We start from the raw sequence: 55,836 nt of genomic DNA on the forward strand, positions 1-55,836 counted from the left end.
CGGGTGGTGCCGTCGCCGGAGTTCCAGCGCCCCATCCTCGCGGTCGCCTCCTACCTGCAGCCGCCGCCCCTGTCGACCTCCCGGATCGGGCACTTCTTCGTGCCCTTCACCCCTGACTCCTTCACCGAGGAGCAGGTGCGCCAGCGGCTGCGCACCAACGCCAGGGCCCAGATGCCCTCCATCGCCGTCCACGAGGCCTACCCCGGCCACCACTGGCACCTGTCCTGGATGGCGGGCAGCCCGCGCCGGGCCCGCAAGCTGTTCCGCACGCCCTACTTCACCGAGGGCTGGGCCCTCTACGTCGAGAAGGTCATGCAGGAGCACGGCTACTTCACCACCCCCGCCCAGGAGCTCGCCCACCTCGACTTCCGTCTCTTCCGGGCGGCCCGCATCATCGTGGACACCTCGCTGCACTGTGGCGACATGACCGTGGAGGAGGCCGAGGAGTTCATGACCACCAGGTCGTCGCTCACCCCCGGCACGGCCAAGGGCGAGGTCGACCGCTACTGCGCCTGGCCCACCCAGGCGCCCTCCTACCTGACCGGCGCCCTGGAGATCGACCGCATCCGCGACGACTATCTGGCCGCGGGCCGCGGCGACCTGCGCACCTTCCACGACGCCCTCGCCGGCTCCGGCGGTCTCCCCCTGGGGCTGGCCCGCCGGGTGGCTCTGGAAGGCTAGCGGCATGCTCGACAACGAGGCGAGGGTGCTGGAGGCGCTGGACGAGGCGGAGACGGTCCGGCTCCTGGCCGATCTCGTGCGGGTGCCGAGCGTCACCGGCACCGACGCCGAGTCGGACCTGCAGCACCGCTGCGGGCGGCTGCTCACCGAGGCAGGGCTCGACGTCGACGTCTGGAAGCTCGACCTCGAAGCGCTCCGGGCGGCACCCGGGTTCCCCGGCACGGAGGCGCCGCGCATCGAGGGCTACGGTGTGGCCGGCGTCACCGAGGGCGAGGGCGACCCCGCGCTCATCCTGCAGGGGCACGTGGACGTGGTGCCGACCGGCGACCTGGCCAAGTGGCAGGGGGGCGACCCGTTCGGCGCCCGGATCAGCGGGGACGTCCTGCACGGCAGGGGCGCCTGCGACATGAAGGCGGGGCTGGCGGCGAACCTCGCCGTCGTCGCCGCCCTCCGCCGCTCGGGCATACGGCTGGCCCGGCCGCTGGCCGTGCACTGCGTGGTGGGGGAGGAGGACGGCGGTCTGGGCGCGTTCGCCACCCTGGCCCGCGGGCACCGGGGCGAGGCCGCGGTGATCGCCGAGCCGACCGGCGGGGCGATCATCGCCGCGGCGGCGGGCGCGCTGACGTTCCGGATCGAGGTCGCCGGGCGGGCGGCCCACGGCGCCACCCGCTACGAGGGCGTCAACGCCCTGGAGGTCTTCTGGCCGGTCTTCGAGGCGGTCAGGCGGCTGGAGGCCGACCGCAACCGCGATCCGGACCCGGTCTTCGACGGCAACCCGCTGCCCTATCCGATCGAGATCGGGACGGTCCGCGCGGGCGACTGGGCCAGCAGCGTGCCGGACCTGCTCGTCGCCGAGGGCCGGCTCGGTGTCCGCCTGGACGAGGACCCCGCCGAGGCCCGCCTCGCCCTGGAGACCGCGCTCGCCGGGATCGGCCACCCGTGGCTGCGTGAGCACCCCCCGGTGATCACCTGGCCCGGCGGCCAGTTCGCCAGCGGCCGGCTGCCCGCCGGGCACGAGCTGCTGGAGCAGGTCGCCGGCGCGGTGGCCGACGTGACCGGGACCCGCCCCGCCGAGACGGCCGCGCCGTACGGGAGCGACCTGCGCCTGTACGCCGCGGGCGGCATCCCGACCCTGCACTACGGGCCGGGTGACGTGCGCCTGGCCCACGCCCCGCGCGAGCAGGTCGACCTGCGCGAGCTCCGCGACGTCACCCGGGCGCTCGCCCTGCTGGTCCTGCGCCGCTGCGGGGTCAGGGGCTGAGCGCCCGCCGCGGGCGGGGAACAGGCGCTCATCGACGGCACGGCCGACCTGGTGGTCGCCGGTCACTCCATGACCGCCGGCTCCGGGCCTGGCGGAATGCGTCTCGGCCCCGTCGGGCCCACTCCGCCGGCGCCGGAGCCCCGCGCGTGAGGCGGCCGTCAGCGCGCGGCGGCGCCGGACTCGACGGGCAGCCCCGCCTCGGCCCAGTCCTGGATGCCCTCGCGATACTTGCGGACGCCGGTGTAGCCCAGGGAGGTCAGCCGCCGGGCCACCGCCTCGCTGTTGCCGCAGGAGATGTTGGAGCAGTAGGTGACGATCGCGGCGTCCTTGTCGGGAAGCAGCTCGGCGGCCCGGGTGGCGACCTCGCTCTCGACCAGGGCGATGGCGCCGGGCAGGTGCTGCTGGGCGTAGTAGTCGCCGCCGAGGGTGTCCACGACGACGACGGTGCCCGCCTCGATCGCGGTCTTCAGCTCGTCACGGGTGATCAGTGCGGTCATCTTCGGCCTCCATGGCTTAAATGGACTATAGTCCGCTTGTGTGAGTGATCTGGAATTTAACGGACCACGGTCCGGTTCGTCAAGCGAGCCGCTGCGGACGCTCCTGGGCGAGCAGCCCAGGGAGCGGGCCGACGCCGCGCGCAACCGGCTGAAGGTGCTGGCCGCGGCGGCGAGGCTGTTCCGGGACAAGGGAGTGGACGGCGTCTCGATGGACGCGGTCGCGGCCGAGGCGGGTGTGGGCAAGGGCACGCTGTTCCGGAGGTTCGGCGACAAGTCGGGGCTGGCCGCCGCGCTCCTGGACGATCGGGAGCGCGAGCTCCAGGAGGCGATCCTGACCGGCCCGGCGCCCCTCGGCCCCGGCGCTCCCGCGGCCGACCGGCTGACCGCCTTCGTGGACGCCTACCTCGACTACCTGCTCGGCCACCTCGACCTGGTCCGGATGTCCGAGACCGCCAGCCCCGGCGCCCGCTACCGGATCGGCGCCTACCGGTTCTGGCACCGCCACACGGAGATCCTGCTCGCCGAGGCCCGGCCGGGCTGCGACGCCGGCCCGCTGGCCCACGCCCTGCTCGCCCCGCTGGCCGCCGAGCACATGACGGCCCTGGCCGGCGAGTACGGCCAGGCGCGGGCCAGGGAGGCGATCCGGGCGCTCCTGCGCCCCTGAGCCGGCCCCGCGGGCCGCCGGGGTCGGGGCCGGGCGGGACCGGCGCGACACCCACCGGCCGGCTTGCGCCGTTCCCGGCGGGTGAAGGGTCAGGCGTAGGTGCCGCGGACCTCCACGATGTCGGCCAGCGGGAACTCCAGGTAGTCGCCGGCCTCCTCGCACCACGCGTCGAGGACGCCGCTGCGCAGCTCGCCGTGGCTGATGGTGGCGGTCAGGCCGTCGGCCAGCGTGATCGCCGCCCGCACGCCGCGGTCCACCACGAAGCCGAGCAGCGACTGCTGGGCGGTCGGCAGCCGGGAGGCCACGCGGCCGATGACCGCCCAGGTCCTGCCCTGCTGCTGGGCGGCGCCGCTTTCGGCCGACAGCAGCCGCCGGGCGTGCTCGTGCGGGTCCGGAGCCGGCTCGACCAGCGGGTGCGGCGGCTGCTCCAGCTCGGCCACCTGGCCGCCCGGCAGCAGGATCAGCCGTCCGTTCCGCGGCTCCTCGATACGGGCGCGGCGGACGGTGATCTCCCCGGTGTCCTCGATCGGCACCGGGGCGTAGCCGTTCTCCCGGAGCGCGGCGAGGGTCTTGCCGGCGGGCACCGCGCTGGCCAGCACGGTCGGCGCGAGCAGCCGCAGGCCCAGCCTGCCCAGCCGCCGGTGCCCGGCGATCTCGGCCAGCAGCGCCGGGTCGGAGGCCTGCACGATGCAGGCGACCGTGGTCACGGTGACCTCGCCGTGCCGCCTGGCCACATCGCGCACCAGGTAGTCGAGGGGCTGCGGCACCGCGCCCACCTCGGCGAGGTCGGCCAGGAGGGCGTCGGCGCCGTAGCCGGAGTCCATCGCCCGGCGCACGCTGGCCGGGGTGAACCGCCAGACCGAGGCCGCGCCGCGCGACTCGCGCTCGGCGGTCCGGTCCAGCAGTTCGGCGAGCTCGGTGGAGGGCGGTCCGGTCACCACGGCGGTGAGGTCGGCGCCGAACAGCGCGCTCCGCCGTACACTGGCCAGTGCCCGGGTCGAGCACTCCACCAACACCGGGTCGTGCTCCACGAGCGGGGTGGAGTCGTCGTTCTCGTCCCCGGCGCAGGCGTCCAGGGCGGCCAGCGCGCGGCCCAGGTCGGTGATCGTGTCGTAGGCGATCAGCCCGAGCATCCGGGCCTCCTCCAGCACCGCGGGGGCGCACTCGGCCAGGAGCGACCGGTCGAGCAGCGGGGCGTGCCAGTGCGCCGACCCGACCAGCCCGGCCCGGTCGGCGCACGCCGTACTGGCGGGCAGCCGGGCCAGCACGCCGAGCACCGCCCGCCGGGCCCGGCCGACCGCGGCTCCGGCGGGGTCGTCGCCGAGCACCGTGCCGTATTTGCCGTCGGTCCGGCGCAGCGACGAGCGCTCCATCCGCCACCACGCCGCCAGCAGCACCCGCAGCCGGGCCGCCGCGTCGTCCAGCCGCCAGCGGTCGAACTTCTCGGTGGGCACCAGCCCGCCGGCCGGCTCGTCCCAGGCCAGCAGCCGGGCCACCGCGCAGATCTCCAGCAGGAGCCGGGTCTCGTCCTCGTCGCAGCCGGTGTCCTTGGCCAGCCGCCGCACCTCGCGCACGCCGACCCCGCCCGCCTTCAGCAGCGGCAGCGGGAGCTTGGCGGTGTTCTCCAGCATCGCGGCGCAGCGCTCGACCACGTGCGGGGCGGCCAGCGTCATCAGGTGGTCGACGGCCTCGGGGTCCACCGGGAGGGTCGCGAGGTCGGGCGGGCAGGGGGTGAAGGACGGGCGGTAGTCGGGGCCGCGCAGCGCGAGCGCCACCTCCCGGGGCATCTCGGCCACGTTCCAGCTCGGCCGGAAGAGCAGCCCGTGGTCGGCGGCCCACTTCTCCGGGGCGCCCGGCGCGACGAACCGGCCGCCCTCCACGTCGCGGATCGGGCCGTCCCAGGCGAACTCCTCCAGCAGCCGCTCGGTGCCCGCCGGCGCCCGCGCGACCATGGCCGCCACCCGCGCGGGGTCGGAGAGCACCTCGGTGATCCTGGTGACCGTGCGGCGCTTGGGGCCGTGGGGCAGGCCGAGCGCCCTGGCCAGCGCGCGGAGGGCGTCGGCGCTGACCGTCCAGGAGTTGAGGTAGTGGGAGAGCGGCTCGCCGAGCCCGCACGGGGCCGTCCACCACCGGGCGAGCCCGCCGGAGATCCGGATCCGCCCCTCGCTGTCCGGCCAGGCCAGGGCGTGGTCGAACAGCCGGTCGACCCAGGGTGCCACCTCGGCCTCCGGCACGCCCATGAACCGGGACAGCCGTTCCAGGTCGACGTGGTCGCCGAGGGCCAGGGACGCCTGCGCGACCTCCAGGCACGGCAGCGGAAGCCCCCGGACGACGGCCATCACCGCGAAGCCGTTGCCCAGCCGCTGCGCCAGGGTGTCCAGGCGGCGCGGCCACGGCGGGGCGATGGCGTCCGGCCGGTTGGCCAGCACCCGGGTGAGCCGTTCTTCGTCGAGGGTTTTCAACCAGCCGAGCAGGTGATCGTCCATCTCGGAGCTCTCTCAGGAATCTCGCGCGGGGACTCTCCGTGAGCCATAGGAATCCACGGTAATGCAGAGGGCATCCCCGGTGGCATGCACCGCGCAGAATCCAACGCGTTCCAGAGGTGTCCGCCCGCATTCTTGACCGATCCCGGGGCCGCCGGCGGGGAGGCGTGGCGGTCCCGGGATCGGTCGGCGCCTGATGAGGGGAAGAGGCGGCGCCTTTCCGAGATGGTCTGCTGAGGGCGCCCCGGGCGCTACCGGAGGACGGCCCAGACGATCTTGCCGTAGGGGGCCAGCGGAGCCCAGCCCCAGCGGAGGCTGAGCGACTCGACGATGTGCAGGCCGAGGCCGCCGATGTCCAGCGGTGAGGGGTCGCGGAGCGCGGGGAAGCCCGATCCCGGGTCGTTGAGCGCGCAGGCGACGAGGCCGTCCCGGCGTAGCAGGGAGAGCCTGATCGGCTCCTTGGCGCGGGATTCGGCCAGCCGCAGGCCGTGTCTGAACGCGTTGGTGGCCAGCTCCGAGACGACCAGCTCCATGTTCTCGCTCAGCTCGGCGAGCTTCCAGCCGGTGAGGGTGCCCGTGGTGAAGCTGCGGGCGGAGTGGACCGCCTCGGCCTGCGGCGGGAGCACGAAAGTGGCGCTGGCCATGGCCGGCGTCCCGGACAGGAGATCACGCGCCGCGTCGGGCCACCAGCCGACTGGGGGCCACCAGTCGAGCGCTGTCCATGACGTTCGGGGGGGCGCGGTTTGAGCGGACTGCACAGCGATCATCATGGTGCAAACTCATGTGCAGGTGCAAGAGCGAATGCACGTGCATAAGGGGTGTGCAACCGCTACGGTTACCCATGATTCGGCAATCCGGATGGAAAGGGGATCTTGTCCGCGGCTTGGGAATCCCATGCCGCAAAGTGACAGACTGTCGATCAGGAAAGCGAGCGAGGAGCGCACACGTGTCCATGGACCCGCCCGGTACCGGTTCCACTGTTCGGCGCATCATGCTCGGCGCAAGCCTGCGCCGCCTGCGTGAGGAGAAGGGGCTCGCCCGTGAGGTGGCCGGATTCCACATCCGGGCCTCCGAGTCCAAGATCAGCCGGATGGAGCTCGGCCGCGTCGGTTTCAAGACACGGGACGTGGAAGACCTGCTCACCCTGTACGGCGTGCTCGACGACGCAGAACGGCGCGGCCTGCTGGAGATGGTCCGCGAGGCGAACACCCCCGGCTGGTGGCACAAGTTCGGCGACCTGCTGCCGAACTGGTTCACCACCTACGTGGGGCTGGAGGAGGCGGCGAACGTGATCCGCACCTATGAGGTGCAGTTCGTTCCCGGCCTGCTGCAGACGTCCGCCTACGCGCGCACGGTGATCCGGTTGGGCTACCCGGACGTGCCGGAGGCGGAGATCGAGCGTCGTGTGCACATGCGCATGCAGCGGCAGGAACGCTTCACGAAGAAGAACGGCCCGCGCCTGTGGGCGGTCATCGACGAGGCGGCCCTGAAGCGGCCCATCGGAGGCAAGGAGATCATGCGTGAGCAGATCCAGCACCTGCTGGAGGTGGCCACGCTGCCCAACATCACCATCCAGGTGATGCCCTTCCGGTTCGGCATGCACGCGGCCGAGGGTGGTGCGTTCAGCATCTTGCGGTTTCCCGAGTCCGACCTGTCGGACGTCGTTTATGTCGAGCAGCTCTGGGGTGCCCTCTACCTGGACAAGCGTGAGGACATAGATCCGTACCTCACGGCCATGGAGCAGCTGTGCGTGGAAAGCACCACGCCCGGGGGCACCGCCGAGATCCTCGGCGACCTTCTCAGAGAGATCTAAATGGAGCAGACCTACAACGGCATGCCCGCCACGGAACTGGCCGGGGCCAGCTGGCGCAAGAGCCGTCACAGCAATTCACAGGGTAATTGCGTGGAGCTCGCTGAGCTGTCGGATGGCAGCATCGCGGTTCGGAACTCCCGTTTTCCCGACGGTCCAGCCCTGATCTACACCCGCGACGAGATCCGCGCGCTGGTGCTCGGGGTGAAGGATGGGGAGTTTGACAGCCTGATGGTGTAACACTGTTTTTACATCCGGCTCACCTCTTAACGCCGGTGCGCCGATGATGTAACGCAAGGAGCGTACGGATCGGGCAGATTCTGAGTCCCCGGAGTGACAGCGGGGCAGAGGAATTGGGGGCTCAGACCATGCTTGACCAGATGACCTTGTATCCCGTGGCCGATGATGTGCTGTTCGCGCCCGGGGGGCGTGTCGTGATCCGCACCTACGGTGTCGCCTCCGCGGCCGTGGGTGAGGGGGAGGTCGCCGCGGTTTCCTACCGGACATGGGTCACGGGGGTCCGTGACCAGCCTCGTTACTGGCGTTGGGGGCATTTCGAAGACGCCTGTCACGGCCATCGCAAGGTTCTGGAATGGCTCACCGGGCGGGGGCCGCAGCCGTGCGCCGCGGCCGCCTGACGGTATGGAGGGACGTGGTAGCCGTCGGCCTGGGGACCGACTGTCATGGTGACGGCGACGGCTGAGGCCGCGTGGCCGGCACCGGTGCCGGGTACGGTCGGTGACCGTACCCGGCCTTCCGTGTGGTGACGGCGCCGGTGGCCGCGGTGCCGCGTGCGCCTTCCCGTGCCGGTGCGCCACGCGCCTTCCCGTGCGTGGCGCCGCCCGCGGCATGCGCCTTCCGGCCTGTACGGCGTGCGGCTCCTCGGCTAGATTGCCAACCAAGCATCCGCTTGGGTCGAGGAGGCGCTTTCCGTGCGGCGAGGCATCTACCTGATCGAAGAGGTCGACTTCCGGCCGATGAACTCCCGTAAGCCGCTGGAGTACCTGACCTGGCTCACGCGCTACAAGAAAGAGGACGAGGCCCTCGGCGCCCCCGAGCTGACCAGGGGACTGTCGATCAGGTCGCGTGAGATCGACCTGGTGGGCGCCTTCTACGCCGTCGGCATCACCGGCCATCCGCAGTTCAGGGCCGTCACCCTCTGGGACTGCCACGGCGGCTGGGACGGCGGCTGGCGGCAGATGATGAACATCTACGACGGCGTGGACGACAGGCTCTTCCTGTCCGACATCGACGACCTGCGTTTCTCCGCCTTCTCCCGGCCGCTCGGCGCGGTGGCCGGCAGTCCGGCGCTGGCCGACATCACCGCCGAGGGGTACGCGGCGCCGTTCTACCTGTTCGAGAGCGCCCAGGTGCGGCCCGGCGCGGCGCTGGACTACCTGGACGCGGTCCGGCGCGAGCGCGCGCCCGTCCTGGCCGACCACGGCCACCGGCCGATCGGCCTGTACGAGGTGCTGTTCTGCGACAGCGAGGTCGTCACCGTCTGGGGCACGTCGCTGGAGGGCCATCTGGCGTTGCAGCGGGCCAGGGACGCCGCGCTCGGTCTGGACGACGAGGCGGAGCCGGACCCGCGGCTGCTCGACTGGCGCAGACGCTCCCGCGACTTCCTGGCCGGTCCGTGGCGGGAGACCCTGCTCGCGCCGTTCCCCGGCTCGCGGCTCTCACCGGTCTAGGTTCACCCGCCGTCTCCGGACCCGCGCGGCCCGGGCCCCGCCGCCTCGGGGCGGTGAGGGGGCCGGGCCGCGCGACCGGGTCAGGCGGGAGCGTTCCAGGTGAGGATGACCGGCTCCTCGCGTTCGTGGCCGAGCCGGGAGTAGGTGCCGGTGTCCAGGCGGAAGAGACGGCCGTCCTCGGGCGGCAGGCCGAGCCAGCGGGCGCACAGCACCCGCAGGAAGTGCCCGTGGGCGACCAGCACCACGTCGCCGTCGGCCGCGCGGGCCCGGGCGATCACCCGGTCGGCGCGGGCGCCGACCTCCTGCGCGCTCTCGCCGGGGTGCTCGGCGTCGCCGGGGACGATCCCGTCGCGCCACAGGAACCAGCCGGGGCGGGTCTTGCGGATGTCGGGGGTGGTGATGCCCTCGTAGCCGCCGTAGTCCCACTCCCACAGGTCGGGGTCGGTGTCGTATGCCGTCAGGCCGGCCAGCTCGGCCGTCCGGCGGGCCCGCAGGGCGGGGCTGACCAGGGCGAGGTCGAACGTCCGGCCCTTGACCAGCGGGGCGAGTGCCCGCGCCTGGCTGTCGCCCTTGTCGGTCAGTGGCAGGTCGGTGCGTCCGGTGTGGCGCCCGTCCCGGCTCCACTCGGTCTCGCCGTGCCGCAGCAGAAGCATCTCGTTCATGATGACCCCATCATGCCGGTACGGCATGCGGTGACCGGTCAGCGCCCCGCGAGCTCCTCGGCGACCGGGGTGAAGGCGTCCAGATCGCGTTCGTGGTGGAGCACGAAGTAGGAGAGGTCATGGGTGTCGCGCCAGTAGCGGAGCTTGTCCACGATGTCCTGGTGGGTGCCGAGCAGCACCTGGGGGGTCTCGTCCTGCCGGGAGGAGTCGGCGGCGCTCCACGGCTCGTCCGGCCGGCGGACGCCGAGCTGCTGGATGCTCGTGCCGAGCTCGATCCGGTCGTAGCGGCCGGCGGCGGCCCGCCGTACCACGTCGACCTTGGCGAGGAACGCCTCCAGGCCGCCGTCCATGCTGTCGGGGCCGGTGCCGTCGGGCCGCACCCGCATGCCGAGGTTGATCACGTCGGCCTCGCGGGCGGCCAGCCCGAGCATGCGGGGGCCGCCGCCGCCGAGCAGCAGCCGGGGGTGGGGCCGGCGGACGGGCTTGGGGTACTGGTCCAGATCGGTGATCCGGTAGTGCTCGCCGTGGAAGGTGAACGGGCCGTCGGCCCAGAGCCCCTTGAGCACGGCGACCGCCTCGGCCAGCCGGTCCACCCGGACCCCGGGCGGCTCCAGCGGCAGTCCGGCGCAGGCGTAGTCGGCGGCCAGCCAGCCGGTGCCCAGCCCCAGCTCCAGGCGGCCCTCCGACAGCAGGTCGACGGTCGCCGCCTCCTTGGCGAGCACGGCCGGATGCCGGAAGTCGTTGGCGAAGACCAGGGTGCCGACCCGCAGGCGGCTGGTCGCGCACGCGGCCGCGGTCATCGCCGCGACCGGCGCGAAACGGGGGCCGACCAGGTGGTCGGGGACGAGCAGCACGTCGAAGCCCGAGCCTTCCAGGCGGCGTGCCTTGTCGGCCCAGGCCCTGGCCGACCCGGCCTCCCGGACCACGGCGGCGAACCGGAACGGGCGGTCCATCGGAACCCCCTCTGCCTAAGCTCAACAAGCGCTTGCTAAGTTTAGGCGTGCCGGGCGGTCGGGGGAACCCGGGAGCGGGGGCCGGCCTCGCCGGGTGGGCGCGACCGCCCGGCGGGGCGGCGCCCCACGGGCGGGACGCTACGGACGGAGCGCCGGGCGCGCCGCCGGCATCCCGGCCGTCGCCCGCCGGGGAAGGCCCACCTCTGGAAGTCGTCGTCGGGGTCGGCCGCGGCCTGTCCCGGCGTGGCGCGCACGACGCCGGGCGGGAGGGCGGCCGGGCCGGTCTGTGTATACCAAGCGCTTGCTTTATGGCGGTGCGAGGTCCGACACTGAGCCCATGGCTGACGACACCCCGGTCCGTGACGTGACCGACGACGAGGCCGCCTTCTTCAGGGACAACGGCTGGGTACGGCTGCCGCGCCTGGTCGACCCCGGTCACGTGGCCCTCCTCCGCGACCGGGCGCTGGGCCGCCTGCGGGGGCGCTCACGGGCCGTCACCTCCAAGGTGGACCGGGCGTTCGGCCAGTCCAGGGACATCGCCGAGACCGACCGGCACTTCAGGGAGGTGGCCCTCGCCCCCGCCCTCGGCCGCGGCGCCACCCGGCTGCTCCATGGGGTCGCCGGGGTCCGGGTCCAGGTGACGAACCTGCTGGTCAAGGAGCCGGAGCGGGGTGGCCCCGGCGAGCACGGCCGCGGGCACCGGGGCGGGCACGGGGCCACCGAGTTCCACCAGGACTTCCCCTGGATGCCGATGGACCGCTCGGCCATGCTCACCGTCTGGCTGGCACTGGTGGACGTCCCCGCCGACATGGGCTCGCTGCGGTTCTACGGCGGTTCCCACCGCCACGGCCTCCTCGGCAGGTCCTTCACCCGCGACGGCGACGACCAGCTCAGCCAGCACTCCTGGCTGCGGGGGCTCGAACTGTCGCCCCCGCTGGACCTGGCCGCGGGGGACGCCACCGCGCACCACGCGCTGACCGTCCACGGCGCCGCCGCCAACCGCCGCGACACCGCCCGGCTGTCGTTCACCGTCACCTACTTCGACGCCGACGCCCTCTACACCGGCATGCCGTACCAGCAGACGGACGGTCTGGGCCTGACCGTCAACCGGCCCTTCGAGCACCCGAAGTTCCCGGTCGTCCCCCATGGGCGCTGAGCCGGTGGCGGGCACCGAGACGGTCAACGGCCCGGTCGCGGACCTCGGGGCGACGCTCATGCACGAGCACGTCTTCGGGCTCAGCCCGGAGATCCTGTGGAACTGGCCCGACATCCCCGAGGGCTGGGACCTCGAACGGCGCGCCCGCGAGGCGGCCGGGAAACTGAACGAGCTCAAGCGCCACGGCATCGACTCGATCGTGGACCTCACGGTGATCGGGCTCGGCCGCTACGTGCCCGCCGTGCGGAGGGTGGCGGAGCTGACCGAGGTCAACATCGTGGTCGCCACGGGCCTGTACACCTACGACGCGCTCCCGCCCTACTTCGGCAACCGGGGGCCGGGCTCGCTGTTCGGCGGGCCCGACCGGCTGGCCGAGTTCTTCGTCAGGGACATCACCGAGGGCATCGGCCGCACCGGCGTGAAGGCGGGCATCCTCAAGTGCGCCTCCGACCACCAGGGCATGACGGAAGGCTGCGCGCGGGTCTTCCGCGCGGTCGCCGCGGCCCACCGGGCGACCGGGGTGCCGATCTCCACCCACTCCCACAGCGCCTCCGGCGGCGGCCTGCGGCAGCAGCGGCTGCTGGCGGAGGAGGGCGTGGACCTGACCCGGGTGATCATCGGGCACGCCGGCGACTCCACCGACCTCGCCTACCTGGAGGAGCTCATCGCGGGCGGCTCCTACCTGGGCATGGACCGCTTCGGCATCGAGACGATCAGCTCGTTCGAGGACCGGGTGGCCGTCGTCGCCGAGCTCGCCGCGCGCGGTCACGCCGGCCGCATGGTCCTGTCGCACGACTCCTACTGCTTCAACGACCGCTTCGACCACGACGTGGTACGGCGGCGCCACCCCAACTACCACCTGCTCCACATCTCCCGGGACGTGCTGCCCGAGCTCCGCAGGCGGGGCGTCACCGAGGAGCAGATCCGCCAGATGCTCGTCGGCAACCCCCGCGACATCTTCGCCCGGCGCGAGCCGTACTGACCGTGCCGGCAGCGCCGCGCCGGCCGCACCGAGAGGCATGTGAGGCATGTCATGATCACCGCTAACGACTTCGACGTCAGCGCGGCCTGGCACGTCGCCGCGCCGTACGACTTCCTGCGCGTGCTCCGCCGGGAGCGGCCGGTCTTCCGCAGCGAGCATCTGGGCGCCTACGTCATCACCCGGTACGAGGACGTGCGCGCCGCCTACGGCGATCCGCGGCGCTTCTCCTCCGAGGGATCGCTGACGATCTCCCGCAGCCTCTCCGAGGAGACCAGGCGGACGCTGGGCGAGCACGGATCGTTCCTGTCCAGTTTCGTCGCCAACATCGACCCTCCCGCGCACACCCGGCTGCGCCGGTCGGTGTCGCGGGCCTTCACCCCCCGCGCGGTCGCCGCGATGCGCCGGCGCTTCGGCGACCTGAACGAGGAGCTGCTGGAGCGGGCCGTCCCCCGGGGCGGGGGCGACTTCGTCGCCGAGCTCGCCCACCCGCCGTCGGTCAAGCTCACCGCCCGCTTCATCGGCGTCCCCGAGGCGGACGAGGCGTTCGTCCAGGAGCGGGTGAAGGACTGGTTCCAGCTCTTCCTGTCGCCGCAGCCGGCCGAGCGCCAGCCCGTGCTGGCGGAGGGCTTCCTGACCTACCTGGACTACGTCGACAAGCTGGTCGCCGCCCGCGCCGCCGAGCCGCGGGACGACTTCGTGTCGCTGATGGCCTCGCTGATCGGCACCGAGCTGTCGCACCGCGAGGTCGTCGAGCTGATCTCCACGATCCTGCTCGGCGGCAACGACACCGTGCCCAACCAGCTCGGCAACAGCGTGCTGCGGTTGCTGCGCGAGGGGGCCTGGCCCGTCCCGCCCGCCATGGTCCAGAGCGCGGTCGAGGAGTGCATGCGCATCGACGGGGCCAGCCTCGGCTCCTTCCGCCACACCACGACGGACGTCGAGATGCACGGCGTCACCATCCCCGCCGGCTCGCTCTGCCTGCTGTCCACCGACTCCGCGGCGCACGACGAGACCGTCTTCGCCGAGCCCGAGCGGTTCCGGATCGACCGTCGCAACGCCGACGCGCACATGACGCTGGGATACGGCATCCACTTCTGCGTCGGCGCCGCGCTCGCCCGCCTCCAGCTCCGCACGGCCCTGGAGGTGCTCGGCCGCCGCCTGCCGGGGCTGCGCCTGGCGCCGGGCGGGGCGATCGCCTACCGCACCTCGATCGTCGGCCGGGGCCTGAGCGCGCTGCACGTGGAGTGGTGACGCGCTCCGGCGGCAGGGCCCCGCCGGTCACCAGGGGCGTTCCGCCGCCGGGGGCGGCATGGCGCGCCCGGGAGCGGCCCGCCGGGCACGCGATCGGGGAACGAGAGCGTGAGAAGCTGGGCCTGTGACGATATCTGTGGGGTTGGTGGGCGCGGGGCCCTGGGCGGAGATGGTGCACGCGCCGATGCTGGCGGCCGGACCGGACACGCGCCTGGCGGGCGTGTGGGCGCGGCGTCCCCAGGCGGCCGCGAGGTTCGGCGTCCCGGTCTTCGAACGCATCGAGGAGCTGTTCGACAACTGCGAGGCGGTCGCCTTCTCGGTGCCGCCCGCCGTACAGGCCGAGCTGGGCGTGCTCGCCGCCAAGGCGGGCAAGGCGCTGCTGCTGGAGAAGCCGCTCGCGGCCGACCTCGACGGGGCACGGCGGCTGGCCGAGGCGGTCGGTGAGGCCGGCGTGGCCTCGCAGATGGTCCTCACCTGGCGCTACTCCGCCGCCACCCGGTCCTTCCTGGCGCGGGTCTCGGCCATCGAGCCGTTCGGCGGGCACGCCGCCAACATCTCCGGGGCGCTGCTCGGCGGCGACTTCGCCACCCCGTGGCGTCTGGAGCGCGGTGCGATCCTCGACGTCGGCCCGCACATGATCGACATGCTGGACGCCGCGCTGGGCCGTGTCACCGGGGTGCGCGCCCACGGCAACCCGCTGGGCTGGGTCGGCCTGCTGCTGGAGCACGAGACGGGCGCGGTGAGCGAGGCCTCGCTGTGCATGAGCGTGCCGGGCCAGACGCCGCCCTCCACCGTGGACGTCTACGGCCGGCTGGGCCGGGAGTCCATCACCGGCGACCAGCTCGGCCCGGACGTCTTCGCCGTCATGCTCGCGGAGTTCGCCGAGACCGTGCGCGGGGGTGGGGGCCACCCCCTCGACGCCGCGCACGGCCTGCGCCTCCAGGAGATCATCGCCGCCGCGGAGAAGCAGCTCGGCTAGCTCGGCCGGCCGCACCGGCCGTACCGGCCACATCGGTCACAGCGGTCGAGCACAGCCGGGCGCGAACCCTTGACGCCGGAGTGTTCAGGAGGATTGATAACGTTTGTCCGACGCGCAGCGCGTAGCGAAGTCCGGTGTGAGTCCGGCGCTGTCCCGCAACTGTCATGGTCCCCACGGACCGAGCCAGGTCGCCTTCCGCTGCGCCGACGCCGTCAACCCTCGTGGAAAAGGGTGATCCGTCCTTGTCTCGGGTCTCTCGGTTCCGGTAACTGAAAGGACCTCGCTTTGAGGCCCGTACGTACCGCCTTCGCCGGCGCGCTGCTCGGTGTGCTGGCCCTGGCCGGATGCGGTCAGAGCCCCGCCCCCGCCCCCTCGGACGCGTCCGCCCCCGGCGCGGCCACCGCGTCCCCGGCGTCCTCGGGCGCCGCTGACTTCCCCGTCACGGTGGAGGCGGGCAACGGTCCGGTCGCCATCGCCAAGCGGCCCGAGCGGATCGTCTCGCTGTCGCCCACCGCCACCGAGACCCTGTTCGCCGTCGGGGCCGGAGCCCAGGTCGTCGCGGTCGACGACCAGTCGAACCACCCCGCCGAGGCGCCGAAGACCGACCTGTCGGGCTTCAAGCCGAACGCGGAGGCGATCATCGCCAAGAAGCCCGACCTGGTGGTGCTCGCCAACGACAGCGACGGCATCGTGGCCAAGCTGACCAAGGTCAACGTCCCGGTGCTGCTGGAGCCCTCGGCCGCCAAGCTCGACGAGACCTACGACCAGATCGCCGACCTCGGCGCGGCCACCGGCAACAAGGCCAAGGCAGAGGAGGTCGTGGCCGGGATGAAGCAGGAGATGGGCCGGCTGGTGGCGAGCGTGCCCACGGGCAAGAAGCTCACCTTCTACCACGAGCTGGACTCCACGCCCTACTCGGTCACCTCCACCACCTTCATCGGCCAGATCTACGGCATGTTCGGCCTGACCAACGTCGCCGACAAGGCCCCCGACCCGGCCGGCGGCTATCCCAAGCTCTCCGCCGAGTTCGTCGCCCAGGCCGACCCGGACCTCATCTTCCTGGCCGACACCAAGTGCTGCGCCCAGTCCAAGGACACCCTCGCCAAGCGTCCCGGCTGGTCCAAGCTGTCGGCCCTCAAGAACGACCAGGTCGTCGCCCTCGACGACGACATTGCCTCCCGTTGGGGCCCGCGTGTGGTGGACCTGGCCAAGCAGGTCGGCGAGGCCGTGCAGAAGGCCGCGACCGAATAAGTGACCGGTCTCTCTCGCTCCGGCGGCCCCGGCCGGGCGGACGGCCCCCCGGTCGGGGCCTCGGCCTCCGGCGGCCCTGGCGGCCCTGGCGGCTCCGGCGGTTCCGGCCGGGCGGACGGCCCCCCGGCGGGGACGGACGCCGCGCCGGTGGGGACCCCCCTCCCGGACGCCGGTGCGGCGGGGCGCGGCGCGCGGGCCGGCCGCCCGGTACGGCGGGCCGCCGGGGCCCGCCCGGCGGCGGCGCTGGCGGCCTCGGCCGTCCTGCTGGCGAGCATGCTCGCCGCCCTGCTGATCGGCGCGGCGGACATCGCGCCGGAGAGGGTGGCGCTGCAGCTGCTCGACTGGCTGCCGATCGTCTCGGCCGACTCGGGGCTGGCGCCGGTCGAGCAGGGCCTGCTGTGGGAGCTCCGGCTGCCCAGGGTCCTGCTGGCCGCGGTCGTCGGCGGGCTGCTGGCCGTCGCGGGCGCCGCCTACCAGGGCGTCTTCCGCAATCCACTGGCCGACCCCTACCTGCTGGGGGCCGCCGCGGGAGCCGGCCTCACCACCACGGCGGCGATCGTGTTCATGAAGGGTGACGACCAGGCCCTCGTCATCCCGGTCGCCGCGTTCGCGGGGGCCATCGGCGGCGTCCTGCTCGCCTACGCGCTGGGCAACGTCGCGGGCCGGGGCGGAGGCACCGCCACGCTGGTCCTGGCCGGCGTGGCCGTCACCTCCTTCCTCACCGCCGTCCAGACCTTCCTGCAGCAGCTCAGGGTGGAGGAGCTCCAGCGCATCTACGGCTGGATCCTCGGCGACGTCGGCGGCGGCTGGAGCCAGATCAGGCTGGCCGCCCCGTACGCCGCCGCCTCGGTGGTGGTCATGTTGCTGCACGGCAGGCTGCTCGACGTGCTCTCGGTCGGCGACGACGAGGCCGGCAGCCTCGGCCTCAACGTCGCCCGCGTCCGGCTCGTCGTGCTGCTGGCCGCCTCCCTGGCCACCGCCTCGGCCGTCGCGGTCAGCGGGCTGATCGGTTTCGTCGGCATCGTGGTCCCGCACGTGGTCCGGCGGCTGGCCGGAGGCTCCTACCGGAGCGTGCTCCCGCTCTCGCTGATCGGCGGCGCCGCCTTCCTCGTCCTCGCCGACCTGATCGCCCGGACCGTGCTGGCCCCGGCCGAGCTGCCCATCGGCGTGGTCACCGCCTTCGTCGGCGCGCCGTTCTTCGTCGCCGTGCTGCGCGTGACCAGGCGGGTGGAGACGTGAGCCACGTCAGGGTGAGGGACCTCACCGTCGTCCTGGAGCGGCGCAGCGTGCTGTCCGGCGTCGACTTCGAGGTGCGCGGCGGCGACTGGCTGGCCGTCATCGGGGCCAACGGCGCCGGCAAGTCCACGCTGCTCAAGGCGCTCGCCGGGGTGCTGCCGTGCTCCGGGGAGGTGCTCGTCGACGGCGGACCCGTCCGCCGTCTCGGCCCCAGGGACCGGGCCCGGCTGCTCGCCTACGCCCCCCAGGCCCCGGCGCTCCCGGTCGACATGACCGTCTTCGACTACGCCCTGCTGGGGCGCACGCCATACATCCCCTATCTGGGCCGGGAGAGCCGCCGCGACCGCGAGGTGACGGCGTCGGTGCTGGAGCGGCTCGACCTGTCGCCGCTCGCCTCGCGCACGCTCGGACGCCTGTCCGGCGGCGAGCGCCAGCGTGTCGTGCTGGCCAGGGCGCTGGCCCAGCAGGCCCCCGTGCTCCTGCTCGACGAGCCCACCACCGCGCTGGACCTGGGACACCAGCAGCAGGTCCTGGAGCTGCTCGACCGCCTCCGCCTGGCCGACGGGCTGACGGTGGTCACGACTCTGCACGACCTGAGCCTCGCCGGCCAGTACGCCGACTCGATGATGCTGATCGCCGACGGCCGGGTGGCGGCCTCCGGCACCCCGGCCGAGGTGCTGACGGAGAGACTGATCGGCGAGCACTTCGACGCCCGCGTCCGCGTCGGGACCGGCGCCGGCGGCAGACCCGAGGTCCACCTGGAGCGCCCGTGAAGCTGAGCCGTCGCGAGGAGGACGGGGCCCGGCTGGCCTCGCTGCTGTGGGAGTTCGGCCCCGGCTGGCGGGCGATCTCCTCGGCGATGGTCGGCGGCGGCATCGGCCCGCTGGAGTGGGTGCTCAACGCCCAGGTGGTCGGCGGCTACTCGCGGATGGACCCGGTGGAGCACATCCTTGAGATGGCCCCGCCGGGGCCCGGCGTCGGCATGCTGACCGCGGCCGCGGTCGACCGGTTCACCCGCTCGGCCGACGGGGGAGTGGAGGCGGCGGCGACCGTCGGCCTGCGCGTCCCCACCTGGGCCGCCGTCCCCGAGGGCGCCGCGGACCCCGAGCTGGCGCCGATGTATCTGCCGGGCACCGTCAACATCGTCGTCGCCGTGCCGGTCGCGATGAGCGACGCCGCCCTGGTCAACACGGTCATGACGGTGACCGAGGCCAAGACCCAGGCGCTGCTGGAGACCGGCTTCCCCGGCACGGGCACCGCCTCCGACGCGGTCTGCGTGGCCGTGCGCGCCGACGGCCCCGAGGAGCTGTTCGGCGGGCCCCGGTCGGTCTGGGGCGCCCGCGTCGCCCGCGCGGTCCACGACGCGGTACGGCGAGGCGCGCATGACTGGACGAATCGTGATAGTTCAACTACATGGAGTGAGGAAATTATGGAAAGTGGCATCTGAGAGGGGCGGAGAGTCCCGATACTGGGGCGGTGATCGCCAAGAAGCTCGACCGATCTGCCGTGCAGACGGTTCTGCCGGGCAGGCCGCCGTTCACCGTCGCCGATCTCCTCGGGTTCCCCGATGACGGCAACCGGTACGAACTCTTCGACGGCTGCCTCCTCGTGAGCCCGCCCCCCACCCCCGTCCACCAGCTCGTGACCATGCGCCTGCTGTGCCTCCTGGAGGACGCGGCGCCGCCGGAGCTCCAGCCGCTCTCCCGGATCAACCTGCGTGTCGACAAGGGCGACCTCCTCATCCCGGATGTCGCCGTCGTGCCGAGCGGGCTGGTCGACGACACCGAGGCGGCCTTCTCCCCACAGGACGTGCTGCTCGCCGTCGAGGTGGTGAGCCCGCACACGCGCAGGCGCGACCGGGCCATGAAGCCCAGCGCCTACGCCGACGCCCGCATCCCGTTCTACTGGCGGGTGGAGCCCTCCGAAGGGCCGACGATCTACATCCACGAGCTCGACGGAGACGGCTACCGGCTCGTCCAGAAGTGCGGCGCGGGGCAGGTCGCCACCGTCACCGGCCCCTTCGAGGCGAGCCTCGACCCCGCCGCGCTCCTGCGCCCGCGCGGCTGACCGGGACCGTCACCGCGCCCGCCGGAGCGAGCCGTCCTCCGCGACCGCGGCGCCGTAGTCGGTGAGCGCGCCCAGCGCGGTGATCCGGCCCGCCCTGAGGTCGGCCTCGATCTCGCCGAGCGGGCGGTCGTACGGCGAGCCGATGCCCCCGCCTCCCGTCGTCTCGATCACGAACGCCTCCCCGGCGGTGAACAGGGCGTTGTTCACTTTGGAGCCGAGGCGTTCGAGCGAGCCGTCCGGACGCCGCCGGTAGAAGCCGCCGACCCGCCCGGGCAGGCCGCCCGAACGGCCGGGCGGGGGGTTGCGCAGCCGGTCGCCCCGGGTGGTGACGTGGGCGTCGGCCAGGAAACGGATCACCGTCCGGGAGCCCAGCCCGCCGCGGTGGCGGCCGGGCCCGCCCGAGTCGGGGACGGTCTCCACCGACTCCACGACCAGCGGGCAGCGGGTCTCGACCGGCTCGGCCTGGGGGACCGAGTTGCGGCCGATGCCGAAGTGGACGCCCGTCGCGTCCGGGCCGTCCTTGCCCTGACGGGCGCCCACCCCGCCGAAGTCGTAGGACAGGTGGATCCAGTACGGCGCCCGCACGGCCGCGATGGAGAAGGGCTGCAGGATCCCGCTCGCCGCGATCGCCCGCTCCGGCACCGCCTCCGACAGCGCCTGGAAGATCGCCTCCATCGCCGCGTAGATGGGCACGAACCGGCCGCCGCAGGGGTAGGGGGAGCAGGCGTTCAGCAGCGAGCCCGGCGGCAGCCGCACCTCGATCGCCCGCAGGCAGCCGTCGTTCATCGCGATGGCCGGGTCGAGGAAGCACCGCACCGCGAACACCGCCGCGGCCAGCGACTGCGAGGCCGAGGAGTTGATCGCCGCCGGGACCTGTGGGCCGGTGCCCGCGAAGTCCAGCACGGCCCCCGCGCCGGGCTCCAGGGTGACCGCGACCCGGACGGTGTGCGGGACACCGGTATTGATGCCGTCGTCGTCGATCAGGTAGGCGGCCTCGTAGCGGCCCGCGGGGAGCGCGGCCAGGGCGGCGCGGGTCCTCGCCTCGGTGTGGTCCAGGTAGTCGTCGATCCCCTGGGCGAGCCCGGCCGGGCCGTACTCGGCGACCAGCGCCTCCATTCTGGCGGCGGCGACCGCGGTGCCCGCGATGAGGGCCCGCACGTCGCCCATGACCTTGTCCGGGGTGCGGCTGTTGGCCCGCAGGATCGCCTCGACGGTGGGCTCGACGCCCCGCGCGGTGGCCAGCCTGACGGGGGGCAGCTGCAGGCCCTCCAGGAAGACGTCGGTGGCCAGCGGCGCCATGCCGCCCGCCGACAGGCCGCCGAGATCCGAGACGTGGATCATCGTGGCGGTGAAGTAGGCGGGGACGCCCTCGACGAAGACCGGCCGGTAGACGAGCAGGTCGTTGGTGTGCACGCCGCCCCGGTAGGCGTCGTTGAGCACGAACACCTCGCCGGGGCGCATGGTCCCGGCCGGGATGTCCGCCAGCAGCTCCGGCAGCGCGACCTTCAACGCCATGCTGTTCATGAGCGTGGTGGCCATCGACTGCGCGACCAGGCGCCCGCCGGCGTCGAGGATCGCCGCCGACGCGTCCGACCCCTCGACGATGAACGTGGAGTAGGCCGAGCGCACCACCACGATGCCGGCCTCCTCGGCGGCCACCACCAGCGCGTTCCGCAGCACCTCGGCGGTGAGCGCGTCCGGGGCGCCGCTCATCGGCCCGTCCTGGTGAGGATCACGGCCATGGCCTCGGCGAGCCGGGCCGTCCACCCCGGCGGTATCACGATCGTCGACTCGGCGTCCTCGACGATCGCCGGTCCGGCGACTTCCTCCAGGCGGGCCCGGGTGAACACCGGCACCTCCACGTATCCGTCCGTCTCGGGGAAGTAGGCCGGCCGGCTCCTCACGGGGCCCGTGCCGGGGCGGTCCGCCCCCGCCGGTCCGCCGGCCGTCCGGGGGGTGTGGCGGCCGGCGGGGCCGGGCGGGCCGGGCACGTGGCGGGCGGCCTGGGTGAGGCGGACGCGGTAGCTGACGATCTCCGTCGGACCCTCCTGGGCGATGCCGTACACCTGCCGGTACCGGGCGGAGAAACGGCCGGCCAGCTCGGCGGGCGAGTCGGACCAGGGGACGGTCAGCTCTTGGGCCTGGCCGATGAAGCGGAGGTCGGCCGAGCGCGTGACGGACACGCCGGGGGAGTCCGGGGAGAGGCCGAGATCGAGGGCGGCGGCCGCGGCGAGGGTGGCGAAGACCTGCGCGGGGTCGGCGTCCAGGGCCGACAGGACGCGGTCGGTGGACAGATCGCCGGTCAGCAGGCCGGCCGCCGAGCCGACGCCGCAGCGGGCCGGGACGTGCACGGTGGAGATGCCGAAGCGGGCGGCGACCCGGGCCGCGTGCATCGGGCCCGCGCCGCCGAAGGCGACCATGACGGACCCCGCCGGGTTGATGCCGCGCTGCACGGTGACCACGTGCACGGCCGACCCCATCGAGGCGTTGGCGATCTCGTGGACCGCGTGCGCGGCCTCGGCCCTGGACACCCCCAGCGGTCCGGCCAGGTGCTGGTCGACGGCCTTGCCGGCGAGCTCCGGGGACAGCGGCACCGTCCCCCCGGCGAAGGAGGCGGGATCGAGGTAGCCGAGCACCAGGTTGGCGTCGGTCACCGTCGGCTCCCCGCCGCCCAGGCCGTAACAGGCCGGACCGGGTTCGGAGCCCGCCGACCTCGGCCCGACCCGCAGGGCGCCGGCCGGGTCCAGCCAGGCGACGCTGCCCCCTCCGGCGCCCACCTCCGCCAGGTCGACGGCGGGGGTCTTGATCGGCACCCCGGTCCCGGCTCGGCGGCCGCCGAAGCTGCCCTTCCCGCCGACGTGGAACTCGTGGGTGATCTCCGGCCTGCCGTCCCTGATCACGCAGGTCTTGGCCGTCGTCCCTCCCATGTCGAAGGAGATCACGTCCGGATACCCGGTCGCCGCGGCGGCCAGCACCCCGGCCGCGGGCCCGGACTCGATCGTGGCCACCGCCCGGCGCGCGGCCAGCTCGGCCGACATCACGCCGCCGCCGGAGTCCATGACGTGCACCGGGGCGGTGATCCCGAGTGCGGCCAGCCGCGCGCTCAGCCGCCGCAGGTATCCCGTCATCACCGGCCCGACGTAGGCGGACATGATGGTCGTGGTCGCCCGCTCGTACTCGCGCAGCTCCGGCCAGACCTCCGAGGAGATCACCACGGTCGGGACCACGGCCCCGAGGATCTCCGCGACCCGCCGCTCGTGGGCCGGGTTGGCGTAGGAGTGCAGCAGGCAGACGGCGACCGCCGTGACGCCCCGCCGGGCGATCTCCGCGCCGACCCGGGCCACGGCCGCCTCGTCCAGCGGCCGCAGCACCTGGCCGTGGCTGCCGATCCGCTCGGGCACCTCGAAGCAGTCCTCGGCCGCGACCGGCGGCGCGGGCGGGTCGAACCGGAGGTCGTAGCGGTCCTCCTCCACCCGGGCGTACCGGCCGAGGGGGATCGCCGAGCGGAAGCCCAGGGTCGTGACGTAGGCGACCCGGACGCCGCGCCGCTCCAGGACCGCGTTGGTGGCCAGAGTGGTGGCGTGCACGACCCTGGTCACCGCCGACGGGTCGGTACGGCCCAGCACCGCGGTGACCGCGGCGACGATCCCGTCGGCGGGGTCGTCGTGGGTGCTCAGGCACTTGGCGACGGTCATCTCGCCGTCCGGCCCGCTGAGCACCGCGTCCGTGAACGTCCCGCCGACGTCGACCCCGATCGAGTGGCTCACCGGCCCTCCCCGTCCGGCGGGCCGCCGGGCCCGCCCGTCCGCCCGCCCATGGGATCCCCGCCCATGGGATCCCCGCCCATGGGATCCCCGCCCATGGGATCCCCGCCCCGGGGGCGGGACCCGCCTCCGCCGCCGTGCTCGCCCGCCCGCCGGTCCGTCCGCCCGCTCCGCTCGCTCACGGAGCGCAGATTATTTCCCCTAGCAAGCGCTTGTCTATCCGCCGTTCTATTGACTTCTGCACTACGGTTGCCACGCTGTCCTTATCCCCCTTTGGAGTGGCGATGCGGCGGTCCGGATCTGCTCTGACGCTCCTCGGCGGCCTCGTGCTGGCGGTCGCCGCGACCGCCCCTGCGCTGGCCCACGAGCACCCCAGCGGGATCACCGATCTGGTGACCCCCGCCGTCGTCCGGATCGAGGCGCAGGCGCACGTCGACATCACCCTGCTGGACCACATCGGCGAGCTGGTCCACGTGGAGCGGAGCTACAAGGTGCCCATCGGCGGCGGCACCGGGACCGTCGTCAACCCCGAAGGCGGCGTCGTCACCCTCACCCGGGTGGTCAAGACCGGCAAGGACGTCGCGGTGTACGCCGCCAACAAGATCTTCGCCGAGCACCACAAGGTCAAGATCCCCCTGGACTTCGAGCGGCACACGGTCAAGGACGACCGGCTCAACCACCACCTGCAGGAGTGCTACCCGCCCAAGCAGCCCACGGCGACCTGCATCGTCGACGTCACCACCGAGATCCGCGTCTTCCCCAACATCTCCCCTGCGGACGAGGAGGGGTTCAGGGCCGAGATCGTCCATGCCGACTCCAGGCCCGACGGCCCCGCCGTGCTGATGCCCGTCGGGCGTGCCGACGGCGGCGCGGGCCTGCCCACGGCGCCGCTCGCGGCGGCGGTCCCCGGCAAGGAGGGCTCGCCGGTGGCGGTCGCCGGATTCACCGGGCGGCCCGCCGCCGACCTGCCGGAGACCGTCGACATCGCGCATCTGCGCGCCGGGGGCGCCGGTGAGGGCGGCCGGCGGTTCAAGGACCCCGAGAACAAGGTCGACGAGCCGCGGAAGCTGGGCGCCCTCGTCGACAGGGGGCTGCTCGGCGGGCCGGTGATCGAGGACAAGAAGGGCGAGGTCGTCGGGCTGCTGATCGGCGGCGGCGAGGACGGCCGGATGATCGGCGTCCGGGAGATCGCCAAGGCGCTGGCCGAGGCCAAGGTCACGCCCCGGCGCGGCCCGATCGACGCCGCCTTCGAGCAGGCGCTGACCCGCTTCCACACGAAATACTACGGCGACGCCGTGCCCGCCTTCCAGCGCGTCCTGGAGCTGTATCCCGGGCACACCGTGGCGGCGGCGCACCTGAAGACGTCCCAGCTCAAGCGGGGCACCGCCGAGGACGAGGGGACCAGGAGAGCGGCGGCCGCCACCGAGGACGAGGACGCCGGGCCGCCGCTGTGGCCGTTGCTGGCCGCCGGCGGCGTGCTGGTGGCGGCCGTGGTGGTCGGCGCGCTGCTGCTGTGGAGGCGCAGGTCCCCGCCGGAGCCGGTGGAGGGCGGCTCCGGCGTGAGCCGGGGCGGGGACACCCGGCCCGGGGAGGCCGGTCCGCCGCCACCCGCGCTCCGCCGTCCGGCCCCCGGGGAGACGGCCGACCCCACGGTCGTGGTCAGCCGCTCCTTCCCCGCGCTGCCCAAGACCTCCGCCACCTCGCCCGGCCGGCCCGTGCTGGTCGCGCGAGATCCGGGCGCCAGGCCCGCCGACCCGGCCGCCCACGGGCAGCCCGACGGCAGGGCCGCCGACCCGGCGGGCCAGAAATACTGCACCGCCTGCGGGATGCGGCTGGGCCCCGCGCACCGCTTCTGCGGTTACTGCGGCCACCCCTCCGAGACGTGACGGCCGTGAACGAGCGAGCGCTGATCGGCCAGGAGGTGGCCGGATACTACGTCGAGGACGTCATCGGCAAGGGCGGCATGGCCGTGGTCTACCTCGCGGTGGACTCCCGGCTCAACCGCCGGGTGGCCCTGAAGATCCTCAATCCGCTGCTGGGCGAGGACGACCGCTTCCGCCAGCGCTTCGTCCTGGAGTCGCGGACGGTCGCGAGCATGGACCATCCCAACATCATCCCGATCTACGAGGCCGACTCCGCCGCCGACGGCACGCTCTACATCGCGATGCGCTACGTCGACGGCCCCGACCTGCGCCGCCTGTTCTACGACCAGGGGCCGATGCCGATCAGCCAGGTCAACCGGATCTTCGCCCAGGTGGCCGCCGCGCTCGACACCGCCCACGCGCACGACCTGATCCACCGCGACGTCAAGCCCGCCAACATCCTGATCGCCGGCCACACCGAGGGGGACCACGCCTACCTCACCGACTTCGGCATCACCAAGCACCGCACCTCGATCTCCGGGCTGACCCAGACCGACCAGTTCATCGGCACTCCCCGCTACATGTCCCCCGAGCAGATCAACAAGGAGCACATCGACGGCCGCTGCGACCAGTACGGCCTGGCCTGCGTGGTCTACGAGGCGCTGGCCGGACGGCTGCCCTTCCAGCGCGACAACGAGATCGCGCTGCTCTGGGCGCACCTGGCCGAGTCGCCCACCCCGCTCAGCACGCTCCGGCCCGAGCTCCCGCTGGAGGTCGACGGCGTCATGGCGCGGGCGCTGGCCAAGTCGCCCGAGCAGCGCTACGACACCTGCACGCAGTTCGTCGCCGAACTCCGTGACGCGATCAGTGGCCAGTCCTACCAGCTCGTCCGCGACACCGGGGCCGGCCGCGGCACCCGCGAGGAGAAGAAGAAGGGGGCCGGGCCCGGCGGCCGGGGCATCCTGATCGGCGCGGCCGCCGCGATCGTGGCGATCATCGCGCTGGTGGGGGTTGTCGCGACGTTCCTGCGGGGTGGCGAGGACTGGGTGCCCTACGCGGGCTCGGCCGCGGTGCCGATCTCCTTCGAGCACCCCGGCGGCTGGACCCCGCGCCCGCACGCGGACGTGTTCATGGTGGCCTCGCCGAAGGCGGGGGAGTTCGACGCGCTGTTCGCCACGCCGGTCACCGCCGACTGGGCGGCCGTCAACGAGATCATCAAGAACACGCCGGAGGAGGCCACCGGCCTCTACGCGCAGACCCTCGACACCCTCGACCCCCGCGGCGGCGCGCAGCAGCTCCAGGAGACCCTGCAGTCCTCGCTGCCCGGAACGGTCAACGTCTACGCCGAGGTGGTCCAGGTGCTGGTGGGCGGCAGGCCCGCCGTACGGCTGGAGGGGTCGATCACCGATCCGCAGCGCGGTGGCAAGCTGGAGTTCATGGGATGGGCCGTGGAGCGGCCGGACGAACCCGCGCTTATGATCTACTTCTGTGCGCCCGGCAGGTGTGACGACGGGCTGGCCAACCGGTTCGTGCGGAGCGTGTCCTTCCAGGTGTCGTGACTTGTGACCCACTTGCAACCGGCTTGTCTGGGCGTTTTGTCCTATATGAAATGAGGACGCGAGGGCTTAGTCTCCCCGCATGGCGGTTCCCCTCCCCTCTGTTCGACACCTCCGCACGGTGTCGCTCACCCGGCACCTCCGCACGGTGTCGAAGATCGATCTGCTCATCGGGTGCGGGATCACCGCTCTCGGCACGCTGGAGGCCTTCACCGTCGCCACCGAGTACGGCGCGGCCGAGACCCCCGAGCTGTGGTGGATCGGCCAGGCGCTCGTCACCGGCGTGCTGGTGTGGTTCCGCCGCAAGGCGCCGGTCGCGGTCTACATCCTGATGATCCTCGCCCAGTACGCCTGGCACCGGCAGGGCTACGAGCACTGCCAGGTCTGGCAGCTGGCCTCCCTGCTCCTCGTCTTCCACACGATCGGCGCCGAACTCCCCTTCCGGCCCGGCCTGGCCTGGGCCGTGACCGGCATGCTGGTCTTCGACTCGGGCGCCGTCGACCACCGCCGGCTCCCCTTCGACGAGGTCGTCTTCCTGACCGTCATCTTCGGCGCCGCCTATCTCACCGGCCTCGTCGTACACGCCCACGCCGGCCGGATCCGCCGCCTGGCCGACCACGCCGCGCAGGTGGAACGCGACAGGGAGCGGCAGGCGGCCGAGGCCGTCGCCGAGGAGCGGGTCCGCATCGCCCGGGAGCTGCACGACGTGGTCGCCCACAGCGTCAGCATGATGGTCATGCAGGCCGGGGTGCTCCGCCGTACGCAGGGCGGGGACAGCGAGGTGCTCCTCGGCATCGAGCGGATGGGCCGCGAGGCCGTGGAGGAGCTGCGCGTCATGCTCGGCGCGCTGCGCATGCCGCTCGACGAGGCCATCCCGCAGCCCGGCCTGGACCTGCTGGCCGGCACGGTGAGCACCCTCGTCTCCTCCGGGCTGCGGATCACGCTGGAGGTCACCGGCGAGCCGGTACGGCTCGCGCCGGGGCTGGACCTGTCCGCCTACCGCATCGTGCAGGAGGCGCTGACCAACGCGGTCAAGCACGCGGGCGAGTCCGAGATCCGCATCTCGATCGCCTACCGCGCGAGCTCGGTGGAGCTGGAGGTGCTCGACGGCGGCGGCACGGCCGCCCCCGGGCTGTCGACGGGCAACGGTCTGATCGGCATGCGCGAGCGTGCCGCGCTGTTCGGCGGCGTGTTCGAGGCGGGCCCCCGCCCCGAGGGCGGTTTCCGCGTCCACGCGACCCTGCCGATCTCCCAGGAGGTGCTCGCCGATGGGCGGACCAGATGAGCTGACGACACGGCGGCCCGCTGAAGGGGCCGGCGACCCGCTGGGCGAGGAGAAGAAGTGAGCATCCGTATCGTGATCGCCGACGACCAGGCGATGGTCCGTGCCGGGCTGAAGCTCGTCGTGGAGAGCGAGCCGGGGATGGAGGTGGTGGGGGAGGCGGCCGACGGGATCGAGGCCGTCACCGTGGCCCGCCGCACCCGGCCGGACATCGTGCTGATGGACATCTCCATGCCGCGCATGGACGGGCTCACCGCGGCCAGGCAGCTGCTCGACTGGCCTGACCCGCCGAAGGTCGTCATGCTCACCACCTTCGACACCGACGAGAACCTCTACGCCGCGCTCCGCGCCGGGACCAGCGGGTTCCTGCTCAAGGTGTCGCCGCCCGAGCAGCTCGTGGAGGCCGTCCGCGTCGTCGTCGGCGGCGACGCGCTGCTCGACCCGGCCGTCACCACCCGGGTCATCGCCTCCTTCGCCGGCCGTCACGACCCCGCGCCCCCGCCCCAGCTCGCCGATCTCACCCCGCGCGAGCTGGAGGTGCTGCGGTTCCTGGCCCGTGGCCTGACCAACGCCGAGATCGCGGGCGAGCTGTTCGTCGGTGAGGCCACGGTCAAGACCCACGTGGCGCGGGTGCTGATGAAGCTCCATCTGCGCGACCGGGCTCAGGCGGTGGTGTTCGCGTACGAGTCGGGGGTCGTCCGGCCCGGGGCGGCGGTCGGGTAGAAGGAGACCCACTCCTCGCGGCCCATCCGGAGCATCTTGACGCCGAGCGAGCCCAGCGCGACCGCCGGGGCGACCCACATCGCGACGGTCACCGGGCCGTAGGGGATCAGCAGCGAGGTGCCGTAGCCGACGCCGACGACGAGCGGGACCCACCAGTGCGCGAACCCGGCGCGCCAGACGCCGATCAGCAGGATCGGCAGGCCGAGGATCGCGAAGAAGATCCACGGCATCTGGAAGCCGAAGACGAAGCCGGGCAGGTTCAGCATCTCCTCCATGATGCGGGTGGCCTCCTCGGGGCTGTAGTGCCGGCCGAGCCACCACTCCACCGGGTCGCTGAGGAGCAGGCCCGACAGGTTGATGTAGCCGAGGACGGTCAGCGGGCCCACGATGTGGCCGAAGACCACCGAGCGGCGGCGCGTCACGTGCAGCAGGCCGAGGGCGGCCAGGCCCATCAGCAGGTAGGCCCAGTGGTACATGGCCGACTCGATCTGGGCGAGGACGGGGTTGACGCCGTAGCTGACCGCCTCGCGGTCGTCGCCCCAGGTGCCCGGGTCGAGGACGACGGCGACGGCCTGGAGCAGCGGGGCGACGATCAGCAGCGTGCCGGCGGCCACGCGGCGGAAGTCGGCGGAGTCTTTGAACATGGGGAGTTTCCTTGCCTGTGCGGGACTGTCGCAAGGAAGGTAGGCCCCCCTCTCCCGCCGGGTCGTCCGCCGCGGGGCGGACCCGCCGTCCCCTTCGCGGGGTAAGCGGGTCTCAGCCGGAGGCGTTACGGAGGGGGCCCGCCGGTGAGCGCGGGTCTCGTCCCGATCACCGGTGTTGGGCGCGCAGGAGCGCGCAGGAATCGCCTTACCGGGGCAGGGTGAGTGAGTCGCGCTTGACGACGGATACGGGTTCGACCGGGTGGCCGTCGGCTCTCAGCGGGTCGGGGCCGGGCCGATGCCGTTCAGGACGGCGGTGACCAGGTCGTCGACGAAGCCCGGCGGGACCTGGACGGGGGGCGCGGCGGAGCCGTGGAACAGCAGGCCGGGCAGGACCAGCTCGTGGCAGGCGCCGACGATCATCGTGGCGGCCGCCTCGACGTTCATCTCCCGCCTGAGCCGGCCCAGGTCCTGCTCGGCGCGGAGATATCCGGCCAGGGCCGCCCGCAGCCCCAGTCCGGTCCCGACGGGATTGGGCAGGCCGGCGAACAGGGTGAGCACCTCGGGCCGGGCGACCAGGCCCGCGAAGGCGGGCATGATCGCGGCGTGCAGCGCCACGCCGTGGGCGATGTAGGCGCGCAGGTTGTCCTCGACGGTGCCGGCGCCCGCCCGGGAGGGCAGCTCGCCCAGCTCGCGTTCGACGTTCTCGACGTGGGCGTGCAGGGCGAGCGCGAGGAGCTCCTCCTTGCCCGCGAAGTGGTTGTAGAGCACGCCGTCGGCGACCTGGGCCTCGCGGGCGATGTCGCGCACGGTGAGCCCGGCGGTGCCGCGCCGGGAGATGAGGCGTTCGGCGGCGGCGATCAGGTGCTCGCGCAGGCTCTGGCCGCCGTCGCCGTCACGGAGCGCGGCCGCTTTTCTCGGTGACATCACATCGCATAGTAGTGAGCCTTCAGTGGTGAGCGTCGTGGCCCGGCCGCCGCCGGGCGGACGGGGCGCCGCCCGGCGGCCGGCCGGACCCCGGCGGTGGTCAGATGGCCGGGGCCAGGTGGCCGAGCGGGCGGTCAGGGGCGGGTGGCGGTGACCAGCCAGGCGGCGCCGCGCAGCCGTACGGCGTCGGGCTCCTCATGGCGCCGCAGCGCCGCCGTGAGCGCGGCGCGGGCGCGGGCGGCGGCGGCCTGGTCGACCTGGCCGAGCAGGAAGCGGACGGGGCCCCAGGCGCCGAGGAAGCGGCCCGCGTCCTCGGCGTCCCGGCCCCACACCTGGGGTGCTTCGACGGGCACCGAGGTCACCCCTTCGAAACCGGCGCCGGTGAGCACCTCCCGGACGCGGTCCGGGTCGGCCAGCGACTCCGGCCCGGACCTCTCCGGCCCGGTGGGACCGGGCCCCGGCGGGAGGTGCTCGGCCATCGCCGCGAAGACGGCGCCCAGGTCGTTGCGGCTCATCTCCCGCAGGGACAGGAAGGCCAGGCGGCCCCCCGGCCGCAGCGCGCGGCCGATGTTGGCGAACGCGGCGACCGGGTCGGCGAAGAACATGACCCCGAACCGGCTGACGGCCACGTCGAAGCCCGCGTCGGGGAAGGGGTGGATCTGGGCGTCTCCCCGCTCGAACGTCACGTTGCCGACGCCCTCGCCGGCCGCGCTGGCACGCGCCCGCTGGAGCATCGGTGCCGACAGGTCGATCCCGGTGGCGCGCCCGAGCCGCGCCCGCCGGGCGGCCAGCCGCGTCAGCTGCCCGTTGCCGCACCCGACGTCGAGCACCCGGTCCCGCTCGCCGATGGCGGCGGCGGCGAGCAGGGGCTCGTTGAACCCGCTGTTCACCGCGTCGTAGCGGTCCTGGTGATCGGCCCAGTGGTTGCCCTCGTAGCCGTTCCAGGCGTCGGCCTGCTCGGTGTTGACGATGGAATTCATCGGATTCCTCCCGGCTGGGCGCTGCCGAACGGCCGCGCCGGCTCCCTGACGTCCGTACGATCCTCGTTATGAACGCTTATTCATGAACGTGTGTTCATAATGGGGCGGCCGGCCGGGGCCGTCAACCCGGAGAGGGCCGGCTGCGGACCGGAGGGCGACGCCGTGGCGGGTGAGCAGTCGCCGGGCGGTGGTCTGTGAGGGTCAGGTCGCGAGGAGGAGGGCTGTGGCGATCGCGATGTTGACGAGGAGGCCGAAGAGGGAGGGGAGCCGGCGGCCGGGCTGACGAGCCGCGGGGAGGTCGCGCCAGCGGGTGAGGGTCAGGGCCGTGCCGGCCGCCGTGGCCGCCGTGGCGAGGACGAACAGGGCGGAGGGCAGCGTGCCCCAGGCTCCGATCAGCCAGGCCATCCAGAGGATCACGACGGCGGTGGTCGTGGAGTTGACCACGCCGAGGCGGTCGACCGGGGGGCGGTTCCGGGTCGGCCTGCGGCGGGTCGCCGGCTCCCACGCGGTCAGGGCGGCGCCGAGGGGCAGGAGCAGGGTGATCGCGATCGCGATGAGGGCCTGGGTGCTGGGGGAGGGCTCCGGCGCGTCGTGGCCGAGCAGCCGCAGGCCCACGTGGTCGACGCTCTTGTCGGTGTTGCCCAGCACGACCACGCCGCGCCGGCTGTCACGGTCGAAGCCGACGTACGCGCTGAAGCCGCCGGTGCCGCCGTTGTGCCAGGTGACCTGGCCCTTGTTGGTCTTCGTGGTGAACCAGCCGTAGCCGATGCGACGGGTCTGGTCCTGGGTGAAGCGCGGCGTCGCGGCGTCGGAGCCCGGGGCGCTGCCCCTGAGCATCGCGTCGGCGAGGCGGGCGAGGTCGGCGCTGGTGGACCAGATGCCGATGCCCGCCGGGAGGTAGCCCGTGCCCGCCCACGGGTCCGCCTCGTGTCCGGCTTGCAGGTAACCGTGCGCCCTGCCCGTCGGCAGGGCCGACGTGGTGGTGGCTTTCATGCCGAGGGGCTCCAGCACCCGCCGCTTCAGCAGCTCGGGGTAGGGGAGAGCCGCCCGCTCGGCGAGCGCGTCTCCGAGCACCGCCACGCCGAGGTTGGAGTAGGAGACCTTGCCGCGCCCGGAGAGCCCGGCCGAGCCGGCCGCCTCGCGCACGTCGGAGACGTCCTGCCCGCCGTAGGGGTTGCCATGGCTGTAGTTCGCGGCGATCGCTCTGGCGAGCATGCCCAGGCCGCCGGGCTGCCGGGGGAGGCCGGAGCGGTGGCTGGTCAGTTCCTCGTAGGTGATCGAGTCCCTGAGGCCGGGCACCGGCGAACGCGGGTCGAGGCCGTCCCGGGCTGCCATGTCGGCGAGGATCATGCCGGTGAACGCCTTGGGGACCGAGCCGATCTCGAACGGGGTGGACGCGTCGACCGGACGTGGGACGGGCCCGCCCGTGTCGCCGACCCCGGCCGTGCGGATGACGCCGTTCTCGATCAGCGCCACGGACAGGGCGCGGTAGCCGTCGGATCCCGCCGCTTCGCGCACGGCCTGGGCCAGCGCGCGGTCACCCGTCGTCGCGGGCCCGAGCCGCGGCGGTGTGGGCGCGACGACGGAGGCGATGAGTGCGGCCAGTCCCGCCGCCACCGCGGCGACCGACAGCTGGCCCGGGGTGAACGCCAGGCCGTCCCGCTTGAACATGAAACTCCTGCCTCCCAGGGGTTGGACGGGACGCGACGCCTGGCATCAGGAGGGGGTCAGCCTCGCCGGGAGAAGTAGAAGAGCGCGATCGAATAGGAAGCGCCCGCGGCGGCACCCAGGCAGGCGAACAGCAGGTAATCCTCGCCGCGCCACATCTGCACGAGGAACCCGCCCATCAGGATCGTGAGGAGCACGTGGGCCATGGCGCCGCGGGCGCGCAGCTCGTTGAGCCTGCGCCGCTCGTCACCCACCTCGCCGGTCAGCATCGCCATGGTCTCGCTGCGCCTGCGCGTCAGCAGGAGGACGGCGGCGTAGCCGGCCATGATGCCGACGAGCACGAGTCCGAACACGACCTCGCCGCGGACCATGAACGGCACGCCCATCAGCAGGCCGAGCAGAAAGCAGAAGGCCGCGAAGAACCAGCGTCTAGTCGTCACAGTGGAAGACCTCCTCGACGGCCCGGCCGAAGAACCGGGCTAACCGGATGGCGAGAGGGAGCGAGGGATCGTAGCGGCCCTGCTCGATGGCGTTGATCGTCTGTCGGGACACCCCGAGCCGCTCCCCGAGGGCCTGCTGGGAGAGCCCTGCGGAGCTCCGTAACTCCCTGACGTCGTTGTCCACAATGTAAAGCTCCTTTTACATAACCCTCGACGTGGAAAGTACCCTTGACACTTCCCTTGTGTCAAGCGAGCTTTACAGCCGGCCTGTCGCCGTCCGGCCGCGCCGACAGGGACGGCCGGGATCCGGCCCCGGGTGCCGTCCCGGCCGGTCTGCCAGGTTCAGCAATAAGGGATGTGTCCATACCGGGACATAGTGTGTATATTTTTCGTCATTGGGTCTCATCTGAGGGAGGATTTATCGTGAGAGCTTTCCCGCGTGTGCTGTTCGACGAGGCGCACAACGAGTCCTGGACCATCCGGCGGGACGTGGCCGAGACGATGAATCCGGGACACCCCGACGACAACAGCTACGCGCGGGCCGCCGAGCTCCTGCGCAGGCTCGGCCACACCGTGGCCGCGCACACCGAGGGTCCGATCACTCCCGCCCTGCTGGGCTCGAACGACGTCTTCGTGATCGCGCACCCCTCGGCCGACCGCTGGGAGCGCACCACCGGCCTGGGCAGCCCCGTCTTCCCCGTGGAGGAGCTCGACGCGGTCGAGGCCTACGTCGCCGACGGCGGCGGCCTGGTCGTCCTGGCCGAGTGCGAGCAGGAGAAGTACGGCAGCAACCTCGACGAGCTGCTCGCCCGCTTCGGCGTCGGCGTCGAGCACACCACCGTCCAGGACCCCAGGAACGCCCACAACGGCGTGGCCTCCTGGGTCCTGGGTTCCCCCGGTGACAGCGCCGGCGAGGACCTCCTCGCCGGCGCCCGTCGCGCCTGCTTCTACCGCGCCGGCGTGCTCGTCGCCCCCGAGGACGCGGCCGTGCTGTTCCGGACGTCGTCCACCGCCGACCCCGCCGGCCTGCCCCTGGCGGTGGCCGTACGGCACGGCAAGGGCCGCGTCGTGGTCCTCGCCGACTCCGACCTGTTCGGCGACGACTCCATCGGCGACTACGACCACGCCGCGCTCTGGGGCAACCTCGTCACCTGGGCCGCGCGCGTCCCCGCCTCGGCGGCCACGAAGGAGTCGGAGGCCCGCTCCGCCTTCCAGGGGCTCAAGGACGCCGTGGAGGCGCTCAAGCCCCTGCAGGCCAAGGACGGCTCGATCGAGGGCGACCGCGACCGGGCGGTGGCGCTGATCTCCGAGATCGTCGACCACGTCGACGGCCTCACCCCGCGCTTCCCGCACGACGAGGCCTACCTCACCGCGGTCGTCGCCGACTTCCGCAAGTGGGTCGAGCAGGGCCTGGGCGTGCCCGACTTCCTGGACTCCCTCAACGCCTTCCACCCCGACACCCAGCGGGTGGACGGCCTGGAGCACCTGGTCGTCTTCCCGATGTACACCCAGAACGGCACCACCTTCCGCTACATCGAGGCCGTCTGGATCCGCACCGTCTGGCCCGAGTGGCTGGCCGAGCTGGAGAACACCCGCTACGACAACCCGCTGTTCGTGCCGATCGCCTTCGAGGACTTCACCTCCGGCTACGACACCAACTCCGCGGTGCTCTTCCCCGAGACCGTCGCCGTCCGGGAGACCCCGCCCCGCTTCACCTGGGGCGGCATCTTCTGCGACCGCGAGGCCGCCCGGTTCCGCGCGGTCAGCAAGGCCGCCGCGGCGACGCTAAAGCTGGCGCTGCCGCCGGACGCCGCCCGGCTGATCGAGTCGCAGGAGCTCGCCCAGGACACCTTCGTGCTCTGGGACCTGGTCCACGACCGCACCCACAGCCACGGTGACCTGCCGTTCGACCCGTTCATGATCAAGCAGCGCATGCCGTACTGGCTGTACTCGCTGGAGGAGCTCCGCTGCGACCTCACGGCGTTCGGCGAGGCCGTGAAGCTGGAGCAGGAGGGCGTGCCGCACGCCCGCTACGTCCAGCTCGCGATCCTGTTCGACCGGCTCTTCCGCTTCCCGATCACCGGTGACCGGGTCCGCAACTACGACGGCCTCGGTGGCCAGCTCCTGTTCGCCTACCTGCACCGCAACGACATCGTCCGGTGGACCGACAACCGGCTGAGCGTCGACTGGGCCCGGCTCGCCGACGGCGTCGCCGACCTGCGCAGCGAGGTGGAGAAGCTCTACCGCGACGGCATCGACCGCTCCAAGCTCGCCCACTGGCTGGCCGCCCACCAGCTCGTGGCCGCCTACGTGGAGCCGCACCCCGCCTCGGTCTGGAACCGCGGCGTGGAGGCGCTGCCGGTCGAGGGGTTCCCCAAGGCCGTGGTCGACGCGGTGCTGCCCGACGAGTTCCCCCTGAGCATGTTCTACGAGGCCCTGCGCCGTAAGCTCGGCGACGTCGTCGAATCCACGAAGGGGATCCGAGCATGATCATTCTTGTTGCCGGCGCGGCGGGTCCCGCGGGCCAGGCCGCCGTCCGCCGCTTCACCGACAAGGGGCACACGGTCATCGGCGTGGACAAGTCCGGCGCCGAGGGGACGCTCGCGGTCGACCTGCTCGACTTCGACGCCGTCAAGAAGCTCGCCCGCGACATCGAGGCCGAGCACGGCAGGGTGGACGGCATCGTCCACCTGGTCGGCGGCTGGCGCGGCTCCAAGACCTTCGCCGAGACCAAGCTGGAAGACTGGGATCTCCTGCACGACCTGCTGATCCGCACCCTCCAGCACGTCACGCTCGCCTTCGAGCCGCTGCTGAAGGCCAGCGAGCGCGGCCGCTTCGCCGTCGTCTCCGCCAAGGCGGCCGAGCGCCCCACCCAGGGCAACGCGGCCTACGGCACCGCCAAGGCCGCCGCCGAAGCCTGGACGCTGGCCTTCGCCGACGCCCTGGAGGGCACGGACGCGACGGCCAATATCCTGGTCGTCAAGGCGCTCGTGAACAAGGCGATGCGCGAGGCGAGCCCGGAACGGAAGTTCCCGGGCTTCACCGACGTCGACGACCTCGCCGAGGCGATCGACGGCCTCTGGGACACCGATGCCAACGGCACCCGGGTGGACCTCACACGCGAGTGAGCGTGACACGCACCACGGCGGCCGGTCCCCGACCACCGGCCGCCCCGCTCAAGGGGAAGAAGTGACGGACGCGATTCGCAGGCACGACCCGCTGGTGAAGGGCTTCGCCAGCGACAACTACGCCGGGGTGCACCCGGAGATCCTCCAGGCGATCGCCCTGGCCAACGAGGGCCACCAGATCGCCTACGGCGACGACGTGTACACCGGTGCGCTGCAGGAGGTCTTCAAGGGACACTTCGGGCCGGCGGCCGAGGCCTGGCCGGTGTTCAACGGCACGGGCGCCAACGTGGTCGCGCTCCGCGCGATGACCGCGCAGTGGGAGGCGGTGGTCTGCGCTGAGTCGGCGCACATCCACACCGACGAGGGCGGGGCGCCGGAGCGGTCGGCGGGGCTCAAGCTGTTCACCGTGCCCACCCCGGACGGCAAGCTCACCCCCGACCTGATCGACAGGCAGGCGTGGGGCTTCGGCGACGAGCACCGCGCCCAGCCCAAGGTCGTCTCGATCACGCAGACCACCGAGCTGGGCACTCTCTACACCCCGGCCGAGATCAAGGCGATCTGCGACCACGCCCACCAGCTCGGCATGCTCGTCCACCTCGACGGCGCCCGCGCCACCAACGCGGCCGCCGCGCTGGAGGTGCCGCTGCGCGCGTTCACCACGGACGCGGGCGTGGACGTGCTGTCCTTCGGCGGCACCAAGGCGGGGATGATGTTCGGCGAGGCCGTCGTGGTGCTCAACCCCGACGCCGTCCGCGGCCTGCGCTACCTGCGCAAGACCTCCATGCAGCTCCCCTCCAAGATGCGGTTCGTCTCGGTCCAGTTCGAGGCGCTGCTCGCCGGGGACCTGTGGCTGCGCAACGCCCGCAACGCCAACGCCATGGCCCAGCGGCTGGCCGCCGCGGTCCGGGAGATCCCCGGGGTGGAGGTCCCGCGCCCGGTGCAGGCCAACGCGGTCTTCGCCATCCTGCCACCGGACGTGACCGAGCGCCTGCAGAAGCGCTTCCGCTTCTACGTCTGGAACGCGGCCACCGGCGAGGTCCGCTGGATGACGGCCTTCGACACCACCGAGGCCGACGTCGACGCCTTTGCCGCCGCCGTGGCCGAGGAGATACACTCATCCGCATGAGCACGCACAGTCTGGGTCTGTGGCGGGCCGCCCCTCGGCGGACCCGCTAGCCAGTCCAGACTGCGCACACCAGACGGCCGCCGCGAACCGGCGGCCGTTCCGCGTTGTGCACGGCCGGGCGCGCGGCGGTCCCTTCCCAGCAAGGAGAGACCATGACCAAGCGCGTCTTCTCGGCGTTCAAACCCACCGGCCACCTCACACTCGGCAACCTCCTCGGCGCGATCATGCCCGCCGTACGGCTCCAGGACGAGGCGGACTGCGTCTACGCGGTCGCCGACCTGCACGCCCTGACCATCAAGCACGACCCGGAGACCCTGCGCGCGCGCACCCGCGAGGCGGCCACCCTGCTGCTCGCCTGCGGCCTGGACCGGTCACTGGTCTACATCCAGTCCCAGGTGCCCGCCCACACCGAGCTGGCCTACCTGCTGGAGAGCACCGCCTACTTCGGCGAGATGCGGCGGATGATCCAGTTCAAGGAGAAGTCGGCCCAGCAGGAGGAGGTGCGGCTGTCGCTGCTCACCTATCCCGCGCTGATGGCCGCCGACATCCTGTTGCACCGGGTGGACCTCGTGCCCGTGGGAGAGGACCAGCGCCAGCACGTCGAGCTCACCCGTGACCTGGCCCTGCGCTTCAACCGCCTCTACGGCGAGACCTTCACCGTGCCCGAGGCCGTGCACCCCCAGATCGCCGCCAGGGTCATGGACCTGACCACGCCCACCTCGAAGATGGGCAAGTCCGACGGCTCGGCCGCCGGGACGATCTACCTGCTCGACCCGCCCGCCGACATCCGTCGCAAGGTCATGCGCGCGGTGACCGACACCGGCACCGAGGTGCGCTACGACCCTCAGGACAAGCCCGGCGTCTCCAACCTGCTCACCCTGCTCGCGGTCTGTTCGGGGCGGCCGGTCGAGTCGCTGGCCTACGAGGGCTACGGCGCGCTCAAGCGGGACACGGCCGAGGCCGTGGTCGAGACGCTGCGGCCGATCCAGGAGCGCCACGCCGAGCTGTCGGCCGACCCGGCCGAGCTGTCGCGGCTGCTGGCCGCCGGAGCCGCGCAGGCCACCGAGCGCACCGCCGCGCTGATGGCCTCGGCGCGCAGGGCGATCGGCCTGCCCTGAAGGGCACCCGGTGATCCGCCGGGGGGCGCCGCGTCCGGGGCGGCCGGTCCCCGCGGATCAGTTTTTGTGGCCCGTCTCGTTCTCGTAGGCGGTGAGCTGCTGTTCGAGGGCCTTCATCAGCTCGAACACCTGGCTCGGGGGGATGCGGATCCGGCTGACGATCCGGGTCGGCACGCTGACGAAGTGCTGCCCCGAAGAGGGGTCGTTGGCGAGCTGGGGTGGTCTGGTGATCACCGCGAAGTCCAGGACGAAGCCGTCCTGGGTGTGCCAGACGGAGGCGAAGTTGGCGTACTGGCCCGCTTCGACCTCGGCGGAGATGCTCACCTCCAGGCGGTTCTCCGGCTCGTCGTTCACCATGATGTTCGTCTCCTCCGGCCAGGTTGGCCCCATGCTGCCCTGGCCGGAAACCGGCCGCGCAAGGACGCGCCGACGCTATTTAAGGATGGAAGGCAGCGGTTGGGCGCCGCGCTGCCTCAGCATGTCGGTCATCAGATTGATCTCACCCGCCTGACCGTTGACGATGTGCTGGGCCATGGTGGCCACCTCGTCGCGGTCGGACAGTTTCAACAGCGCCTGACTCATCTGCACGCCGCCCTCGTGATGGCGGATCATGAGCTGCAGGAAGAGGATCTCCTGATCGTTGCCGGTGGCCGCGCGGAGCCTTTTGAGCTCCTCCTGACTGGCCATGCCGGGCATCGGGGCAGATGTCTGGGGCGTTCCGCCGTGGCCGTGGCCGGCCATCCACGCCATCGCCGGCCGCTCGCTGGACTGCTCCAGCCCCCACTGCTGCAGCCAGCCGCTGAACATGCCGCGCTGGGCGGTCTGCGTGACGATGATGTCGTAGGCGAGCCGCCGCAGCGACTCGTCCTTGCTGCCGTCTCTCGCGATGAAGGACATCTCGACGGCCTGGGCGTGGTGGACGGACATGTCGCGGGCGAACCCCGCCTCGGCCGAGGCGTCGGTCGGGGCCGCGCCCCTGCCGACGACCAACAGCAGAACGGCCGCCGCGGCCAGGCAACCGAGCAGCACGCCGAGCGCCGCACGGCGCCGGGCTTTCGGGATTTCTCGAACAGGGGTCTCCATCGCCTGCCCAGACTACCCACTGTGGAGAATCGTCGCTCTATCATGCGCTGTGATTCGCTTATCCTCCACACACGCCGGTAGGGCATAGTGTGACCCGAAATTGGTTGCCGGCTGGAGGGTCGATGACGAAGGAAAAGGCGCAGGCGAGACGGGAACACATCGCCCGGATGCGTCAGGCGCAGAAGAGCAAGGAGCGCCGGACCGCGTTCCTGATGTGGGGCGTCGGTGGCGCCGTCATCGTCCTGCTCGCCGGGGTGGTCGGCTTCTACCTGGTGAACGAGCGGGCGGTGAGCTCGCTCGACGCCGTCACCAGCGCCAAATACCCGGGCGGCGCGCACGTCCAGACCAAGGTCAGCTACAAGGAGAACCCTCCGCTGGGCGGCGAGCACAACCCGGCCTGGCAGACCTGCTCCGTCTACGACAAGCCGATCAACAACGAGAACGCCGTCCACTCGATGGAGCACGGCGCCGTGTGGATCACCTACCAGCCGGACCTGCCCAAGGACCAGGTGGAGAAGCTGAAGGCGATGGTCTCCGGCAAGGACTACATGCTCATGAGTCCCTACCCGGGACTGTCCTCCAAGGTCGTGGCCAGTTCCTGGAACAAGCAGCTCAAGCTGGACAGCGCCGACGACCCGCGCCTGGCCAAATACATCGCCAAATACCGTAACAACAGCGCCGAGACCCCCGAGTTCGGCGCCGACTGCGCCGGCGGCGTGAACACCACCACCGACCAGGCGCCGATCCCGACCTCCGTGCCGACGCCGGCCCCGAGCGCCAGCGCCGGCGCCGAGCAGTCCGTGGTCCCGGACGCGACCCCGTCGCCCAGCGCCACGCCGAGCTCCTGACCTCACCGGTACGGCCCGCGCCCGGCGTGGGCCGTACCGGCCGGATCGCTCTAGGCCAGCACCCGCTCCAGGGGCATCGCCTCCAGCCCGTGCGCCTCGGCCACGGGCAGGTTGGTCAGGTGCCCCTCGTGCGTGTTCAGGCCCAGCGCCAGCGCGTGGTCCTCCCGCAGCGCCTGGCGCCAGCCCAGGTCGGCGATCGCCAGGGCGTAGGGGAGGGTCACGTTGGTCAGCGCGTAGGTCGAGGTGTGCGGGACCGCGCCCGGCATGTTGGCCACGCAGTAGAAGATCGAGTTGTGGACCTGGTAGGTCGGCTCGGCGTGCGTGGTCGGCCGGGAGTCCTCGAAGCAGCCGCCCTGGTCGATGGAGATGTCGACCAGGACCGAGCCCGGCCTCATCCGCGAGACCAGCTCGTTGCTGACCAGCTTGGGCGCCTTCGCGCCGGGCACCAGCACCGCGCCGATGACCAGGTCGGCGGCCAGGACCGCGCGCTCGACCTCATAGCTGTTGGAGGCGACCGTCTGGCAGTGGCCCTGGTAGATGATGTCCGCCTGGCGGAGCCGGTCGATGTTCCTGTCCAGCAGCACCACCTCGGCCTGCATGCCGAGCGCGATGACCGCGGCGTTCATGCCGGACACCCCGGCGCCTATCACGACCACGTTGGCCGCGTGCACGCCCGAGACCCCTCCCATGAGCACGCCGCGGCCGCCTTCCGGCCGCATCAGGTGGTAGGCCCCGACCTGCGGGGCGAGCCGTCCGGCCACCTCCGACATCGGGGCCAGCAGCGGCAGGGCGCCGTTGGCGGTCTGCACGGTCTCGTAGGCGACGCCGGTGACGCCGGATTCGAGCATGGCCCGGGTACAGCTCTCGGACGCGGCCAGATGCAGGTAGGTGAAGAGCACCTGTCCCTTGCGCATCCGGTGATACTCCTCGGCGACCGGTTCCTTCACCTTCAGGACCAGGTCGCCCTCGGCCCACACGTCGTCCGCGGAGTCCACCATCGTCGCGCCCACACTCTGGAAGTCCGAGTCGGGGATCGAGGATCCGGCGCCGGCGTCCCGTTCGACGAAGACCCGATGGCCGTGGCGGACGAACTCATGGGCTCCAGCGGGAGTGAGGGCCACGCGATATTCGTGGTTCTTGACCTCGCGGGGAACTGCGATCTTCACGGCTCCTCCAGTATTCGCGCCTGTGTCTTCTTCACTCTGCGTTCCCTGGAAAAGGACCACCATGTGCAAGATGGAAGGAATCGGCCATCGATGATGACGGCCTGTCGGCCGATGTGCCTGTCATGTTTCCGGTGCGGACTTGACTGTCGGGTTACCTCCTCCTTTCGCTGATCGGTAGGCTCACCGCGAGCAAATGCGAGGAATACGGGGATGTGACGATGGAGCTGCACGCGGAGCCGGGCGACTCACCCGTGCCGCAGGGACCTCCAGCCGGGCGTCACGCGCGTCCTCCGGGAGCGCCCGGATCCCCGGCCGAGGCCCACGCCACGGAGACGCCGGATTCCCTGACGGAGCCGTACGGCGCCGCCGGGGCGCCCGGCTCCCCGACGGAGCCGCGCACCGTCCCGGAAGCGCCCGGCCTCCCGGCGGAGCCGTACGGCGTCGCGGCGGCGGGCGGTCCCGCCGGGCCCCGGGGTCCCGAGGGGGTGCCCGGAGCCGCGGGCGGGCCCCGGGACGCCTCTCACCGGCCGCCCGGTCCGCCCGGTCCCGCGCGGCCCGGTGCGCCCGCGGGCCCGAGGGGCCCACGGGGGCCGGGGGCCGGACCGGACGGCGGCACGCCGGGTGACCCCAGGGCGAGCCGGGTCACCACCGTCGTCCTGATCGTCGCACTGGTCGTCGTCGTGATGATCACCGGCGTGCTCGGCACCCTCGCGGTGCTCATGACCAGGAATCCCGACGTGCCGCTCGGCGCGGCGCCTCCCGAGCGACTGCCGGTCCCCATCCACTTCGCGCCGGTGACCGGCTCGCAGCCCGGCGCCTGCACCAGCCCCGACGGCATGCCCGACGACGCCGGGCAGACCTGCTACACGCTCGCCGGGGGGGTCAGCGTGACCGCCGTGCACAAGATCGAGACGGTCCAGGAGAAGAGCGGCGCCTACTCGGTCAGGATCGCGTTCGCGCCCGCGTTCCGCGACCAGATCAACGACCTGACCCAGGAGGCGGTCAAGCAGCAGATCGCGATCGTCGTGGCGGAGAAGGTGGTGGCCGCCCCCCGCGTCGCCCAGGTGATCACCGAGGACAGCCTCAGCATCGCGGGCTCCTTCACCAAGGAGCAGGCGGACGCCATGGTCGCCCGGCTGCGCGGCGCGGCGGCCGGCACGGCGCCGTCCTCGGGGCAGCCCCAGCCGTCCTCCGACCAGCCCGTGACCCCGCAGTCGCCGGCCGCCCCGACGGGGACGGCTCCCACCGGCACGGCTCCCACCGGCACCGCCCCGACGGGGACGGCTCCCACCGGCACGGCTCCCACCGGCACCGCCCCGACGGGGACGGCTCCGACAGGCACCGCCCAGACGGGGACGGCTCCGCCGGGGGCCGGCCGCGCCACGACGGCCCCCACGGCCACCGCTCCGGCCGCGGACGCGACCACCGTTCCCACGGGGAGCCGCAGCAGAGGCCCGGCGGGGAGCAGGAGCGCCGCTCCGGCGGCCGGGCGCGGCGACCTCGACCCCAGGTACCCCGACTGCAAGACCGCCTACAAGGAGGGCTACGGGCCCTACTACCGGGAGAGCCGCGAGGAGTACAAGTGGTACGTCGACAAGGACGGGGACGGCGTCGCCTGTGACCTCGACGACATGGCCTAGACGAACAGCCCCTGGATGCCCTCGATGGCGAAGTAGGCCGCGAAGACCAGCGTGACGGCCCACAGCAGCCACGGGATCCGCCGGGCCCGGCCGGTCGCCGCCTGGATGACCGTGTAGGTGACCACGCCCGCGCCGACGCCGTTGGTGATGCTGTAGGTGAACGGCATCAGGGCGATCGTCAGGAAGGCCGGGATGGCGAGGGTGAGGTCCTCCCAGGGCACGTTCCTGGCCTGGGTCATCATCAGCGCGCCCACCAGCACCAGCGCCGGGGCCGCCGCGGCGGCCGGGACGACCGTCGCCAGCGGGGTGACGAACAGGGTCAGCACGAACATGCCGCCGGTGACCAGGGCGGCCAGGCCGGTCCTGGCCCCCTCGCCGACGCCGGCCGCCGACTCCACGAAGACCGTGTTGGCCGAGGCGCTGCAGTATCCGCCGATCGCCCCGGCCACGCCGTCGACGGTCAGGATGGGCCCCAGCCGGGGCACCCGGCCCTCGGAGTCCACCAGGCCCGCCTCGTCGCTCACCCCGATGATCGTGCCCATCGCGTCGAAGAACCCGGACAGCACCAGCGTGAACAGCACGATCAGCGCGGTCAGCACCCCGGCGCGGGCGAACCCGCCGAACAGGTCCACCTGGCCGATCAGCCCGGTGTCGGGCACCGCGACCACCGCCTCCGGCAGCCGGGGCACCACGACGCCCCAGCTCGCCGGGTCGATCTTCACGACCGAGTTGACCGTGATCGCCAGCGCGGCGGTGACCACGATGCCGATCAGGATGGCCCCCGGGACCTTGCGCACGAACAGCACGATCACCAGCAGCAGGCCGAGGCAGAACACCGCCACCGGCCAGCCCGTCAGGTGCCCGGTGGAGCCGAGCTGCACCGGAGTGCCCGTGCCCTTCGCGACGAACCCGGCGTCCACCAGCCCGATCAGCGTGATGAACATCCCGATCCCCACGCTGATCGCGTGCTTGAGGGCCAGCGGGATGGAGTTCATGATGAGCCGGCGCAGCCCGGAGACCGCCAGCACCACGATCACCAGGCCCTCCAGCACGACCAGCCCCATCGCCTGCGCCCAGGTCATGTACGGCGCGGCCTGGTAGGCGACCACCGCGTTCAGCCCCAGCCCAGCCGCGACGCCGAACGGCGCGTTGCCCACCAGCCCTATCAGGACCGTGCTCACCGCCGCCGCGATGATGGTCGAGGCGGTGAGCTGCGAGATCGACAGTTTCACCCCGGTGACGTCGACGGCCCCGCCCAGGATGATCGGATTGAGCAGGATGATGTAGGCCATGGCCATGAACGTGGTGAGGCCGCCCCTGACCTCCCTGCCGATGGTCGTCTCGCGCGCGGTCAGCTCGAAGAACCGATCCATGACTCCCCCCTCGAACAGGGGGATGACCGTCTTCTACCCGTTCAGCGCGATGTCATGGGGACGGATGGGCACCCGGGACAGGGGCAGGCCGGTGGCGGCCCGTACGGCGGCGGCCACGGCGGGGGTGGACGACAGCGTGGGAGGCTCGCCCGCGCCGCGCAGGCCGTAGGGGGCGTGCGGGTCGGGGTTCTCCAGGATCGACACTCTCATGGGCGGCATGTCCAGGATGGTGGGGATCAGGTAGTCGGTGAAGGAGGGGTTGAGCACCCGCCCGTCCGTGACCTGGATCTCCTCCATCAGCGCCAGCCCCAGTCCCTGCGCCGACCCGCCGTGGATCTGGCCCTCCAGCGCCGTCAGGTTCATGATCTTCCCCACGTCCTGTACGGCCGCCAGCTCCACGACCTTGATCAGGCCGAGCTCCACGTCCACGTCGACCACGGCGCGGTGCACGCACAGCGCGAGCTGGGTGTGGGAGTCGCCCTGCCCGGTGACCGGGTCCATCGGGAAGGTCGGCCGGTGCCGGTACTCCCGGGTCTCCTCGACCGCTCCGACCCGCTCCAGCGCCTCCACCAGCGTCGACCCGTCGGCCCGGAGTTTGTCCAGCCGCTCCCGCACGGCCTCGCAGGCGGTCTTGACCGCGCCGCCGGTGACGTACGACTGGCGGGAGGCCGACGAGGAGCCGGCCGAGCCCACCGAGGTGTCGGCCTGGGCCACCGTCACCCTGTCGACGCCCAGCTCGGTGCGGGCGATCTGCTCCTGGATCGTCACCAGGCCCTGGCCGACCTCCGCCGCGGCGGTGTGCACCAGGACGTGCGGCTCGCCGCCGAGCAGCTCGACCCTGACCCGGGCGGTGGAGTAGTCGTCGAAGCCCTCGGAGAAGCAGATGTTCTTGATGCCCACGCCGTACCCGACGCCCCGCCGCACCCCCTCGCCGCGGGTGGTCTGCGACACGCCGCCGGGCATCTCCAGCGGGTCCGCGCCGGCGGCCTCGGGCAGCGGCATGGACGCCAGCTCGCGGAGCATGTCGGCCAGCGGCGCGGGGCTGTCGATCACCTGCCCGGTGGCCAGGGTGGAGCCCTGGGAGACCGCGTTGCGGAGGCGGACCTCGACCGGGGAGATGCCGCACGCCTCGGCCAGCCTGTCCATCTGCGACTCGTAGGCGTAGCAGGCCTGCACCGCCCCGAAGCCGCGCATGGCCCCGCAGGGCGGGTTGTTGGTGTAGACGCCGTAGGCGTCGATCCGGACGTTGTCCACCTCGTACGGGCCCACCCCGAGCGAGGCGGCGTTGCCGACCACGGCGGGGGAGGAGGAGCAGTAGGCGCCGCCGTCGAGCAGGATCTCCGCCTTGACGTAGAGCAGCCTGCCGTCGGGGGTCGCGCCGTGCTCGTAGCGCATCCGGGCCGGATGCCGGTGCACGTGGCCGAAGAACGACTCCTCGCGGTTGTAGACGATCTTCACGGGGCGGCCCGTGCGCAGCGCCAGCATGCACGCGTGGACCTGCATGGACAGGTCCTCGCGGGCGCCGAACGCGCCGCCCACCCCGGCCAGCGACAGCCGTACCCGCTCGGGGGGGAGCCCCAGGCACGGCGCGATCTGGTCGCGGTCCACGTGCAGCCACTGGGTGGCGACGTACAGGTCCACCCCGCCGTCCTCGGCGGGTACGGCCAGCCCGGACTCCGGGCCGAGGAAGGCCTGGTCCTGCATGCCCACCTCGTACTCCCCGGTGACCACCACGGGGGCCTCGAAGTCGGAGCCGACCCGGACCGGCTGGTGGCGCAGCACGTTGCCGTGGTCGTGGACCGTTGGGCAGGAGGGGTCGAAGGCGGCCCGGCGTGGGTCGGTGACCGCCTCGCGGACCTCGTACTCCACGACGATCGCCTCGGCCGCCCGCCTGGCCCGCTCGGGATGGTCGGCGGCCACCAGCGCGACCGGCTCCCCCTGGTAGCGGACCTGGTCGACGGCCAGCACCGGCTGGTCCCTGTGCTCCAGGCCGTGGAACTTCTCGCCCGGCACGTCCTCGTGGGTGAGCACCGCCAGCACGCCCGGCATGGCCAGGGCGGGGCCGATGTCGACGGAGCGGATCCAGGCGGACGGGTGCGGGCTGCGCAGGGTGACCCCCCAGACCATGTCCGCGAGGTACAGGTCGGAGGAGTAGGCGAACTCGCCCGTCACCTTCAGCGTCCCGTCGGGGCGCGGCGCGCTCTCGCCGACGCCCCGGCCCCGGGCCTGGCTCTGCCGAGTCTCGATGCCGCTCACCACAGCAGTACATCAGCCCAGGTCAGAGGTGAACATGGGGGACACGACGAAACGCGGGACGGGGCCGCGGACGGCTCTTGTAGTTTTATCCAACTATGCGGATACGTGACCTGGTCGGGATGGCGGAGCTCGGGCTCACCCTGCTGGTGGGCGAGGAGCATCTGGACCGCGGCTTCACCGGCGTGCAGATCACCGATCTGCCCGACCCCGGGCGTTACCTGTCCGGCGGGGAGCTGGTGCTGTCCGGGCTCATGTGGCGCAACGGGCCCGGAGACTCCGAACGGTTCGTGGGCCGCCTGGCCGAGGCCGGGGTGGCCGCGCTCGGCGCCGGCAGCGCCTGGTTCGGCGCGGTCCCCGACGACCTCGTCCAGGCGTGCCGGGCGCATGACCTGCCGCTGCTGGAGGTGCCGGTCGAGATCTCCTTCCGGACGGTCGCCGAGACGGTCGCCCCCCGGCACGGGGAGCTGCGCGCCGCCCTCGGCCGCCACCGCAGGATCGTCGCGGCGGTCGCCGAGGGCGCCGGCCTGCCGGAACTGTTCGCGCTGATGGACGGGGAGCCGGCGATGACCGGCGCGGTCGTCTCCGCCACCGGCTCGGTCATCGCCGGCGCCCTGGACCCGGCGGACGCCGTACGGCTGGCGCACGAATACCTGACGGCGCCCCGGCTGCCGTCCGCCGTCCGCACCCCTTCGGGGGTCTTCACCATCTTCGGCGTGGGCCGCGAGCACCGTGCCGCGGGCTGGGCCCTGGTCTGCGGCGGCGACCTGCTCGGCGAGGCGGACCTCGGCTTCGAGCTGGCGGCCTGTGTCGCCCTGGAGCGGACCAGGATGGAGGAGGGCCGGCGGGTCGAGCGCCGTCTCGCCGAGCAGCTGATCTCGCTGGCCGCCGCCGCGGGGAGCGATCCGGCCGAGCTCAACGCCGGGCTGCGGACCTGCGGCATCGGCCCGGCCGAGCCGTACTCGGTGGTGAACGCGACCGTCACGTGGGCCGGGACGGCCCGGGGACCGGACCTGCCCGGGCTCGGCGGCCGGGTCCTGGAGGAGCTGCTGCGCCCCCGGGCGGTGGCCGCGGCGGTGGCGGACGGCGCGGTGGCGTTGGTGCCGCTGGCCGGTACGGCGGGCGAGCTGGCGCAGACGCTGCGGGCGGGCGCGCGGGCCCTGATGGCCGGGCTGAGCGGGGTCCGGGTGTCGATCGGGGTGAGCGCCGCGCTGACCGGTCCGTCGGCGGTCCGGGGCGGCGCGGAGGAGGCGGGGCACGCGCGGCGGCTGGCCGAGGCGCGCGGCGGAGGGGTCGCGACCAGCGACGAGATCTACACGCACGCGCTGCTGCTGGCCACCGTCCCCGGCGACGTGCGGCGGTCGTTCGCGGACCGGACGCTCGACCCGTTGCTCGACTACGACCGCCGGCACCACTCCGAGCTGGTGCGGACGCTTGAGGCGTTCCTCGACTGCGTGGGCTCCTGGAACGTCTGCGCCGAGCGCCTGCACGTCCACGTCAACACGGTCCGCTACCGCGTCCGCCGGATAGAGGAGCTCACCGGCCGGGACCTGTCCACGATGGCCGACCGGGTGGACCTGTTCCTGGCCCTCAGGGCGTCGTGATCCCGTTTCCCGGCCTCGGGGCGTCGTGATCCCATCGGGGCGGACCCGGCCCCTCCTGAGCGCTGACGAATAAGCTTTACCGGGCGGACGGCATACGCCAATAGGGCAAGTCGCTCATCGTAAACATAACGGCATTTGTAATGTGTTAATAGCGCACCGGATGTTCTTGGGTCCGAGACCGCTCAATTAGGCGATCGGGCCGCCGGGCGGGCCGGATATCCGGGGGATGACCGGCCGATCCGGATTCCTGGGGCCGGGCCGGGCCGGGCGCTCGCGCCGGGCGGAGCGGGTGCGGTGAGGCGGGCGGAGCGGGTGCGGTGAGGCGGGCGGCAGAGTCGGGCGGAGCCCCTGATCGCCGGTGAATTCAACCATCTGGTAGGCGCGCCGTCCGAGCACTATCCTGCTCTTGTGCTCGGCCCCGGAATGTAGTTTTCTCACGCTATGTCGATGTTGGGGCGGCCGGCCGATGCGCCGTGAGAGTCGAGTCGCGCCCTGACCTGGCCGGGGACGCCCGCCAGGGAGGCACCGGCCCGTTTCCCGACCGCAGGAAGAAGGGAAAAATGCAGAAAAGTCCTTCTTGTGCGGTCGAATCAGCCCGTCGGCGCCCGCGCCGGGGAGCGGTGACCGGCGACGAGGTCTACACGCACGCGCTGTTGCCGGCCACCGTCCCCGGCGACGTGCGGCGGTCGTCCGCGGCGAGGAAGCTGGGGTCGTTGCCCGACGATGACCGCCGCACCGTTCCGAGCCGGTGCGGACGCTTGAGGCGTTCTTCGACCGCGTGGGTTTCCAGAACGCCCACACGTCCGTGTCAACACGGTCCGCTACCGCGCACGCCGGATGGAGAAGCTCACCAGCCGGGATCCGTCCGCGACGGCCGACCGGGCGGACCTGCCCGTCGCCCTGGGGGCGAGCTGACCCTCGGGTCAGTCCGGGTGGTTCCAGCCCAGGCCCTGCAGGATGTTCAACTCGGAAGAATACTCAGAGGCGGACCCTGAGGGGGCAGACGAATCAGCGCTTGCGGTCGTAACATTGCCGGTGACGGCAAAGGCGGCCGTAAATAGCATGGCGAGGGCGGACAAGGCGAGACGTCGGCGCACGGGGAGACTCCTGTCGTAGGTTCTGCTGCTCGAATGACATCTTTCAAGGGGTAACGTGACTGGTCAAGACTTGGTCGGGCAGCGCATCAAGACCGTCCGCCGGCAACGGGGCCTTTCCCAGGCGCAGCTGGCTCATCCAGAACTGTCGGACAGCTATGTGTCTCTCATCGAGAGCGGCAAGCGCACTCCCACCCTCGCGGTGCTGGAGCTCCTGGCCGAAAAGCTCGACTGCTCCCTCACGTATCTGATCAACGGTGTGACGGCCGAGCAGATGCAGGAGATCGAGCTCGCGCTGAGCTACGCGCAGCTGGCCATGGACAACGGCGAGGTCGTCGAGGCGCGCGCCCGCTACACCGAGATCCTCGCCGACAACGGCCTGGCGGGCCTGCCCCAGCTCAGGCAGGACGCCGAATACGGCCTGGCGCTGGCGACCGAGGCCTGCGGCGACCTGGAGGAGGCGATCGTCCTGCTCAACAGGTTGCGCCGCAACGACGCCACGGCGATGGCCCCCGAGCGTCACGTCGCGGTCGCCGTCGCGCTCTCGCGGTGCTACCGCGAGCAGGGCGACCTGGCCCAGGCGGTGCACATCCCCGAGCAGATCCTCGGCGGAGCGGTCCGGCCCGCCTGGACCGACGACCTGATGAGGCTGGGCGCCCAGCTCCTCGCGGCCTACGTCGAGCGCGGCGACCTGCTGCGGGCCCGCCAGTTCTCGGCGGAGGTGCTCGCCGCCGCCGACCTCCTCGGCTCGCCGCAGTCGCTCACCCTGGCGCACTGGGGCGCCGCGATCGTCGCCGTGGAGACCGGCCACGCCGACGAGGCCGTCACCCACGTCGAGCGGGCCATCGCCATCCAGTCCGAATACGGCGACCCCCGCCGGCTGGCCCGCCTGCGCGGTGACTACGCCCAGGTGCTGCTGACCGTGCGGCCCATGGAGGCGCAGGCCTGGCGTGAGGTGCTGCTCAAGGTGGAGAGCGAGCTGATCGAGTCCTCCGCCAGCCCGATGGACAAGATGCGCTGCGCGATGAACCTCGCCCGGGTGGAGCTGCTGCTCTCCCGGCCCGAGCGCGCGGGCGAGCACATGCGCGCCGTCTGCGACCTGCTTGACGGCATGCCGCAGGTGCTGCAGGCCGAGGCCCGCCTGCTGCACGGCGAGACCCTCGCCGAGCTGGGCCGGCAGGAGATGGCCGTGCAGGAGCTGCTGGCCGGGGCGGAGTGCCTGGACCAGTCGCCGACCACCCGCTACACGGCCCACGCGTGGCTGACCGTCGCGCGGGTCCTGGAGCGCGTCGACGAGCCGGCCCGGAGCGTCGACGCCTACCAGCGGGCGCTGGCCTGCGTGGGCCTCTAGATCGGGACGGGGAGGTCAGGACCGCGTGGTGGCGTCGGTAGCCTTGAGACTGCCATGAAGACTTCCCCTGTCGCGGTCGTTCTCGCGCTTCTCGCCGTCCTCGTCCTCGGCACGGCCTTCGCCTCGCCCGCCCTCGCCCACGACACGCTCAAGAGCAGTGACCCTGCCAAGGGCGCCAAGGTCGAGAGCCTCAAGCAGGTGAAGCTGACGTTCAGCGCCTCGGTGCGCTTCCCGAACGTCGTCGTGCACACCGCCGACAACGTCGCCCATCAGGACGGCAAGCCCGTCGTCGACGGCGCGGTGGTGACCCAGGCGCTCAAGGAGGACCTGCCGCCCGGCAAATACGTCATCGCCTACCGGGTGGTCTCCTCCGACGGTCACCCGATCGAGGGGGAGATCCCCTTCACCCTCGTCGGTTCCCCGTCGGCGACCCCGTCCGAGACGGTCTCCGAGTCCCCGGCGCCGGCCGAGAGCGCGACCGCGGCGCCGGCTGAGAGCGCGACCCCGGCGCCCGCCGCGACCGGGGCCACGGCCGGGCCGGCCACCGCCGCGCTCAGCCCGGCCCCCGCGGCCCAGGCGCAGGACGCGCCCGAGGACTCCGGCGGCGTGCCCGGCTGGATGTGGCTCGTCGTGGGCGGCGTGACCGGCGTCGGCATCGGTCTGTTCTTCAGCATGCGCAACAAGAAGCAGCCGTGAGCAGGCAGGAGCGGACCGCCCAGGCCGAGGGGGCGGGGACCGGCCGGACGGCGAGGCTCGCCCTGGCGGGCGTGGCCGCGGCCGTGGTCGGGCTGGTGGTCGCCATGATCGCCGGAGGCGCCGCGACCCCGCGCATCATCCCCGGACTGCCCGACCAGGGCGCGCTCACCCGCTGGGGGCTGCCCCTGGCCAAGCTGACGATGGACGCGGCGGGCGTGCTCACCGTGGGCGTGCTGCTGGCCGCGGCGGTCTTCCTCCCCAGCGACAAGGGGATGCTCGGCAGGCCCGCCCTCGTCTACGCCAAGGCCGCCTCGTGGCTGGCGCTCGTCTGGGCGGGCGCGGCGGCCGCGACGATGGTGTTCAGCCTGTCCGACGCGCTCGGCCTGCCCGTCGCCGACGTGCTCGGCGGCAACGAGCTGACCAGCTACGCCAGCCAGGTCTCCCAGGGCATCGCGCTCACCCTGGTGGTGCTGTTCGGGGTGGCGATCGCGCTGTTCGCCCGTGGGGCGATCACCGTCGGCGCGGCCGGCGGCCTGCTCGTGCTCGCCCTGGCCACCCTCCTGCCTCCGGCGCTGACCGGCCACTCCTCCTCCTCGCCCAACCACGACCTGGCGACCACCGGCGTCGCGGTGCACCTGATGGCCCTCGCGCTCTGGGTGGGCGGCCTGGCCGTGCTCTGCGCCCACGCGCTGCGGCGTCAGCCGCACCTGGAGGTCGCCGCCGCCCGGTTCTCCTCGATGGCGATGTGGTGCTTCATCGCCGTGGGACTGTCGGGCCTGTTCAGCGTGCTGGCCCGGCTCACCTCGCTCTCGGAGCTGTTCACCTCCGCCTACGGCCTGTTGCTGCTGGCCAAGACCGTCGCGTTCGCGGCGCTCGGCGCCATCGGCTGGTGGCACCGCAAGCGGACCCTGCCCGAGCTGGCCGCCGGCGGACCGGGAGTCTTCGTCCGCTTCGCCTCCTGCGAGGTCCTCATCATGGCCGCGACCGTCGGACTGGCCGTCGCGCTCTCCCGCACCGCCCCGCCCCCGGCGCTCCTGCCGGCCGACCGGGCCTTCGAACTGCTCGGCTATCCCATGCCGCCGGAGATCTCACTGGCCGGCCTGGCCTCGCTGTGGTGGCTCGACCTGTTCTCCGGCACCCTGATCGCCCTGCTCGGCGGGCTCTATCTCGCCGGGATCATACGGCTGGCCCGGCGCGGCGACTCCTGGTCCATGGGCCGCACCGCCGCGTGGTTCACCGGCCTGCTGATCCTGGTCATCGCCACCCAGAGCGGCGTGGCCCGCTACGCCAAGGTGCTGTTCAGCGTCCACATGGCCGAGCACATGACGCTGTCCATGCTGGTGCCGATCTTCCTGGTGCTCGGCGCCCCCGTCACGCTGGCGCTGCGCGCGCTCAAACCCGCCGCCCGGCGGGGCGACCGGGGCCCGCGCGAGTGGCTGACCACCATCCTGCACAGCAGGTTCGTGAGCTTCGTCGCCCACCCGGCGATCGCCACCGCGATCTTCGTCGTCTCCACCTACGCGCTGTACTTCACCCCGCTGTTCGCCGCCGCGATGGAGGAGCACCTGGGCCACATCGCCATGACGGTGCACTTCCTGCTCAGCGGCTCCCTGTTCTTCTGGGTGATCATCGGTGTGGACCCGGCGCCCCACAAGCTGCCCCACTACGCCAGGCTGATGCTGCTGTTCGTCACGATGCCCTTCCACGCGTTCTTCGGCATCGCGCTGATGAGCATGGGCACCGTCCTCGCCGCCGAGTGGTACGACCAGCTCGGCCGCACCTGGGGCGCCTCCGCGATCGCCGACCAGCAGACCGGCGGCGCCATCGCCTGGGGCTTCGGTGAGATCCCGACGCTGATCGTGCTGCTCGCGCTGGCCTTCCAGTGGTGGCAGGACGACGACCGCAAGGCCCGCCGCGCCGACCGCCGGGCCGACGCCGCCGCGGCCCGCACCGGCGGGAGCGGCGACGCGCAGCTCGACGCCTACAACGACTACCTGGCCGAGCTCAACAAGAGGGAGCGCGCCGAGTGACCGGCCGGCTACTGCTGCCTATCCGTCGCCACCGTTTCGGGTGCCTCCGGTAGCCTTGTAGGCGATCGGGGTCCGGGGAGCACGCAGTGGGTGCGGCGTCTGGTGGCCGCGCGCCACGCCCAGTGACACCTATCGGCCGCACGCTCGGCGTGAGACCGGTGGCTGCGCATCAGGAAGGTCGAGCAGTGTCCGAGGAAGTGCGCATGCGTGGGGACCGGAGCCTGGCGCAGGCTCTTGAGGAGCATCTCGCCGAGTGGGCCGAGCGCACCGGGACCGTCGCCGAGATCTGGGCGCTGCCCGGTGACGACGTCGACCCCCGGACCGCCCGGGCCGTCATGGCCACGCTGGGCGAGGCGCTGTCCAACGTCGAGCGGCACAGCCGGGCCGGTGCGGTCTCCGTCGCCGTGACCCTGGGCCGCGGCGGCCTGCGCATGACCGTGAGCGACGACGGCGTCGGCTTCTCCGGCCCCGCCGCCGGCCGGGGGATCGCGGTCATGCGGGCCGAGTTCGCCGGTCTCGGCGGCACGCTCACCGTCAACGGCGTCGAGGGCGGCGGGACCACCGTCACCGGGGTGGTGCCCCGCGGGCGCTGACGGAGCGGGCGCCGCCATGGCGGGGGTTCTCGCCACGGTGGTTCCCGGCGGGCGCCGTCACGGCCGAGACTCCGTCACGGTGACGGCCCGCCGGATACGCGGGCGCGCCACCCGGCGGGTACGGCGTGCGGGAGGCTCCCCGGCGGGGCCTCAGGGGAGCGTCAGGATCTCCCGGCCGGTGTCGGTGACCAGGATGGTGTGCTCGAACTGGGCGGTCCGCTTGCGGTCCTTGGTCACGGCGGTCCAGCCGTCGGGCCAGATGTCGTAGTCGATGGTGCCGAGGGTCAGCATGGGCTCGATGGTGAACGTCATGCCGGGCTCCAGGGTGACCGCCAGCGACGGGTCGTCGTAGTGCGGGACGATCAGGCCGGAGTGGAAGGTGGTGCCGATGCCGTGGCCGGTGAAGTCGCGGATCACGCCGTAGCCGAACCGCTTGGCGTAGGCCTCGATGACGCGGCCGACCACGTTGAGCTGACGGCCGGGTGCGACGGCCCTGATCGCGCGGTCGGTGGCCTCGCGGGTGCGCTCGACCAGCAGGCGTGACTCCTCGTCCACGTCGCCGACCAGGAAGGTGGCGTCGGTGTCGCCGTGCACGCCGCCGATGAAGGCGGTGATGTCCACGTTGACGATGTCGCCATCGCGCAGCACCGTGTCGTCCGGGATGCCGTGGCAGATCACCTCGTTGATCGAGGTGCACAGCGACTTGGGATAGCCCCGGTAGCCGAGCGTGCTGGGGTAGGCGCCGTGGTCGCAGAGGAACTCGTGGCCGATCCGGTCGAGCTCGTCGGTGGTGACGCCGGGCGCCACGTGCCTGCCGACCTCCTCGAGCGCCTGGCCGGCCAGTTTGCCCGCGATCCGCATCCGCTCGATGATCTCGGGTGTCTTGACATCGGACTCGCCGGTCTTCGGGGATTTCTTCCCGACATACTCCGGCCGCTCGATGCCGGCGGGGACCTTGCGGGTGGGCGAGATCCGCCCGGGCTGGAGCAGTGTCGTCATGGTCCCCCAGTCTAGTTGTGCTTCCCAGTGGGCAGTATTGCCGTCATGAGTGATCAGTGGTGGTTCTGCCTGAAGCACATGGCGGTCGAACCCGATGAGGGGTGCCCCAACAAGGACCGGCTCGGCCCCTACGAGACCCGGGAGGCCGCGGCCAACGCGCTGAAGACCGCGGCCGAGCGCAACGAGGCGTGGCGGGAGGAGGACAAGACCTGGGAGGGGGAGGACAGCTAGCGGACGGCCGCGGGCGCCGCCCCGGACCGGTGCGGC

54 protein-coding genes (2 of these 54 only partly in view) are annotated in these 55,836 nt (G+C 72.6%); 33 read left to right on the forward strand and 21 right to left on the reverse strand.

The window, feature by feature from the left end; genetic code table 11:
• Together ACZ6R6_RS21045 and ACZ6R6_RS21050 are read left to right on the forward strand one after the other, a co-directional pair.
• Positions 1 to 681, forward strand: partial view of a DUF885 domain-containing protein gene (locus ACZ6R6_RS21045; protein WP_470095647.1) — the 3' portion only. The gene continues 933 nt to the left of window position 1, outside the view; only the last 681 of its 1,614 coding nucleotides appear in the window; the start codon falls outside the window, past its left edge; the stop codon is at positions 679 to 681.
• Between the two features lie 4 nt (positions 682 to 685).
• On the forward strand, positions 686 to 1,942 hold the full coding sequence (locus ACZ6R6_RS21050) for an ArgE/DapE family deacylase (protein WP_470095649.1): 1,257 nt from the start codon (positions 686 to 688) through the stop codon (positions 1,940 to 1,942).
• Positions 1,943 to 2,100: 158 nt separating this feature from the next.
• Here ACZ6R6_RS21050 and ACZ6R6_RS21055 read toward each other — a convergent pair whose 3' ends face one another.
• Positions 2,101 to 2,439, reverse strand: coding sequence for a rhodanese-like domain-containing protein (locus ACZ6R6_RS21055; protein WP_470095651.1), 339 nt, complete (start codon positions 2,437 to 2,439; stop codon positions 2,101 to 2,103).
• A 91-nt stretch (positions 2,440 to 2,530) separates the two neighbouring features.
• On the opposite strand from ACZ6R6_RS21055, the gene ACZ6R6_RS21060 reads away from it, so the two are divergent.
• Entirely contained in the window at positions 2,531 to 3,103 is a 573-nt protein-coding gene (locus tag ACZ6R6_RS21060) for a TetR/AcrR family transcriptional regulator (protein WP_470095873.1), read from the forward strand.
• Positions 3,104 to 3,192: 89 nt separating this feature from the next.
• Here the strand turns inward: ACZ6R6_RS21060 and ACZ6R6_RS21065 are convergent, their stop codons facing one another.
• Together ACZ6R6_RS21065 and ACZ6R6_RS21070 are read right to left on the reverse strand one after the other, a co-directional pair.
• Positions 3,193 to 5,589 carry a helicase-associated domain-containing protein gene (locus ACZ6R6_RS21065; RefSeq protein WP_470095653.1) on the reverse strand — a complete coding sequence of 799 codons (2,397 nt, stop codon included), beginning with the start codon at positions 5,587 to 5,589 and terminating at the stop codon, positions 3,193 to 3,195.
• 248 nt (positions 5,590 to 5,837) lie between these two features.
• Positions 5,838 to 6,230 (reverse strand): ATP-binding protein, encoded by a 393-nt coding sequence (locus tag ACZ6R6_RS21070; protein ID WP_306857391.1) that lies wholly within the window; start codon positions 6,228 to 6,230, stop codon positions 5,838 to 5,840.
• Positions 6,231 to 6,538: 308 nt separating this feature from the next.
• Between ACZ6R6_RS21070 and ACZ6R6_RS21075 the strand changes: the two genes are divergently transcribed.
• The 4 genes from ACZ6R6_RS21075 to ACZ6R6_RS21090 all read left to right on the forward strand — a co-directional run bounded on the left by ACZ6R6_RS21075 (position 6,539) and on the right by ACZ6R6_RS21090 (position 9,087).
• A complete protein-coding gene (locus ACZ6R6_RS21075) occupies positions 6,539 to 7,399 on the forward strand; it encodes a helix-turn-helix domain-containing protein (RefSeq protein ID WP_470095875.1) in 861 nt (286 codons plus the stop codon).
• Positions 7,400 to 7,636: a DUF397 domain-containing protein gene (locus tag ACZ6R6_RS21080; RefSeq protein WP_306857394.1), complete on the forward strand. Its 237-nt coding sequence runs from the start codon at positions 7,400 to 7,402 to the stop codon at positions 7,634 to 7,636. It abuts the gene before it with no gap.
• Positions 7,637 to 7,764: 128 nt separating this feature from the next.
• Entirely contained in the window at positions 7,765 to 8,034 is a 270-nt protein-coding gene (locus ACZ6R6_RS21085; protein WP_470095655.1) for a hypothetical protein, read from the forward strand.
• Between the two features lie 294 nt (positions 8,035 to 8,328).
• Positions 8,329 to 9,087, forward strand: a complete 759-nt coding sequence (locus ACZ6R6_RS21090) for a hypothetical protein (RefSeq protein WP_470095657.1) — start codon at positions 8,329 to 8,331, stop codon at positions 9,085 to 9,087.
• Positions 9,088 to 9,167: 80 nt separating this feature from the next.
• On the opposite strand, the gene ACZ6R6_RS21095 is transcribed toward ACZ6R6_RS21090, so the two are convergent.
• Both ACZ6R6_RS21095 and ACZ6R6_RS21100 read right to left on the reverse strand, forming a co-directional pair.
• Positions 9,168 to 9,749 carry a histidine phosphatase family protein gene (locus tag ACZ6R6_RS21095; RefSeq protein ID WP_470095659.1) on the reverse strand — a complete coding sequence of 194 codons (582 nt, stop codon included), beginning with the start codon at positions 9,747 to 9,749 and terminating at the stop codon, positions 9,168 to 9,170.
• Positions 9,750 to 9,787: 38 nt separating this feature from the next.
• Entirely contained in the window at positions 9,788 to 10,702 is a 915-nt protein-coding gene (locus ACZ6R6_RS21100) for a TIGR03621 family F420-dependent LLM class oxidoreductase (protein ID WP_470095661.1), read from the reverse strand.
• Positions 10,703 to 11,039: 337 nt separating this feature from the next.
• Here ACZ6R6_RS21100 and ACZ6R6_RS21105 point away from each other — a divergent pair, with 337 nt between their 5' ends.
• The 9 genes from ACZ6R6_RS21105 to ACZ6R6_RS21145 all read left to right on the forward strand — a co-directional run bounded on the left by ACZ6R6_RS21105 (position 11,040) and on the right by ACZ6R6_RS21145 (position 19,624).
• A complete protein-coding gene (locus ACZ6R6_RS21105; protein ID WP_470095663.1) occupies positions 11,040 to 11,858 on the forward strand; it encodes a phytanoyl-CoA dioxygenase family protein in 819 nt (272 codons plus the stop codon).
• Complete coding sequence (locus ACZ6R6_RS21110; RefSeq protein WP_470095665.1) at positions 11,848 to 12,840, forward strand: phosphotriesterase family protein; 993 nt, start codon at positions 11,848 to 11,850, stop codon at positions 12,838 to 12,840. Before ACZ6R6_RS21105 ends, ACZ6R6_RS21110 begins: the two co-directional genes overlap by 11 nt.
• 51 nt (positions 12,841 to 12,891) lie before the next feature.
• Positions 12,892 to 14,091, forward strand: coding sequence for a cytochrome P450 (locus ACZ6R6_RS21115; RefSeq protein ID WP_470095667.1), 1,200 nt, complete (start codon positions 12,892 to 12,894; stop codon positions 14,089 to 14,091).
• Positions 14,092 to 14,215: 124 nt separating this feature from the next.
• Positions 14,216 to 15,070, forward strand: coding sequence for a Gfo/Idh/MocA family protein (locus ACZ6R6_RS21120; RefSeq protein ID WP_470095669.1), 855 nt, complete (start codon positions 14,216 to 14,218; stop codon positions 15,068 to 15,070).
• Positions 15,071 to 15,355: 285 nt separating this feature from the next.
• A complete protein-coding gene (locus ACZ6R6_RS21125; RefSeq protein WP_470095670.1) occupies positions 15,356 to 16,321 on the forward strand; it encodes an ABC transporter substrate-binding protein in 966 nt (321 codons plus the stop codon).
• Between the two features lie 273 nt (positions 16,322 to 16,594).
• Complete coding sequence (locus ACZ6R6_RS21130) at positions 16,595 to 17,560, forward strand: FecCD family ABC transporter permease (protein WP_470095877.1); 966 nt, start codon at positions 16,595 to 16,597, stop codon at positions 17,558 to 17,560.
• Entirely contained in the window at positions 17,557 to 18,330 is a 774-nt protein-coding gene (locus ACZ6R6_RS21135) for an ABC transporter ATP-binding protein (RefSeq protein ID WP_470095671.1), read from the forward strand. The genes ACZ6R6_RS21130 and ACZ6R6_RS21135 overlap by 4 nt, the downstream gene beginning before the upstream one ends.
• Positions 18,327 to 19,004 carry an adenosylcobinamide amidohydrolase gene (locus tag ACZ6R6_RS21140; RefSeq protein ID WP_470095672.1) on the forward strand — a complete coding sequence of 226 codons (678 nt, stop codon included), beginning with the start codon at positions 18,327 to 18,329 and terminating at the stop codon, positions 19,002 to 19,004. The genes ACZ6R6_RS21135 and ACZ6R6_RS21140 overlap by 4 nt, the downstream gene beginning before the upstream one ends.
• Before the next feature lie 29 nt (positions 19,005 to 19,033).
• Entirely contained in the window at positions 19,034 to 19,624 is a 591-nt protein-coding gene (locus ACZ6R6_RS21145; RefSeq protein ID WP_470095674.1) for a Uma2 family endonuclease, read from the forward strand.
• A 9-nt stretch (positions 19,625 to 19,633) separates the two neighbouring features.
• On the opposite strand, the gene ACZ6R6_RS21150 is transcribed toward ACZ6R6_RS21145, so the two are convergent.
• Together ACZ6R6_RS21150 and ACZ6R6_RS21155 are read right to left on the reverse strand one after the other, a co-directional pair.
• Complete coding sequence (locus ACZ6R6_RS21150) at positions 19,634 to 21,337, reverse strand: hydantoinase B/oxoprolinase family protein (protein WP_470095676.1); 1,704 nt, start codon at positions 21,335 to 21,337, stop codon at positions 19,634 to 19,636.
• Positions 21,334 to 23,391 carry a hydantoinase/oxoprolinase family protein gene (locus ACZ6R6_RS21155; protein WP_470095678.1) on the reverse strand — a complete coding sequence of 686 codons (2,058 nt, stop codon included), beginning with the start codon at positions 23,389 to 23,391 and terminating at the stop codon, positions 21,334 to 21,336. Before ACZ6R6_RS21155 ends, ACZ6R6_RS21150 begins: the two co-directional genes overlap by 4 nt.
• 281 nt (positions 23,392 to 23,672) lie before the next feature.
• Here ACZ6R6_RS21155 and ACZ6R6_RS21160 point away from each other — a divergent pair, with 281 nt between their 5' ends.
• The 4 genes from ACZ6R6_RS21160 to ACZ6R6_RS21175 all read left to right on the forward strand — a co-directional run bounded on the left by ACZ6R6_RS21160 (position 23,673) and on the right by ACZ6R6_RS21175 (position 28,811).
• Entirely contained in the window at positions 23,673 to 25,274 is a 1,602-nt protein-coding gene (locus ACZ6R6_RS21160; protein WP_470095680.1) for a hypothetical protein, read from the forward strand.
• Between the two features lie 5 nt (positions 25,275 to 25,279).
• Positions 25,280 to 26,809 (forward strand): serine/threonine-protein kinase, encoded by a 1,530-nt coding sequence (locus ACZ6R6_RS21165; RefSeq protein ID WP_470095682.1) that lies wholly within the window; start codon positions 25,280 to 25,282, stop codon positions 26,807 to 26,809.
• A gap of 79 nt (positions 26,810 to 26,888) precedes the next feature.
• Complete coding sequence (locus ACZ6R6_RS21170) at positions 26,889 to 28,091, forward strand: sensor histidine kinase (RefSeq protein ID WP_470095684.1); 1,203 nt, start codon at positions 26,889 to 26,891, stop codon at positions 28,089 to 28,091.
• Positions 28,092 to 28,148: 57 nt separating this feature from the next.
• A complete protein-coding gene (locus tag ACZ6R6_RS21175; protein ID WP_306857420.1) occupies positions 28,149 to 28,811 on the forward strand; it encodes a response regulator in 663 nt (220 codons plus the stop codon).
• On the opposite strand, the gene ACZ6R6_RS21180 is transcribed toward ACZ6R6_RS21175, so the two are convergent.
• The 6 genes from ACZ6R6_RS21180 to ACZ6R6_RS21205 all read right to left on the reverse strand — a co-directional run bounded on the left by ACZ6R6_RS21180 (position 28,751) and on the right by ACZ6R6_RS21205 (position 33,651).
• Entirely contained in the window at positions 28,751 to 29,455 is a 705-nt protein-coding gene (locus ACZ6R6_RS21180) for a hypothetical protein (RefSeq protein ID WP_470095686.1), read from the reverse strand. The two genes, ACZ6R6_RS21175 and ACZ6R6_RS21180, sit on opposite strands and share 61 nt — an antisense overlap.
• A gap of 273 nt (positions 29,456 to 29,728) precedes the next feature.
• Positions 29,729 to 30,379 (reverse strand): TetR/AcrR family transcriptional regulator, encoded by a 651-nt coding sequence (locus ACZ6R6_RS21185; RefSeq protein ID WP_470095688.1) that lies wholly within the window; start codon positions 30,377 to 30,379, stop codon positions 29,729 to 29,731.
• Between the two features lie 134 nt (positions 30,380 to 30,513).
• Entirely contained in the window at positions 30,514 to 31,359 is an 846-nt protein-coding gene (locus ACZ6R6_RS21190; protein WP_470095690.1) for a class I SAM-dependent methyltransferase, read from the reverse strand.
• A 201-nt stretch (positions 31,360 to 31,560) separates the two neighbouring features.
• Entirely contained in the window at positions 31,561 to 33,030 is a 1,470-nt protein-coding gene (locus tag ACZ6R6_RS21195; RefSeq protein ID WP_470095692.1) for a serine hydrolase domain-containing protein, read from the reverse strand.
• A 56-nt stretch (positions 33,031 to 33,086) separates the two neighbouring features.
• Positions 33,087 to 33,467: a hypothetical protein gene (locus tag ACZ6R6_RS21200; protein WP_470095694.1), complete on the reverse strand. Its 381-nt coding sequence runs from the start codon at positions 33,465 to 33,467 to the stop codon at positions 33,087 to 33,089.
• Positions 33,457 to 33,651, reverse strand: coding sequence for a helix-turn-helix transcriptional regulator (locus ACZ6R6_RS21205; RefSeq protein WP_470095695.1), 195 nt, complete (start codon positions 33,649 to 33,651; stop codon positions 33,457 to 33,459). The genes ACZ6R6_RS21200 and ACZ6R6_RS21205 overlap by 11 nt, the downstream gene beginning before the upstream one ends.
• A gap of 239 nt (positions 33,652 to 33,890) precedes the next feature.
• Here ACZ6R6_RS21205 and ACZ6R6_RS21210 point away from each other — a divergent pair, with 239 nt between their 5' ends.
• From ACZ6R6_RS21210 to trpS, 4 genes are all read left to right on the forward strand, one after another.
• A complete protein-coding gene (locus tag ACZ6R6_RS21210; RefSeq protein ID WP_470095697.1) occupies positions 33,891 to 35,957 on the forward strand; it encodes a DUF6421 family protein in 2,067 nt (688 codons plus the stop codon).
• Positions 35,954 to 36,595 carry an SDR family NAD(P)-dependent oxidoreductase gene (locus tag ACZ6R6_RS21215; protein ID WP_470095699.1) on the forward strand — a complete coding sequence of 214 codons (642 nt, stop codon included), beginning with the start codon at positions 35,954 to 35,956 and terminating at the stop codon, positions 36,593 to 36,595. The genes ACZ6R6_RS21210 and ACZ6R6_RS21215 overlap by 4 nt, the downstream gene beginning before the upstream one ends.
• Before the next feature lie 61 nt (positions 36,596 to 36,656).
• On the forward strand, positions 36,657 to 37,721 hold the full coding sequence (locus ACZ6R6_RS21220; RefSeq protein WP_470095701.1) for a threonine aldolase family protein: 1,065 nt from the start codon (positions 36,657 to 36,659) through the stop codon (positions 37,719 to 37,721).
• A gap of 152 nt (positions 37,722 to 37,873) precedes the next feature.
• Complete coding sequence (gene trpS, locus ACZ6R6_RS21225) at positions 37,874 to 38,839, forward strand: tryptophan--tRNA ligase (RefSeq protein ID WP_470095703.1); 966 nt, start codon at positions 37,874 to 37,876, stop codon at positions 38,837 to 38,839.
• A 57-nt stretch (positions 38,840 to 38,896) separates the two neighbouring features.
• On the opposite strand, the gene ACZ6R6_RS21230 is transcribed toward trpS, so the two are convergent.
• Both ACZ6R6_RS21230 and ACZ6R6_RS21235 read right to left on the reverse strand, forming a co-directional pair.
• The gene (locus ACZ6R6_RS21230) at positions 38,897 to 39,196 is read right to left on the reverse strand and encodes a DUF3467 domain-containing protein (protein ID WP_306857431.1); all 300 of its coding nucleotides are present in this window, start codon (positions 39,194 to 39,196) and stop codon (positions 38,897 to 38,899) included.
• A gap of 75 nt (positions 39,197 to 39,271) precedes the next feature.
• Complete coding sequence (locus tag ACZ6R6_RS21235; protein WP_470095705.1) at positions 39,272 to 39,922, reverse strand: DUF305 domain-containing protein; 651 nt, start codon at positions 39,920 to 39,922, stop codon at positions 39,272 to 39,274.
• 122 nt (positions 39,923 to 40,044) lie between these two features.
• Here ACZ6R6_RS21235 and ACZ6R6_RS21240 point away from each other — a divergent pair, with 122 nt between their 5' ends.
• A complete protein-coding gene (locus ACZ6R6_RS21240; protein WP_470095707.1) occupies positions 40,045 to 40,770 on the forward strand; it encodes a DUF3105 domain-containing protein in 726 nt (241 codons plus the stop codon).
• Positions 40,771 to 40,820: 50 nt separating this feature from the next.
• Here the strand turns inward: ACZ6R6_RS21240 and ald are convergent, their stop codons facing one another.
• A complete protein-coding gene (ald, locus tag ACZ6R6_RS21245; RefSeq protein ID WP_470095709.1) occupies positions 40,821 to 41,936 on the reverse strand; it encodes an alanine dehydrogenase in 1,116 nt (371 codons plus the stop codon).
• Between the two features lie 218 nt (positions 41,937 to 42,154).
• On the opposite strand from ald, the gene ACZ6R6_RS21250 reads away from it, so the two are divergent.
• Positions 42,155 to 43,576 (forward strand): excalibur calcium-binding domain-containing protein, encoded by a 1,422-nt coding sequence (locus tag ACZ6R6_RS21250; RefSeq protein ID WP_470095711.1) that lies wholly within the window; start codon positions 42,155 to 42,157, stop codon positions 43,574 to 43,576.
• Here the strand turns inward: ACZ6R6_RS21250 and ACZ6R6_RS21255 are convergent.
• Both ACZ6R6_RS21255 and ACZ6R6_RS21260 read right to left on the reverse strand, forming a co-directional pair.
• Positions 43,573 to 44,949: an NCS2 family permease gene (locus tag ACZ6R6_RS21255; RefSeq protein ID WP_470095713.1), complete on the reverse strand. Its 1,377-nt coding sequence runs from the start codon at positions 44,947 to 44,949 to the stop codon at positions 43,573 to 43,575. The genes ACZ6R6_RS21250 and ACZ6R6_RS21255 overlap by 4 nt on opposite strands.
• A 33-nt stretch (positions 44,950 to 44,982) precedes the next feature.
• The gene (locus ACZ6R6_RS21260) at positions 44,983 to 47,205 is read right to left on the reverse strand and encodes a xanthine dehydrogenase family protein molybdopterin-binding subunit (RefSeq protein WP_470095715.1); all 2,223 of its coding nucleotides are present in this window, start codon (positions 47,203 to 47,205) and stop codon (positions 44,983 to 44,985) included.
• A gap of 95 nt (positions 47,206 to 47,300) precedes the next feature.
• Here ACZ6R6_RS21260 and ACZ6R6_RS21265 point away from each other — a divergent pair, with 95 nt between their 5' ends.
• On the forward strand, positions 47,301 to 48,806 hold the full coding sequence (locus ACZ6R6_RS21265; protein WP_470095717.1) for a PucR family transcriptional regulator: 1,506 nt from the start codon (positions 47,301 to 47,303) through the stop codon (positions 48,804 to 48,806).
• 637 nt (positions 48,807 to 49,443) lie between these two features.
• Here ACZ6R6_RS21265 and ACZ6R6_RS21270 read toward each other — a convergent pair.
• Positions 49,444 to 49,605 (reverse strand): hypothetical protein, encoded by a 162-nt coding sequence (locus tag ACZ6R6_RS21270; RefSeq protein ID WP_470095719.1) that lies wholly within the window; start codon positions 49,603 to 49,605, stop codon positions 49,444 to 49,446.
• Positions 49,606 to 49,643: 38 nt separating this feature from the next.
• On the opposite strand from ACZ6R6_RS21270, the gene ACZ6R6_RS21275 reads away from it, so the two are divergent.
• From ACZ6R6_RS21275 to ACZ6R6_RS21295, 5 genes are all read left to right on the forward strand, one after another.
• Complete coding sequence (locus ACZ6R6_RS21275) at positions 49,644 to 49,721, forward strand: hypothetical protein (protein ID WP_470095879.1); 78 nt, start codon at positions 49,644 to 49,646, stop codon at positions 49,719 to 49,721.
• Positions 49,722 to 49,958: 237 nt separating this feature from the next.
• Positions 49,959 to 51,251 (forward strand): helix-turn-helix domain-containing protein, encoded by a 1,293-nt coding sequence (locus tag ACZ6R6_RS21280; protein ID WP_470095721.1) that lies wholly within the window; start codon positions 49,959 to 49,961, stop codon positions 51,249 to 51,251.
• 54 nt (positions 51,252 to 51,305) lie between these two features.
• The gene (locus ACZ6R6_RS21285; RefSeq protein ID WP_470095723.1) at positions 51,306 to 51,947 is read left to right on the forward strand and encodes a copper resistance CopC family protein; all 642 of its coding nucleotides are present in this window, start codon (positions 51,306 to 51,308) and stop codon (positions 51,945 to 51,947) included.
• On the forward strand, positions 51,944 to 53,977 hold the full coding sequence (locus ACZ6R6_RS21290) for a bifunctional copper resistance protein CopD/cytochrome c oxidase assembly protein (RefSeq protein ID WP_470095725.1): 2,034 nt from the start codon (positions 51,944 to 51,946) through the stop codon (positions 53,975 to 53,977). Before ACZ6R6_RS21285 ends, ACZ6R6_RS21290 begins: the two co-directional genes overlap by 4 nt.
• A gap of 203 nt (positions 53,978 to 54,180) precedes the next feature.
• Complete coding sequence (locus ACZ6R6_RS21295; RefSeq protein WP_470095727.1) at positions 54,181 to 54,570, forward strand: sensor histidine kinase; 390 nt, start codon at positions 54,181 to 54,183, stop codon at positions 54,568 to 54,570.
• Between the two features lie 150 nt (positions 54,571 to 54,720).
• Here the strand turns inward: ACZ6R6_RS21295 and map are convergent, their stop codons facing one another.
• A complete protein-coding gene (map, locus tag ACZ6R6_RS21300) occupies positions 54,721 to 55,569 on the reverse strand; it encodes a type I methionyl aminopeptidase (RefSeq protein WP_470095729.1) in 849 nt (282 codons plus the stop codon).
• 45 nt (positions 55,570 to 55,614) lie between these two features.
• Here map and ACZ6R6_RS21305 point away from each other — a divergent pair, with 45 nt between their 5' ends.
• A complete protein-coding gene (locus tag ACZ6R6_RS21305) occupies positions 55,615 to 55,800 on the forward strand; it encodes a hypothetical protein (RefSeq protein ID WP_306857451.1) in 186 nt (61 codons plus the stop codon).
• On the opposite strand, the gene ACZ6R6_RS21310 is transcribed toward ACZ6R6_RS21305, so the two are convergent.
• Positions 55,797 to 55,836 carry the 3' portion of a cyclase family protein gene (locus tag ACZ6R6_RS21310; protein ID WP_470095731.1) on the reverse strand. Its footprint extends 659 nt past the window's final position, so 40 of the gene's 699 nt are visible here — the last part of the coding sequence; its start codon lies beyond the right edge, outside the window — the gene reads right to left on this strand; it ends in the stop codon at positions 55,797 to 55,799. The genes ACZ6R6_RS21305 and ACZ6R6_RS21310 overlap by 4 nt on opposite strands.

Source organism: Streptosporangium sp. NPDC048886, from assembly GCF_055586905.1.

Coding starts and splice junctions, on each gene's coding strand:
- ACZ6R6_RS21050 (WP_470095649.1), top strand. CDS start 686: ATGCTCGACAACGAGGCGAGGGTGCTGGAGGCGCTGGACGAGGCGGAG.
- ACZ6R6_RS21055 (WP_470095651.1), bottom strand. CDS start 2,439: ATGACCGCACTGATCACCCGTGACGAGCTGAAGACCGCGATCGAGGCG.
- ACZ6R6_RS21065 (WP_470095653.1), bottom strand. CDS start 5,589: ATGGACGATCACCTGCTCGGCTGGTTGAAAACCCTCGACGAAGAACGG.
- ACZ6R6_RS21070 (WP_306857391.1), bottom strand. CDS start 6,230: ATGGCCAGCGCCACTTTCGTGCTCCCGCCGCAGGCCGAGGCGGTCCAC.
- ACZ6R6_RS21075 (WP_470095875.1), top strand. CDS start 6,539: ATGGACCCGCCCGGTACCGGTTCCACTGTTCGGCGCATCATGCTCGGC.
- ACZ6R6_RS21080 (WP_306857394.1), top strand. CDS start 7,400: ATGGAGCAGACCTACAACGGCATGCCCGCCACGGAACTGGCCGGGGCC.
- ACZ6R6_RS21085 (WP_470095655.1), top strand. CDS start 7,765: ATGCTTGACCAGATGACCTTGTATCCCGTGGCCGATGATGTGCTGTTC.
- ACZ6R6_RS21095 (WP_470095659.1), bottom strand. CDS start 9,749: ATGAACGAGATGCTTCTGCTGCGGCACGGCGAGACCGAGTGGAGCCGG.
- ACZ6R6_RS21100 (WP_470095661.1), bottom strand. CDS start 10,702: ATGGACCGCCCGTTCCGGTTCGCCGCCGTGGTCCGGGAGGCCGGGTCG.
- ACZ6R6_RS21105 (WP_470095663.1), top strand. CDS start 11,040: ATGGCTGACGACACCCCGGTCCGTGACGTGACCGACGACGAGGCCGCC.
- ACZ6R6_RS21110 (WP_470095665.1), top strand. CDS start 11,848: ATGGGCGCTGAGCCGGTGGCGGGCACCGAGACGGTCAACGGCCCGGTC.
- ACZ6R6_RS21115 (WP_470095667.1), top strand. CDS start 12,892: ATGATCACCGCTAACGACTTCGACGTCAGCGCGGCCTGGCACGTCGCC.
- ACZ6R6_RS21130 (WP_470095877.1), top strand. CDS start 16,595: ATGCTCGCCGCCCTGCTGATCGGCGCGGCGGACATCGCGCCGGAGAGG.
- ACZ6R6_RS21150 (WP_470095676.1), bottom strand. CDS start 21,337: ATGAGCGGCGCCCCGGACGCGCTCACCGCCGAGGTGCTGCGGAACGCG.
- ACZ6R6_RS21160 (WP_470095680.1), top strand. CDS start 23,673: ATGCGGCGGTCCGGATCTGCTCTGACGCTCCTCGGCGGCCTCGTGCTG.
- ACZ6R6_RS21170 (WP_470095684.1), top strand. CDS start 26,889: ATGGCGGTTCCCCTCCCCTCTGTTCGACACCTCCGCACGGTGTCGCTC.
- ACZ6R6_RS21180 (WP_470095686.1), bottom strand. CDS start 29,455: ATGTTCAAAGACTCCGCCGACTTCCGCCGCGTGGCCGCCGGCACGCTG.
- ACZ6R6_RS21185 (WP_470095688.1), bottom strand. CDS start 30,379: ATGTCACCGAGAAAAGCGGCCGCGCTCCGTGACGGCGACGGCGGCCAG.
- ACZ6R6_RS21190 (WP_470095690.1), bottom strand. CDS start 31,359: ATGAATTCCATCGTCAACACCGAGCAGGCCGACGCCTGGAACGGCTAC.
- ACZ6R6_RS21195 (WP_470095692.1), bottom strand. CDS start 33,030: ATGTTCAAGCGGGACGGCCTGGCGTTCACCCCGGGCCAGCTGTCGGTC.
- ACZ6R6_RS21215 (WP_470095699.1), top strand. CDS start 35,954: ATGATCATTCTTGTTGCCGGCGCGGCGGGTCCCGCGGGCCAGGCCGCC.
- trpS (WP_470095703.1), top strand. CDS start 37,874: ATGACCAAGCGCGTCTTCTCGGCGTTCAAACCCACCGGCCACCTCACA.
- ACZ6R6_RS21230 (WP_306857431.1), bottom strand. CDS start 39,196: ATGGTGAACGACGAGCCGGAGAACCGCCTGGAGGTGAGCATCTCCGCC.
- ACZ6R6_RS21235 (WP_470095705.1), bottom strand. CDS start 39,922: ATGGAGACCCCTGTTCGAGAAATCCCGAAAGCCCGGCGCCGTGCGGCG.
- ACZ6R6_RS21240 (WP_470095707.1), top strand. CDS start 40,045: ATGACGAAGGAAAAGGCGCAGGCGAGACGGGAACACATCGCCCGGATG.
- ACZ6R6_RS21250 (WP_470095711.1), top strand. CDS start 42,155: ATGGAGCTGCACGCGGAGCCGGGCGACTCACCCGTGCCGCAGGGACCT.
- ACZ6R6_RS21255 (WP_470095713.1), bottom strand. CDS start 44,949: ATGGATCGGTTCTTCGAGCTGACCGCGCGCGAGACGACCATCGGCAGG.
- ACZ6R6_RS21265 (WP_470095717.1), top strand. CDS start 47,301: ATGCGGATACGTGACCTGGTCGGGATGGCGGAGCTCGGGCTCACCCTG.
- ACZ6R6_RS21275 (WP_470095879.1), top strand. CDS start 49,644: ATGGAGAAGCTCACCAGCCGGGATCCGTCCGCGACGGCCGACCGGGCG.
- ACZ6R6_RS21285 (WP_470095723.1), top strand. CDS start 51,306: ATGAAGACTTCCCCTGTCGCGGTCGTTCTCGCGCTTCTCGCCGTCCTC.
- ACZ6R6_RS21295 (WP_470095727.1), top strand. CDS start 54,181: ATGCGTGGGGACCGGAGCCTGGCGCAGGCTCTTGAGGAGCATCTCGCC.
- map (WP_470095729.1), bottom strand. CDS start 55,569: ATGACGACACTGCTCCAGCCCGGGCGGATCTCGCCCACCCGCAAGGTC.
- ACZ6R6_RS21305 (WP_306857451.1), top strand. CDS start 55,615: ATGAGTGATCAGTGGTGGTTCTGCCTGAAGCACATGGCGGTCGAACCC.